Raw genomic sequence first — 57671 nt, 5'->3', positions numbered from 1 at the left:
AATTTCGGCTGTACACCAAGGATAAGATCCCAATACGCTTTAGCTTTGGCAAGATACTCTCTCAAATTAGTCTTTAACCCTGCATATTTATTCACATCTTCTGCATTATACCCAAAGGCCTGTATTCCATTTTTCTGAGCAAGGAAGACCGCTCTTTCATTGTGAAACTTTTGGGAAATAATCACAATTTTGGTCTGTCCAAAGATATCTTTTGCCCTTACCACAGAATCCAACGTTCGGAAACCGGCATGATCCAGTATGATTCTATCTTGTGGGACTCCCTGCTGAATCAGTGCAAACTGCATATCTTCTGGTTCATTATAATCTTTGCTGCTGTTATCACCACTTACGATGATGTATTGAATCTTTCCAGATTTGTATAAGTCTGTAGCAGCCTTGATTCTGTTGTAGAAATAGGCATTTGGCATACCGTTGCTTAAGGTTTTCCCTGTTCCTAACAATAATGCAGTTTTTGTCTCGGGAACATCTGTAATGTTATATGATACAAGTGGTGCACTTTCATTTTTGATGCTATAGTTGGCCCAGGCAATAAAAATAATTCCTGCAACGAAAAGAAGCAGGAAAAATTTAAAAATATTTGTGATAATTTTTTTCATTTAAGATAAATCGTTTAAAACTCAAGCCCGTTCGGGAATGCTTTCTTTCTAAAGATTAATAAGAATGCAGCCCCTACAGTAATAGCTGAATCAGCAACATTGAAAATGTATTTGAAGAACTCAATATGCTTTCCGCCAATTAATGGCCAGCTATCAGGTACATACCAATCTACTAATGGAAAGTGGAACATATCTACAACACATCCTTTCATAAAGCTTGAATATCCCTGTCCAAAAGGAACAATCTTGGATATCCCACCATAATCTAGCCATCGGTCAATACTTGGGTCATAAACGGATCCGCTATCGAAGATCATTCCGTAAAACATTCCGTCAATAAGATTTCCGATTGCTCCTGCAAAGATGATAGACATTGGAATTAAGAGATAGTTTGAAGCACCTTCTTTCAACCATTTTTTAAACATGTAAACCATTCCTCCGATTAAGAAAACTCTTAAAATCACGAGTAAATATTTTCCGATAATTCCTCCGAAATGAAATCCGTAGGCCATGCCTGGGTTTTCTACAAACGTTAGTTTAAAACCGGGAAAAATAGAAACACTGTCTCCTAAATTAAAATTAGTTTTAATATAAATTTTAGAAGCCTGGTCTATTAACAATACCAAAAATGTGATAGCTAATATCTTTTTCATTACTCTCCTTTTGGTTTTGAAGGTTTATTAGCTGGTTTTATATTTTTGTTATCGCTTGCTTTCTTGATCACTTTTTGCCCATTAAATGAACTTTTAACATGAGCTTTCTCAAATTTAATGTTCATTTCTTTTAAAACACCTTTCAGTGCACTAAGCTCCATTGCATTTTTCGGATGTACTATAATAGATTCCATTTCTTATATTTAATTTTTACATTTTGGACAACTCGTCGAGCCGCTTTCTTTCTCTTTCTGATAAGTCATTGACTCCGTTTTTGCCCATCTTACTCAACAGTTTGTCAATTTCTTTCTCCCTCTCTCGCTTATCAGAATTAAACTGGTCATCAATGGTGTAGTTGGTGTGTTTTTCCGGGAAAAATCTGTTCTTGATCCATTCCCTGTTGAAAAACAGTAAAACTGCTGCCACGATGATTACCAAAATTAAGACTTCGCTCATGGGTATACATTAAAAATTAGGTTTATAAAGTATCCGTGAATACCATATAAACCCAATATTATTTTACAAACCTTACGGCTATTTCTGCATATTTTTCGCTTCAATGCTCAGCGTAGCATGAGGAACGGCTAAAAGTCTTTCCTTAGGAATTAATTTTCCTGTTACTCTGCAAACACCGTATGTTTTGTTTTCGATTCTGATTAAAGCATTCTTAAGATCACGAACGAATTTTTCCTGTCTTCCTGCGAGAATAGAGTTCTGCTCTTTGCTCAAAGTTTCTGCACCTTCTTCAAATGCCTTGAATGTAGGTGAAGTATCATCTGTACCATTATTCTGGTCATTGATGAAACTTTCTCTGATCAGCTGAAGATCTTTCTCCGCCTTTTCTATTTTTTCTTTAATGATCGCTCTAAATTCCTGTAAATCAGCATCGCTGTATCTAACTCTTTCGTCTGACATATTCTTTCTCTTTTTTAATAAAATTATGAAATGGAATTTGAAATACAATAACTACATGTTAATTTTTTTCGACATTTATCTTAAAATTAACCTCATCTATTTCGATTTCGTTAAAATTTGAAAGTGAAGATACAATTTCTATTTTATTTGACAAGACTTCAGAAGAAATATATTCCTCATTTTTCTTCACATCTTCAAGGAATGGTGAATTCTCTTCAATGAAGATATTGATCCTGTCTGTCAGTTCAAAGTCTTTCTCTTTTCGCAGGTTTTGAACTCTGTTAATGAATTCTCTTGCGATACCTTCTGATTTTAACTCATCGGTTAACGTCAAATCTAATGCCACAGTAGTTTTTCCGTCGGAAGTTACCGTCCATCCCGGGATGTCTTTTGTAGAAATTTCCACGTCATCAAGGGTGATCTCATATCCTTGAACATCAAGTTTTCCTTCTTTTTCAAGACCGGCAATCTGTTCTGTACTAAAATTACTGATTTCAGCACCTACCACCTTCATGTCTTTTCCTAATTTAGGACCAAGAGCCTTGAAGTTTGGCTTTATTTGTTTTACAATTAAATGGGATGCTTCTTCAGCATTAATTAACTGTAGTTCTTTTACGTTTACTTCCTGCTTGATAAGGTCTGCAACAGCTAAGATTTGGCTTTCTGTTTTAGCATCCAGTACAGGAACCAATACTTTTTGTAATGGCTGACGAACCTTTACGTTTTCTTTCTTTCTCAGAGAGAAAACCATACTGGTAATGTTTTGAGCTAAGTGTGTTTTTTCAACCAGATCCTGATCGATTAAACTTTCATCAGCTACTGGGAAGTCTGTTAAATGTACAGATTCACAGTTTTCTTTACCAGTTACTTTATTCAGATCCTGATACAACTGATCCATAAAGAATGGAGCAATAGGAGCTGATAATTTTGCCACTACTTCAAGACAAGTATATAGAGTCTGGTAAGCAGAGATTTTATCATCTGAATATTCTCCTTTCCAGAAACGTCTTCTACATAATCTTACGTACCAGTTACTCAAGTTATCATTCACAAACGTGCTGATTGCTCTTGCTACTCTTGTAGGTTCGTAGTCTTCATAGAATGCCTTTACTTCCTTGATGAGAAGGTTCAGTTCGGAAAGAACCCATCTGTCAATTTCCGGACGGTTTTCTACTTCTTTTTCTGAGTAGTTGAATCCATCAACGTTTGCATATAGAGAGAAGAATGAATAGGTGTTGTAAAGCGTTCCGAAGAACTTTCTTCTAACCTCATCAATTCCTTCAATATCAAACTTCAGGTTTTCCCAAGGATTGGCATTGGAAATCATATACCAACGGGTAGCATCCGGTCCGTATACAGATAATGTTTCGAACGGATCTACAGCATTTCCTAAACGTTTTGACATCTTTTGTCCGTTTTTATCCAAAACAAGACCGTTACTCATTACATTTTTATAAGCAACAGAATCAAAAACAGCGGTTCCGATTGCATGAAGTGTATAGAACCATCCACGAGTCTGGTCAACCCCTTCTGCGATGAAATCGGCAGGGAATGCTTTATTGTTGTCAATTAAATCTTTATTCTCAAAAGGATAATGCAATTGTGCATACGGCATAGAACCTGAATCGAACCAAACATCGATCAAGTCGCTTTCACGTTTCATAGCCTTTCCTGAATCAGAAACTAAAACTACTTTGTCTACTACATTCTTGTGAAGATCAACAAGCTCATAGTTTGATTCAGACATATTGCCAATGATGAAACCTTTGAATGGGTTTTCAGTCATTACTCCTGCAGCAATTGATTTCTCAATTTCGTTGTATAATTCTTCTACAGAACCTATGATTTTTTCTTCTTTTAGGTCATCTGTTCTCCAGATAGGCAACGGAATACCCCAGTATCTTGAACGGGATAAGTTCCAGTCGTTTACATTTTCTAACCAGTTGGCAAAACGTCCTTCTCCTGTAGCTTTTGGCTTCCAGTTGATCTCTTTGTTTAAGTTAACCAATCTGTCTTTTACGGCGGTCATCTTTACAAACCATGAATCTAACGGGTAGTACAATACAGGTTTGTCTGTTCTCCAACAGTGTGGATAGGAGTGAACATATTTCTCTACTTTGAAGGCTTTGTTCTCTGTTTTCAGCAAGATCGCCAATTCTACGTCCCAAGATTTTTCAGGTGCAGTTCCCTCATCGTAATATTCATTCTTGATATATTTCCCTGAGAAAACTTCAGGAACATTTTCTCCCTGAATAAATTTACCTTGTAAATCTACCAACGGAACAAGATTGTCATTTTCATCCTTTATCAACATTGGCGGGATCTCAGGCTGAGCCATCTTAGCCACTCTTGCATCATCTGCACCGAAAGTAGGGGCGGTGTGCACGATACCTGTACCGTCTTCTGTTGTTACGAAATCTCCTAAAATTACTCTAAATGCATCTTGAGGATTGTCGTTTGGTGTAAACCAAGGAACTAATTGCTCATATCTTGTATCAACAAGTTTCTCTCCGGTAAATTCTTTTAAAATTCTGAAAGGAATTACCTTGGTTTCTGGAGTATAGTTTGCAAAGTCCTCATCTGTACCCTCAGCATATTTCTTACCGAAAACCTTAGGTAAAAGAACGCTGGATAATACAATTGTTATAGGCTCAAATGTATATTGGTTGAAAGTTTTAACCAAAACATATTCGATATCTCTACCTACGGTAAGTGCAGTATTGGATGGCAACGTCCAAGGAGTTGTCGTCCATGCAAGGATATGTACATCTCCGTCTACATCGTTGAATAAAGCAGATGAATCTTTCTTAACTTTAAACTGAGCTACTACGGTTGTATCTGAAACATCACGATACGTTCCTGGCTGGTTCAATTCGTGGGAAGAAAGCCCTGTTCCTGCTTTTGGAGAGTAGGGTTGGATCGTGTAGCCTTTATACAACAAGCTTTTGTCATATAATTGCTTCAACAACCACCAAACGGTTTCCATATATTTTGATTTGTATGTGATGTACGGATCCTCAAGATCTACCCAATACCCGATTTTTTCGGTAAGGTTGTTCCAAACGTCTGTATATCGCATTACTGCTTCACGGCATGCTTTATTATAATCTTCAATAGAGATTTTTTTGCCAATATCTTCTTTAGTGATTCCTAATTCTTTTTCTACACCCAGTTCCACAGGAAGACCATGCGTATCCCAGCCTGCTTTACGGAAAACCTGCTTTCCATTCTGAGTCTGGTAACGGCAGAAAATATCCTTCAATGCTCTTGCCATTACGTGGTGAATTCCAGGCATACCGTTTGCTGAAGGCGGACCTTCATAAAAAACAAACTCAGGATTACCCTGACGAATCTCAACACTCTTATTGAAAGTTTTATTTTGTTTCCAAAATTCCGCTACATTCTCTGCTACGTCAATAAGGTTGAGGTTTTTGTATTCTTTAAATTGGCTCATTGTAAATATCTCAATATTCGTTGATAAATTAAGTCTGCAAATTTACTAAATTTTGTCGGTTTATAAGATATGTTTTATTGAGGTAATTTCTATTAAAAAGTTCAATTTCAGAAATATAAATGAAGAAAGTAAGAAAAAGCGAATGATGAATAGAGAATAAGAGGATATTTCTAACTCTTTTGAGCATAAAATTGAAGCTACTTTATTTATGATAGAAACTGTTTTTTATCTAAAAAAAAGCCACCCGAAGGTGGCTGTAAATTATTGAAAGTCGCTAAGTCTGGGCATATCCGGCCATCTTCCTGCTTCATATTCTTGGATATAATATTCTATTTCTCTTCCTGTTCCAAGCAATATAATTTTACCATTACTATTTTGAACTATGAAAGGGGCATTCCCCATTAATGTATTATCATCATAGTTTCTTGTATCATTATATTTTTTTGTATTATATCGAAATATTACCCCATAAGACTTTTTAATGCATCTATCTTCCAGAATGACGAGATCTAACCTGCTTTTTTCACTTCTTTCTTTTACATAAATTTTTGCAATCTGTATTACTTCTTGTTCTGTTAGCATGGGATTTTTTATTTATGATTGTGTAAGTCTACTATTAATTCTGATTAGGATCCCAAACACCATGAGTGCTCGGTTTCCATGTGCCGTCTTCATATCCTTTTATATAATATTCTACATCATTAGAAGTCCCAAATTGAATGACTATTCCTGTGTCATTTTTTACAAGAAATGGACCGTTACCTGCTAAACGATGTTTTGTGGAATCTTTTGGTCCATAAGAATAGATGTTTCCATAAGGTTTATTTATTGTGAGTTGTTCAACAATAATTAGTTTAATATTTATTTCTTCTTCATTTAATTTTATGTACTTTTTTGCTATTTCTAGCATTTCGTTATCTGTTAACATATTGTTTTTAAATATCATGCAATGAGTGTGGCAGAACTGATATCAGCTTAGTTTGGGTACCAGATATCATTAGAACCTGGTTTCCAATTACCATTTTCATATTGTGTAATATAATATTCTGTAGGGTCAGCTGTTCCGAATCTAAGAACCCTACCTGCTTCGCTTTCTACCAGAAAAGGTCCATTACCCGCCAGACGATGTTTTTTAGTGTCTTGTGCTCCCCAAAAATATACATTTCCATATGTTTTATATATTGTGAGTTCTTGAGCAATAACTAATTTAATATTCATTTTTTTTTCAAGGTACTCTATATAGCGTTTTGCTATTTCGTTTATTTCTTCTATTGTCATTATGTATTATTTAATTGTTATTTTATCGATATCTATGAAGTTCTTGCCATTGTTTTTTTTATTAAATTCATTAATATCATTAATGTAATCATTGAAATACTCTATACTATAATCAATTTCAGTTTGTGTCCACCTTCCTTTCCCAAATACTTCTATCCATCTTTCTTGTTCTTCCAGAACTTTATCAAGCACATATTTTTCTTTGATAAATGTACTAATTAACTTATCTCTTTCGGGGATAGGGGATAAATTTCCTAGAGGTAAAATTTTTCTAGGATGCCCTTTTGTATATGCTACTTTTCCTCTTCGTAAAAAGTCTTCAAAATACATACACTCATGAAACATTTCTAAATCTCTTACATCTCCTCCAAGTCTGCGAACAATTTGTATCCATTCCTGAAGTTCTAACTCTGTTAATCGAATTGCGTTTAGATTTTTCGCAAAACTCTCTATTCGAATAATTTCATCTAAATACTTTTCAAGTTGCTTTTCGTTTTTTTTTGTAAAAAGCTGGTTTATAAAATTACGAGTTGCTATTTCAGTAGCATAAAAGAACATTTCCCCTCTGTAAAGCAAACCTACTTCTTTCTCCGCATTTTCAACAAAAAGCACTTTCAGCTTCTCAAAATCTGAAGAGTGTTCTGTAATGCTTTTTATGCCGTCTTTTGAAAGAGCTGCTAATGAATCATTATAGTGCAAATATCAATGATGGGAGCGACAGAACTTGGCGTATAAAAACAAAAGTGATTTTAAAAATGAATGATGATAACAATCGAGTATTGGCCAGAATTTTGTACATTTAAGTAGATCTAAACCCAAATGCTGTATGAAAATCTTCTCCAAACTGATAGTTGCTATTTGTTTAATCACTACAATTATCACACAGGCCCAAAATAACTATCCCCAAAACTATTTCCGTAATCCCTTGAATATTCCCATGCAGCTGGCTGCTAACTTTGGTGCTGTGCGGGCTAATCATTTTCATATGGGACTGGATCTCCGAACCAACAGTCAGGAAAATTTATCTGTAGTGGCAGCAGCAGATGGCTACGTGAGCAGAATAAAAGTTGAACGATATGGCTTTGGAAATGCCGTGTACATTACCCACCCTAATGGGTACACAACAGTCTATGCCCATTTAAACAAGTACTTCGATAAGCTGGATGAGTATGTAAAAGAAAGACAGTACAAAGAAGAAAAGTGGGAACAGGATATTACTTTCCAACCTGACCAGTTTCCGGTTACGAAAGGACAGTTGATTGCTTTGAGTGGAAATACAGGAGGTTCGGCTGGCCCGCACTTGCATTTTGAAATAAGAAATACCAAAACAGAAGAATGTCTCAATCCATTGCTTTTTGGTTTTGCCATTCCCGATTCTGTAGCACCCATTATTAGTGGCTTGTATTGGTATGACCGTCGTTTCAGTACGTATGAACCCGGGGCCAATGGAGTCTCTGTCAAAAAAGCTGGCAGTACTTATACAGCAGATATTGTTCGAGTAAATTCTCCCACAATAAGTTTTGGAATTAAAGCGGTAGATAAAGCCAATCAAGGATTTAACCTCGGTATTTATCAGGCAGAATTATTGATGGATGGAAAATTGATTTATGGTTTTTCCATTGATAAAGTAAGCTATGATGATACCCGTTATCTGAATGGCTGTATAGATTATACCAAATTTATCAGAGATAAAATAGGGATTCAGCATTTATCTGAATTACCAGGAATGAAACTGCAGAATTACAGTATTCCTAATCTTTCAGGAATTATCAATCTTCAGGATGAGGATATTCACAATATTGAAATTGTTTTAAAAGATGTAAAAGGAAATACAAGCAGATTAATCACAAAAGTTCAGTTTAATAAAGAAGGAGGCCGGGTTTCTTCCACAGCAAAAGCTGTTCTTCCCAACGATGGAAAAACAATTGCCTCCGAGAATGCAGAGATTGGTTTCAGTAAAAATGCTGTTTATGATGCCGTGAACTTTAATATGTATGAAAAACCTGATGCAGATGCTGCTTCCAATGCGATTGTATTAAATAGTCCATACATTCCTGTTCATGATAATTATACTTTAAAAATAAGACCCAACAGAAAATTAACCAAGGAAGAAAAAGATAAAACAGTTATTTCCCTTAATTATGGAAGCGATACCGATGTGGTAAAAGGAAAATGGAATGGCGATCAGGCAGATGGGCAGTTCAATAGGTTGGGTACTGCAAAACTGATAGTAGATAACAGCTTACCCTCCGTTTCTTCTGGATGGAAAGACGGTGCAGTCATTAACGGTGGCACTTTACTTTTAAAAGGGAATACAAAAATTGGTGATATTGTTTCATTTCGGGCAGAGCTTGATGGAAAATGGCTTAGGTTTGCCCGTATAAAGAATGATTTTATCTATGTCTTTGATGAAAAATGCCCAAAAGGATCAGGTGAACATACCTTGAAAGTGACAACAGTGAATACGGCAGGAAATACAAATACACAAACTTTTACATTTCAAAGATAAAATGATGTAATGATCCAGGATTTTCATCACCAATGAACATCAATATAAACCCACAACTGAAAATCCTTACTATATTTTACATCAATACATTCTACAAATTAATAAATTTGCCTAAAATTAAAATCATTGGAATTTCATCCTTTCATCGAAAAATCTAGCACTCAGGAAATAAAAACCATTCAGGAAGAAAAACTCCAGAAGCTTTTGGCCTATCTTGAGGGTAATTCACCTTTTTATCAGAGGCTGTTTACAGAAAATAATATCAACATTGCAGAGATCCGTACTCTGGAAGATTTGCAAAAAATTCCTACCACCTCAAAGAATGATTTACAGCAGCATAATCATGATTTTTTCTGCATTTCACCAGATAAGATTGTGGATTATAGTACCACTTCAGGAACCTTGGGGGATCCGGTAACTTTTGGTTTGTCTGACGGGGATCTTGAAAGGCTGGCTTACAATGAAGCAATATCCTTTGCCTGTGCAGGAATTCAGAAAGGTGATGTAGTGCAGATGATTACTACAATTGATAAACGTTTTATGGCGGGACTTGCTTACTTTTTAGGATTAAGAAAAATGGGGGCAAGTGTAGTCAGAATGGGCCCTGGAATTCCAGAATTGCAATGGGATTCTATTTTTAGATACAAACCAAAATATCTGATTACCGTTCCGTCTTTCTTGCTTAAGATGATCGATTATGCAGAGAAGCACGGATTAGATTATAAAAATTCAAGTGTTTACGGAGCCGTGTGTATTGGAGAAAGCATCAAAAATCAGGATTTTACAGATAATATTCTTTCTCAAAAGATTAAGGAAAAATGGAATATTAAACTCTTTTCTACCTATGCTTCCACAGAAATGAGCACTGCTTTTACAGAGTGTGAATTCCAGATTGGAGGTCACCATCACCCTGAACTGATCATTACGGAAATTCTGGATGATGACGGAAACGTTGTGAAAGAGAGCGAAAGTGGTGAATTAACGATTACAACTTTGGGTGTAGAAGCAATTCCTCTATTGAGGTTCAAGACGGGAGATATCGTAAAGGCCCATTACGAGCCATGCCAATGTGGTAGAAATACAATGAGACTAGGGCCTGTAATTGGACGGAAGCAACAGATGATCAAGTATAAAGGAACAACGTTGTATCCGCCGGCAATGAACGATATTTTGAATGATTTTAATAATATTCTATGCTATCAGATTGTAATTCAGTCCAACGAAATAGGATTGGATGAAATTATCATTAAGGTAAGTACAGAGCAGGAAAATGAAAACTTTGTGAATGAAGTAAGAGATCATTTCCGCGCAAAACTGAGGGTAAGTCCCAAGATTGAAGTGATAGACTTTGATATTTTATCCAAAACAGTCTTTAACCCAAACAGTAGAAAACCGATTACATTTATAGATTTAAGATAGATTAAATTAAAGTAACAACAAGGACAGAAATCACTTTTTATAATATCTTTGCCAGCTTAAATAGAAAAACTATAATTATGAAAAAATTATTTCTGCTGGTATTCATGGTTATTATGACAACCGCAGCTTTTGGACAGGAGAAAATGAATCTTGTTTCGGGTGGTTTTGAGGTCTTAAAAGATCAGACTGAAGTTAAGGTAGAGCTTACATTTGAGGACGTATTATTTATGAAAGAAAATATTACAGAGACTCAATATCTGGAAAATAGAAAAAAACAAGTTCTGGATAATCCCAAAAGAGGAGAAAAAGCGTGGAACATGTGGATCACAGAATGGGAAAGGTACAAAAAAGAAGAGTATATCAATTATTTTACAAAAGGTCTGAATAAAACCTACAAAGATATTTTATTTAAAAAAGACAGCTCAGCAAAATATACCTTGTTGCTGGAAACAAAATGGATATTTCCGGGCTGGCATGCAGGATTAACGATGATGACAGCAGAAATAAACGGTACAGTAAAATTGGTGGAAACAAACAATCATTCAGTAGTTTTAGCCGAAGTAGAACTCAATAAGTTTGATAGATTTGTTAATAATGATGAGGTTGTGATGGAGTATGGTAGAATTGCCGGGGCTTATGAATCCGCCGGAAGATATCTGGGAAAGAAAATAAAGAAATCTTTAAAATAAAATAAAAACGGTCTGAATTTTCAGACCGTTTTTTTTATTGTTGATTTTGTTGTTCCTGTTTTTCCAGTTTGATGAGGTTTGCAAGGTTCTTGATAACCGTATCATGTTTTCTCACAAATGGATTGTCTTTATTCCAGACATATCCTGCTAAAACAGCACATATTTTTTTCTTTACATCAGGGTTTTCCGGTTGGTGGAAGAAAAGTTCCTGAAGATTTCCGGTGTACCATTCCTTTACATAAGTTGTAAAAACATCTACACCATACAGAATGTAATCTGTGTATTCAGTCTGCCAGTTTATTTTTTCTCCGTTTAATTGTCTTAATGCCAGTTTTGCAGCCAGCATGCCCGATTCTGTGGCAAAAGCCATTCCCGATGAGAAAACAGGATCAAGGAATTCCGAAGCATTCCCGGTTAGAGCAAACCCGTCCCCGAATAAGCTTTTTACAGAGCAAGAATAGTCCTTCAAATGTTTGGGTTCAAAAAGAAACTCTATATCACCAAAACGTTTTACATAATAATCCGAAAGAGAAATTGCCTTTCTTAAAGCTTCAGCAGTATCTCCGCCTTCGGATAGCTTTTCAATATAATCAGTTGGCCCTACAATTCCTAGGCTGGTATTTCCGTTGGAAAAAGGAATTACCCAAAGCCAAACTTCAGTTTCAATAATATCAAAGGAAATCAAAGTACCCTCTTCACCGGGTTCTCTGTTAGTGTCCTGTACATGAGAGAAAATAGCAGAGTGGGGAGATAGTTTTGATGGTTTTTCAAGATCTAATAAACGAGGCAATACTCTTCCGTAGCCACTAGAGTCAATCACAAACTTGGCATGGATCTCCTTAGTTTCTCCATCCTTATTCCTTACCGTTGTGATAGAATCTGTTCCTTCAAATTTGATATCTATAACCTCAGACTCGAATTCAAGGTCAACACCTTTATTAATAACTTCCTGAGCAAGCGTATTATCAAAATCAGCTCTTGGAACCTGCCAGGTCCAGTCCCATCCTTCCCCGAATTTGTTGCTGAAATCAAAAATACAAACTTCATCACCACGAAGAAAACGTGCACCCAGCTTTTTTTCAAAGCCCATTTTGTCTAATGCAGGAAAAAGTCCGGCCTCATCAAAGTGATCCATTACCCTAGGAATTAAGCTTTCTCCAACTACCAGTCTTGGAAATTTTGTTTTTTCAACAACTTTTACGCTGACGTTGTTCTTCTTTAGGTACGAAGAAGACACGCATCCGGAAGGTCCAGCCCCGATTACAAGAACGTCAACAAATTCTTTGCTCATCTTTGATTTTTTATTTTAATAATAACTTTTATCTTTGCCGCAAAATTAGTGACAAATAATTAATATTTTACAAAATTATCAACTATTACTTTTAATTGATGAAAATAAATAACTTTTTAGAACTGAAAGACTTTCAAAAAATTATCATTGAGAATGAAAAAATAGAACTGGATGAATCACTTTTGTCAAGAGTGAATAAAAGTTTTCAGTTTTTAAAGGAGTTTTCAAAAAATAAAGTAATATACGGTGTGAATACCGGTTTTGGGCCCATGGCTCAATTCAAAATCAGTGATGAAGACACTCATCAGCTTCAATATAACCTGATTAGAAGCCATTCCTCAGGGATTGGAAACCCACTGCCCGCGCAGGAAGTGAAAGCTTGTATGTTGGCAAGACTGAATACTTTATCATTAGGGAATTCAGGCGTACATGAATCTGTGATTTATCTTCTTCAGGAGCTTATCAACAGAGATATTACTCCATTGATTTTTGAACATGGGGGAGTAGGAGCAAGCGGAGATCTTGTTCAGCTAGCTCACCTTGCTTTGGTATTGATTGGAGAGGGAGAGGTTTTCTATAAAGGAGAAAGAACATCTACAAAAGAGGTTTTTGAAGTTGAAGGATTAGAACCAATCAAAGTTGAAATCCGTGAGGGACTTGCCTTGATGAACGGAACTTCCGTGATGTCAGGAATCGGTATCGTGAATGCATATAAAGCCAATCAGTTAACAGATATCTCTCTTAGACTTTCTTGTGCGATAAACGAAATTGTACAGGCTTATGATGACCATTTGTCAGAAGCATTGAACGGAACGAAAAAGCATTACGGTCAGCAGAAAGTGGCAGAAAGAATGCGTGCTCATCTGGCAGACAGTAAACTGATCAGAAAAAGAGAAGATCACTTATACACCCATTTTGAAGAACAGGAAAAAGTATTTAAGGAAAAGGTACAGGAGTATTATTCCCTAAGATGCGTTCCTCAGATTCTGGGCCCGGTGCTAGATACATTGGAGTACACAGAAAAAGTTCTTGAAAATGAGATCAATTCTGCCAATGATAATCCTATTATTAATGTAGAAGATCAGCATGTTTACCACGGAGGAAACTTCCACGGGGATTATATTTCCTTGGAAATGGATAAGCTTAAAATTGTAGTCACTAAACTTACCATGCTTGCAGAAAGACAGCTAAACTATCTTTTGAATGCTAAAATCAACGAAATCTTGCCGCCTTTTGTAAATTTAGGTAAATTAGGGTTCAATTTTGGGATGCAGGGGGTACAGTTTACAGCAACTTCCACTACGGCAGAAAGCCAGATGCTATCTAACTCTATGTATGTTCATAGTATTCCAAATAATAATGATAATCAGGATATCGTAAGCATGGGAACCAATGCAGCAGTAATCTGCAGAAGGGTTATTGAAAATGCATTTGAAGTATTGGCTATTGAAGCGATTACAATCATTCAGGCTGTTGAATATCTTGGTTTTCAGGATAAAGTATCATCATCTACCAAAGAATTATATGATGAAATCAGAAAAATTATTCCTGCATTCTCTAATGATATGGTGATGTATCCATATCTGGAGGAAGTAAAGAAATATTTAAAGACAATGTAATTGTTGACAATGATGAATTGTCTAATAGAAAAGAAGGAATAAGCAAACTTAAAAAAAAACTAAAAACGAAATAAACACTAACGCATGAAATGTGCAATTGTAACAGGAGGCTCCAGAGGAATCGGGAGGGCGATCTGTATAAAACTGGCTGAAGAGAAAAACTATCACATCCTTATCAACTACACTTCAAATGAGGCTGCAGCAAAAGAAACTTTGGCTAAAGTAGAAGAACTTGGAGCTACTGGAGAAATTCTTAAATTTGATGTAGGAAATACCGAAGAAACACAAGAGGTTTTAACGGCTTGGCAGGAGAAGAATCCTGAGGGTTTGGTAGAAGTTATTGTTAATAACGCCGGAATTACAAGAGACGGTTTGTTTATGTGGATGCAAAAAGAAGACTGGAACAGTGTAATCAATACCAGTTTAGATGGATTCTTCAATGTAACGAACTTCTTTATTCAGAAATTACTTCGTAACAAATACGGACGAATCATCAATATGGTTTCCGTTTCCGGAGTAAAAGGAACAGCCGGCCAGACCAATTATTCTGCTGCTAAAGGAGCTTTGGTAGGCGCTACAAAGGCTCTTGCTCAGGAAGTAGCAAAAAGAAATGTCACAGTAAATGCGGTGGCTCCGGGCTTTATCAGAACAGATATGACCCAGGAGTTCAATGAAGAAGAATTGAAAGCAATGATTCCCGCCAACAGATTTGGAGAAGCAGAAGAAGTCGCTGATTTAGTGGCCTTTTTAGCCTCTAGAAAATCTTCCTACATTACAGGAGAAGTGATTAATATTAACGGCGGAATTTACTCATAAATAATCTAACAATATACCAATGTACCAGTGTACAAATGTTGATTGAACCTCAATGAAAATATTGTTACATGGCTAGACTGATACATTGTTAAATTCAATATAAACAAATGGAAAATAGGGTTGTGATTACCGGAATGGGGATTTATTCCTGCATTGGGACGTCTCTAGAAGAGGTCAGGGAATCCCTATACCAAGGAAAATCCGGTATTATTTTAGATCAGGAAAGAAAAGAATTCGGGTTTAGATCAGGCCTTACGGGTGTTGTTCCAAAGCCGGATTTAAAGAATCTACTGAACAGACGCCAGCGGGTAAGCATGGGGGAGGAAAGTGAATATGCTTATCTTGCTACCATTGATGCCTTGAAGCAGGCGAATCTTGATGAATCCTTTTTAGACACCCATGAGGTGGGAATCTTATACGGAAATGACAGCGTTTCTCAGGCAGTTGTAGAATCTATCGACATTGCAAGGGAAAAGAAAGATACTACATTGATGGGATCAGGAGCGATCTTCAAATCAATGAATTCAACAGTTACCATGAACCTTTCTACCATCTTTAAGTTGAAAGGAATAAACCTTACCATCAGTGCAGCATGTGCAAGCGGCTCACACTCCTTGGGACTTGCCTACATGATGATCAAGAATGGTTTTCAGGATATGATTATCTGTGGCGGAGCTCAGGAAACCAATAAATATTCCATGGCAAGTTTTGATGGATTGGGAGTTTTCTCAGCCAGAGAAGATGAGCCTGCAAAAGCATCCAGACCTTTCGATGCAGAAAGAGACGGTTTAATTCCAAGTGGAGGAGCAGCCAGCTTAATTGTTGAAAGCCTGGAGTCCGCACAAAGAAGAGGAGCAACTATTCTTGCTGAAATTATAGGATATGGCTTCTCATCAAACGGAGGACATATTTCAACCCCGAATGTTGATGGCCCTGCCTTGGCAATGGATAGAGCCTTGAAGCAGTCAGGATTAAAAGCTTCAGACATAGATTACATTAATGCTCACGCCACTTCCACACCTATCGGTGATGCCAATGAGGCAAAAGCAATATATGAGATCTTTGGTAGTGAAGTTCCGGTAAGTTCTACCAAATCCATGACAGGACACGAGTGTTGGATGGCAGGTGCAAGTGAAGTTATCTACTCAATTCTGATGATGCAGAATGATTTTGTTGCTCCTAATATTAACTTGGAAAATCCTGATAATGAGGCGAAAAAGATAAATTTAGTCTCCAAAACAAAAAATCAAAAAATTGATGTATTTTTGTCGAATTCTTTTGGGTTTGGGGGAACCAATTCTGCACTAATAGTTAAAAAATTTGATTAAAAACATGGAAAGGGAAAAAATTGTTGCCATTGTTAATGATTTTCTAGTGAACGAATTCGAAGTTGACGGAGACGAAATCAGTAATGATGCCAACCTTAAAAATACACTAGGCCTAGACAGCCTGGATTATATCGATATGGTAGTGGTGATTGAATCTAATTTCGGAGTGAAATTAGGAGAAGCCGACTTCAAGAAAATGGTGACATTTAATGACTTCTACACAACGATTGAAAATAAGATTGCTGAAAAAAACGCATAGTTATTAAGTAAATCTATTCTTTAAAATGTACCAATGTAATGATATAAGAGTCTACTCAAAGATATTATTACATTGGTATACTGTTATATTGGTAAATACTATTTATGAACAAGTGGAAAGGTAAATCTAAAGGAACGGTACTGGGATACAGAATATTCGTTTGGTGTATTAGAAATATCGGGATCAGAAGTTCATATTTCATACTGTACTTTGTTGCTTCCTATTACGTTCTGTTTCAGAAGAAAAGCAACAGATACATTCGTTATTATTTCCAGAAAAGACTCAACTACGGTTATTGGAAAGCCAAACGTTCCATTTTTAAAAGTTATTTTACATTCGGGAAAGTTCTGATTGACAAAACAGCCATCTCTGCAGGATTGAGAGAGAAATATACCTATGAATTTGATGGTATTGAAAATCTCAGAAATCTTTTGGCAGCCAAAAAAGGAGGCGTTCTTATCAGTGCCCATATCGGGAATTTTGAAATTGCAGAGCATTTCTTTGCAGACATCGATTTTGATTGTCAAATTAACTTAGTGACTACTGACCAGGAGGTTACAGTGATTAAAGAGTATCTGGAAAGTGTTGCCGTAAAAGAAAGCAATATCAAATTCATCTACGTAAAAGAAGATATGTCGCATATCTTTGAGATCAATCAAGCCTTGTCAAACAATGAGCTGATCTGCTTTACCGGCGATCGTTATTTCGAGGGGTCTAAATACCTTGAAGCTGATCTGTTGGGGAAAAGTGCAAAATTTCCGGCAGGACCATTTCTCATCGCTTCCCGATTGGGAGTGCCTGTAGTATACGTTTATGTGATGAAAGAGAACAATCTTCATTATCACTTATATGCAAGAGTAGCACAGAACATCAAAAACCGTGATTCACAGGGGCTTTTACAATCCTATGTTCAGAATCTTGAAACCATGATCAAGAAATATCCTCTTCAATGGTTCAATTATTTTGATTTTTGGGATGATGTTGATTAATTTTTCTATTTTTACCCTCTAAAAACTAATAAAAAACTCAAAATCATTAAGATTATTAAGAATTAAAATAATACAGTTTCAATAGTTTTCTTCGTATATTGATAACAAAGTAATCTATGATTCCTTAATTCTGAACACTCTTAATTTTTAAAAAACACATTTTCCTTTGAAGAAACACTATGACATACTTGTAATCGGCAGTGGATTGGGAGGTCTTGTTTCGGCTCTTATTTTAGCAAAGGAGGGTCTGAAGGTTTGTGTGCTGGAGAAAAACAACCAGTATGGAGGAAATCTACAAACCTTTTCAAGGGATAAACTTATTTTTGATACCGGTGTTCACTATCTGGGAGGACTTTCAAAAGGTCAAAATTTAAACCGCTTTTTTTCTTATCTGGAAATCATGGATGAGCTGGAGCTTCAGAAGATGGATGAAGACGGATATGACAGAATTTCCTTTGGAGATAGTACAATAGAATATCCACACGCTCAGGGTTATCAAAACTTTGTAGAACAGCTATCTGTACATTTTCCGGAAGAAAAGGAAAACCTGGAGAGCTATTGTGAAGAAATTCAATACGTTTGTAGCCAGTTTCCAAGGTATAATGTAGTGGGGAAAGACAACTATAATGAAGAAATCCTGCATTTAAATACCAAAAGATTTATAGAATCCGTTACCCAAAATAAAACACTTCAGTCAGTTCTGCTAGGTTCTAATTTTCTCTATGCCGGAGATTCTGAAAACGTTCCTTTCTATGTTCATGCTTTAACGGTAAATTCCTACATTCAGAGTGCCTATAAATGTGTAAAAGGTGGAAGCCAGATTTCGAAGCTGCTTATCAGAAAGCTACGTCAATATGGAGCTGATGTTCACAAACATTCCGAGGTGTCAGAATTTATTTTTGATGAAAACAATATTGTAAAGTCAGTAAAAACAGTTACAGGAAAAGAATATACTGCCAAGCGCTTTATTTCAAATATTGAGATTCGTTCCACCATTAAGCTTATTGGAGAAGAAAGACTGAAAAAATCTTTTCTGAACAGGGTTTTGAGCTGGCAGCCGGTATCATCCTGCTTCAGTGTTTACATTGTCTTAAAACCTCATTGTTTTCCGAACTTTAATTATAATATCTATCATTACTCATCAGAAGAAAAGGTTTGGAATGCATTCCGCTATCAGAAGAATACATGGCCGGAAACCTATATGCTTTCATCTACCCCCTCAAAACATCATCCGGAGTTTGCAGAAAGCCTTACTGCAATTTCCTATATGGACTTTGATGAGGTGAAAAAATGGAAAAGTACATTCAATACAGTGGCTGAGGAGCATGAAAGAGGCGAACAGTATGAAAGATTTAAGCTTGAAAAAACTGAAAAAATGATTGAGGCCCTGGAAAAGAAAATTCCTAACCTTACGCATGCCATCAAACGGATATATACCTCTTCACCTTTGTCTTATCGGGACTATATCGGCAGCTTTGATGGAAATATGTATGGATACATGAAAAACTCGGATAATCCGCTTAAAACAATGGTTTCTCCCCGCACAAAAATTGATAATCTGTTTTTGACAGGTCAATCAGTGAATATGCATGGGATTTTGGGTGTTACCATAGGAGCATTCAATACCTGCGCTGAAATTCTGGGTAAAGAAACCATAGACAAGCGTCTTGAGCAAATGATTTAATAAAAACCACCGTGAAAAAAACTAATACGAATTATCTTCCCTATAAAAGACTCCTCATCTTTTTATTTCCTTTATTTATCCTGATTTCATGTGGGGTTTCAAAGTCTGTTAACCATCTTCCGGAGGTAAAGCAATATTCATTGGAAATTCCAAAAGTGAATAAAATTAATGATACCACCTTCAGCTATAATCAGAATTTTATCACCAAAAACAAGCAACAGCTTTGGGAGCTTTATATTAAAGGAAATCCTCTACAATTAGGCTATAATAACGGAGCATTAACTCAGGATTTAATGCAAAAACAGGAAGAGATTTTCTTCTCGAAAGTAGAAGGTTTTGTTCCTTCAAAATTTAAGCAGAAACTTTTGAATGGCTTCTTAAAATGGTACAACAGAAAAATGTATCTCAATGTAAGAGAAGATTATCAGGCAGAATTATACGGTTTGTCACAATATTCTTCCAACCAATATGACTTTATTGCTTCCAAGTATCTGAGAAATCTTTATCTGCACGGCGCACACGATATCGGGCATGCCATGCAGGATTTGGCGATGGTAGGATGCACCTCTCTTGCTGTATGGAATGAAAATACGGAAGATGGAGATTTATTGATTGGAAGAAACTTCGATTTTTATGTAGGAGATGACTTTTCCAAAAACAAGCTGGTGGAATTTGTAGAACCGGAAGACGGAATTCCCTACATGTCCGTAAGCTGGCCGGGGATGATTGGCGTAGTTTCCGGGATGAATAAAGAAGGAATTACAGTGACCATTAATGCAGGGAAATCAAAAATTCCTTTAACTGCAAAAACTCCTATTTCCTTGGTTACAAGAGAAATTTTGCAATATGCCAAAAATATAGATGATGCTATTGCTATTGCAAAAAAAAGAAAGGTCTTCGTCTCAGAATCAATTTTGGTGGGAAGTGCTCATGACAAAAATGCAGTAATTATTGAAGTTTCACCGAAAAATTTCGGAATATATAAAGTAGAGAATACAAGTAAGGTATTTTGTACCAATCATTTTCAGTCTGATACCTATAAAAATGATGCAAGAAATCAGAAACAGATCAAGGAAAGTCATTCTGCTTACCGTTATGAAAAACTACAGGAACTTCTAAAAGAAGAAAAAAAGCTGAATCCTGAGAAAATGGCTTCCATTTTAAGAAACAGATCAGGCTTAAAAGATGAAAGCATAGGGTATGGAAATGAAAAAGCCCTGAACCAGCTTTTAGCCCATCATGCGGTAATATTTTCACCTCAGAAAAAATTGGTTTGGGTGTCTTCCAATCCCTATCAACTGGGAGAATTCGTGTGCTATGACCTTAATGAAATATTTTCTGACCAAGGCTTACGGCCTAATGATTTCTCAAAATCACAACTTAATATTGCAAGGGATCCTTTTGCAGATTCACAGGACTTCAAAAACTACGAGGAGTACAGGCAGATAAGTTTTAAAATAAACGATGCCATTCACAATAAGGAAACACTTTCGGATAACTTTATTGCTCATTATCAGTCCTTAAATCCTGATTTTTGGAAAGGATATTTTATGGCGGGAAAATATTATTTTCATAAAAAAGAGTATTCAAAGGCAAAAATTGAATTTGAGAAAGCACGCACTAAGGAAATAACAACAGTTCCGGACCAGAAAACAGTTGAAAAGTATTTAAATAAAGCTATTAAAAAAATAAACAATTAATTGTTAAGCCTCTTTATTGTTGTTTTTGTTGCGAATTTATTTATTTTGAAAATATATTTCTATTAATAATGTAACATTTGGTGTTTTTTGACACTAACTGGGTAATCACATTTATTAATTTTAAGTATTACACATGAAAAAAATTCGACTTAGTGTTAAATTTCTACTATTTTGTTCATTTTTCAGTTTTGGGGTATTTTCTGCCCAAAAATATGAGCAAACAATTAAAGACTATGTTAATTCTGAAAAGGGAGCTTTCCAAAGAGTAAATCCGGAGCTTAAGGCTTTTAAAATTGTAAATATCGATCCTTCTCAAAGCTTAAAGGGTGATATTGTAGGAATCCAGCAAACGATCAACGGTTATCCTGTTTTTGGAAGCTCAGCTAATGTTCTGATCAGGGACGGAAAAGTTTTGAATTTTGCAGATACCTTTATTAAAACTTACCCTTCAGCGGTTAAAGGCAAGGAAAGCGCAAGGAGAGAGTCTTTAATTGCTGATGCTGCCAAAAAGATGAATGGCTTGTCTTCGGCAAAGAATATTGATGGCAAAGAGGAACATTTAAAGGCAAACGTTGTATATTTTGCTAAAGGAGGAGAGCTAATACTTGGTTATCAGGTTACTATTGAAGAAAAAGGAACAAGCAATATCTGGAATACTATTATCAGTACAGAAGATGGTTCTATTCTATATCAGGAAAATACAACCCTTTCCTGCAGTTTCCATGACGATGCCTACGAGCAACACTCTTCGGAGAATGAAAATCATAATCATGGGGCTCATGCAGCTATTTTCCCAAGTAATCTAAGTAAAACAAAAGAATATTCCAATCTTGTTTTAGCGCCTGATAATGCATCTTATAATGTATTGGCTTTTCCGGTAGAGGCTCCTACATTTGGGAGCCGTAGCCTTTTGAATAACCCTTGGGACCTGACGGCTTCTCCGGAAGGCTGGCATTCTGACGGAACCAACCACTATACAATAACAAGAGGTAATAATACGTTTGCATATACTGATGAAAACAATACCAATTCCCCGCAGTTTTCACCAGATGGCGGAGAAAGCAGAGTTTTTGATTTTCCAATGGATATTACCTTGGGACAACAGAACTATACCTCTGCAGCAGTAACCAATTTGTTTTATACTACCAATAAGATGCATGATGTATTTTATAAATTTGGGTTTACAGAGTCTGCAAGAAATTACCAAACCAATAATTTTACAAATGGTGGAGCAGGTAATGACCCTGTTCTTGCCGAATCACGTGATGGAAGCGGTATAAATAATGCCAACTTTAATCCTGGCGTAGACGGAACCAGCGGAAGAATGCAGATGTTTCTATTTGTACCTAATGGAGCCAGATATCTTTATTATAACTCCCCAGCAAGCTATTTGAACAGAACTCCGGCGGCAGGAACGGCTAACTTCGGTCCTCAGCTTATTGGTAGCGCTCCTGTAACAGGGGATTTAGCCCTTTCAACCCCCGCAGATGCGTGTACTGCAGTTACTCCTGGTAGCCTTACCGGAAAAATTGCAGTGGTAACAGCTGCTACATGTGGATTTGCTGTTAAAACAAAAAATCTGCAAAATGCAGGGGCAATAGGCGTGATACAATATCACCCAAACAGTGATCAGCCTGTAGGACTTGGTGGTACAGATGCTACCATTACAATTCCTACCATCATGGTTGGAAAATCAGAAGGCGAATTTTTGGTGAATGAAATAACCAATGGAGTAGTTGTGAATGCATCATTGAAAACAGAAGCTGTTTATAAGGATGCAAGTTTAGATAATGGAATTATAAGCCATGAGTATGGGCACGGAATATCCAATCGTCTTACGGGTACAGGAAGTTCTTGTTTATCTTATATCTCCTCCAATGAACAGATGGGAGAAGGATGGTCTGACTTCTTTGCTTTGATGATGACTACCAAACCAGGTGATAATGCATCCATAGCAAGAGGAATAGGTACCTTTACTTCCGGAGAGGGAATAAACGGAGGCGGAATAAGACCAGCAAGATATTCTCCTGATTTTGCAGTTAATAATTATACTTACGGACGAACTAACGGTATGAAAACCAACGGAAGTTTTCTGGGTATTGCAGTTACAGTACCGGATGTTCACAGTATAGGATTTATTTGGGCTTCAATGCTTTGGGATCTTAACTGGAAGTATGTAGAAAAATATGGATACAGCAGTAATGTTTTAGCTGATCCTAATAGCGGAAGTGCAAAAGTTTTACAGCTGGTAATGGATGCTCTTAAGCTACAACAGTGTAATCCTACTTTCGTACAGGGAAGAGATGCTATTATAGCTGCTGATTTGGCATCTACAGGCGGACAAAACAAATGTCTTATCTGGAATACATTTGCTAAAAGAGGATTAGGAGTAAATGCTTCTGCCGGTGCATTGGGCGGATTGGTATTTGGAGCCAATCAACCACTACCGGATATTACCGATCAGGTAGAGGACTTTACAGTTCCTGCGGATTGTGAAACATTGGCAGTAAAAGAGATAGAAAATTCTAAAGGTATTTCGATTTATCCAAACCCGGTAAGAAATGAATTTACCATAAAAACTCCGTCAGGAATGAATCTTTCAGGAATCACCACTGTTTCTATCTATGATTTTACAGGCAAGCTGATCTCTACAGAAAATATTAATCTTAATAAGCAAACTACCATTAATGCTAGTCAATTAATTAATGGAACTTATATTGTAAAAGTAAGCGGTAATTCAATCAATTATTCTCAGAAGATTATCGTTTCAAAATAGTAAAATAAATAATTAGGAAGCAAAAGCCTTGGAATATTATATTTCGAGGCTTTTCTTATTTGTAATTTAATTGTTTTCCGGATTCAGCTTATTCAGAAATAGAAAAGTGCTTATTCCTGCCAAGGCAGACAATGTAGTACTTAGTATGAAGCTTCCAATAACATATTGAAGCAGGTTATTCTTGATAAGCTCAAAATTTAGATCCTGACTTAAAATATTACTGTCTCCATGAACAAACGGAGAACCAAGGAACAATGATGCGGCAATAATAAACGGAATAAAGGGAGGAAGACTCACGTTGGAGGCTACAAATGCAAGAACTTTATTCAGCTTGAAAAGAACAGATAAGCTGATGACTAATAACGTTTGAAATCCCCAAAATGGAGATAGCCCGATAAAGACTCCCAAGGCAATGGAAAAAGCCTTTGTACGGTTGCTACCGTCGCTTTCCAGTACATCTTCCTTTATGAATTTTTTAAAGCTTTTTTTTTTGAAGTTATTCACGAAGTTTCTCGGAATAATATAAAAAAGAGTGATTGTTACTAAAATCGTATTCAAGATACTGATTCTTGTAAAATCCTTAAACGGCCTGAAATGCGAAACACGTTCTGCAGGGTCATACAAAACCTTGATAGGAACATTCTTTACCGGAACATGTCTCCATGCAGTCCTTACAATGATCTCAATTTCAAACTCAAATTTTGGAGTGAAATATTTCTTTGGAATTTTGTGCAAAGGATATAGCCTGTAACCGGATTGAGTGTCTTCCAGCTTAATTCCTGTTTCGAACCAAAACCAAAAATTAGAAAATCTGTTTCCGAAGCTGCTTTTCTTTGGAATACCATCTTGGGACATATTTCTGTTCCCAATTAATAATACCTCTTCATTTTCCTGAAGTAATGAATCTACAAATACAGGAATATCATCGGGATAATGTTGTCCGTCAGAATCAATGGTTATGGCATAATCATAGTTCAATTCCTTGGCTTTTCTGAAGCCTATTTTCAATCCGTTTCCTTTCCCTTTGTTCTCAGGCAGGGTGATGGTGGTAATGTGAGGATATTGAGCAAGAATTTGAGGGGTAGAATCGGTAGAACCGTCATTGACCACAATAATACTTTCGGTATAGTTCAAAACACCGTCTATTACCCTTTTAAGGGTTTTTTCATTATTGTAGGTAGGTATTAAAACGCAGATTTTCTTTTCAGAAATTGCATTTTGTACTTCAGCAAGGAACATTATATTATTTTAAAGTGGCTCTTTCAGCCTCGGTAATGGTTTTAGACTGCAATGCAAACCTTTTGATATAATTTTTCAGGGCTGCATTTTGTTTACTGTAATTGCTCAGTAGGAAAGCCTTGTCATCCTTTAGACTGCCTCGGTAACCCACAATTTTAGGAATGTTTTCCTGAACACTTAATCTTATCAGGCGTAATTCTGCGTTATTAGGATTACTTTTGATAATCGCCTCAAGACTTGTAGCTCCTGTTTTTACCAGAGTTTTTCTATTTCCCTTGGAAACCTTTGCCTCCATGATCTTTGCTGCTGCTTTATAGCCTAAAGTGACTGCATCAGAACCTGATTGCTTTTCTGCAATTCCTATGAATTTTTCAGTATTGGATGCAGAATCGTTGGCCTTGGCATAGCTGTTTCTCAAAGCTTCTATGTCAGACTGAAAGAAAAAAATAAATGCCGCTACGAATGATAAGATAAGTTTCATGCCGTTAATTTTTTATAGCTTACAGACAACTTTAATGCAATAGTCTCGCCAAAGGAAGTTATGTTTTTTACTTTAACATCTTCTTCATTTTCAGTAATATCCAATTGAAGTTTCAGATCCGGAGTTTCAAAAGGATTGATAATGGCCATAAATTTTACATTAGATGCCGTTTTTAAGAATAATTTTGAGCCTGTGAATTCTTCTGTCAGTTCCTTAATAATCTGCATCATACAAACCCCAGGTGTCACAGGATTTCCCGGAAAATGGCCCTTGAAAATATCATGGTCTTTATTTAGGTTGATATGCGCAATAAAACTTCCGTTTTCTGCTTTTTCGTGTGATGTTAAAGTATAAAAGTCTGTAAGAATGGTCTGCATAATTATTTTTTCATGTTAAATGTGTAGTAAACCCCTACCTGGAATGTTACATTGGTATGATCATTATTGATGTGTACGAAACCCTTTTTAATTCTGGCTTCAACACCTATATTTTTTGTAATATCATATCCGGCTCCAAACAGTAATCCCAAATCTGCTTCTGTAGGAGAGTCAATCTCTTTATGATCTGTCAAAAGTTCTAAAGTAGGACCAAAATGAAGATTAAATTTATCAAAATAAAATTTATTCACAATAGCTCCTCCTACATAGGAAAGAGTGACGGTTTTAGACGCTACAGAAGATTTTTGACTTTCAAATTTTGCTCCCTGACGTGTATAATAAATTTCCGGTTGAAGAGCGTAGAACTTTGCAAATCGGATATTCGCCTGAAAGCCTATATAAAAATCTACTTTTGATTTGATATCATAGGCATTGCTTCCATAGTGATATCCCTGATTATCGTTATAATAAAAGTAATCTTGTGCAGGTCCGTCAGATAGGTGTGCGATATTGGCACCTACTCTGATTCCCGGATTAAAAGTTACCTGTGCAAAAGATAAACTGGAGATAAGTGCAAAAAGCCAGAAATATATTTTTTTCATGTAGAAATTATTCAGTTTCGGTTATTTGAAATAGTTTTATATTGATCTTAAAATCCTTGTGTTGCAGATTTAAGCTGTCCGCGAAGATATGCTTTTTTGCATCAAATGTAAAATCGATTTTCTCCTTGTTGTTTTTGGTATAAATGATCTGTTTCAGTAGACCATTTTCCTTGTTGAAGAATAGATAATAGCCCTTGTTATCAATCCTTGAAAGATAGATTTTAGAACTTTCATTTTCAAAGCTTTCACTTACCGGATATTGTTTTTTCAATAGCTGTTGAAAGTCATTTTTTAGAAAATTAATCACGATTTTTTTATCCAGATCTGGGAGCACATAATTCAGTTTAAAATTATTGTCCGAAAGCTCAAAATCAATCAGCTTATTGCCAAAGTCAGAGGTTAATACGACACGGTGTGTCGTTTCGTTCAATTTTTTGATGATAAGGATTCCGCTTACATGATTTTTATAAATATCCATCTGACATTTATAAACATAATCTTCAGTAGATGAAAAATAAAGGTTTTCAACAGTTTTTTCAGTTGTTGAAACTGCCTTTACATCATTTAGCTGATATGTTTTACAGGAAACCACCAGTAATAGAATCAGGCTACAAAGTAAATTCTGACGCAGGAATTGAAGCATTGATCTTTGTATTTTTGAAAACAATATTCGTAGTATCACCTGAGGCCTCAGTCATATTAACCTGAGAAACCGTAGACTGGTTCTTTGGGAAATAAAGCTCAATCTGTTTGATGTATTTCAGCAGTTGTGAGGTCTTTGGAACAAACTTAGCCACATTGTAATTTCCATTCTTGAAGTAGGTTACTGTAAATTCAGGATCATTGAACATGGTTCCGTTTGAGCTTCCTACAATCAGTTTATTGATCTTTTCAAAAGTCTTACTTTTAGCATCCACAGAGGATTTTTTCCCTTGATCATTGATGAAGATCTTATTGCTTTTAAAAACAATGCTGTACTGATAAGGTTTTGTGTATTTCCAGCTCAGCATATTAGGAGTCTGCAATGACATTTTTCCGTAGGTTACAATGCTTTTATCCAAAAAATCCATTTTTTTGGTCTGCGTAAAATCACTTTGCAATGTTTTGATTTCCTTGGTGTCTGAGGAAACTTTTGACACAAATGCTTTGGCCTCGGCTCCTGACATTGCTGTATTTTGTGCAAAAAAGAAACCGGATATCAGTAAAAATGCTCCTAGGGCAATATTTTTAATCATTTTTTCCTTGAATTTGTAATTGAATCAACGGTAAATGTTGAGTACTTTTTATCTTTCAAAAATACTAATAAATCTACCAGTACACGATACGTTTTTTCTGAGGTATCATGAAGGAGAATAATACTCCCTTTTCTTAAATTTTTAGTAACTCTCTTGTAGATTTTCTTTTCGTCATCAATGATGGTGTCCAGAGAACGGACGTTCCAGCCGATGCTTATTTTATGAGTTTGTTTAATGGCTTTTGCAATGCTCGGATTCGTAACCCCGAAAGGAGGTCTGTATAAATTTGTCTGTATGTTTCCAATATTATTTATCACCTTATCACAGTTTTCAATTTCTACAATCATTTTAGAAGTTGATAAAAAACCTGTTGATTTAGAGTGGGTTAATGTATGGTTTCCAATAGTGTGGCCTTCAGCAATGATTCTCTGAAATGTTTCAGGATATTTTTCAATCTGTTTTCCGATACAGAAAAAAGTCGCCTTTATCTGATATTCTTTGAGTAAATCTAAAAACTTCGGCGTAAATTCGGTTGGTCCATCATCAAAAGTCAGAGCAATTTCCTTGATTTTTGTGCGTTTATGGGTAATACTGTTGACAAAATATCCCAGTTCAATAGCGAATGATCCCCAGACAACTACAGCAGAAAAAACAAGAAAACAAGCAATATACACCCAAAAGCTCCCCTGAAACGCATAGATAAAAACGTTGCAAAAGAGATAAAATAAGATGAATGAGTAGTGTTTCATCGCTCGCTGTTTTTGAATAGCAAAAATAATGTATTATCGGATAGTCTTTTAGGAATTTCGTGAATACATTATCAAGCTCTCTCCAATAATACTAAACTGTGATCACTGCCTGCAAGATGGTTGTAAAGAAGTACATTTTTTACTTCCTCTTTTTTCTTTTCATTAATCATCATCACTTCAGGAATTTGCTGCTCCTTAAGAATATGACAAGCCATGAAAGTAGAAAAACCACTTGCTGTATTAAATTCTCCACTCAGATGTTTGTAATATAATAAAGCTGAATCTGCAAATAGTCCCATTGCATTTGTATAGTAAACATCAGAGGAAGCATCACTACTGAAACCTAAGATTACAGCATCTATATCCTGTGCAGAAAGATTGTTTTCCGTTAAAAACTCCTGGATAAAGCTTTTCGTTTCATCCAATTCTAGTCTGTTACTGATTTTAATGTCTGTAAGTTTTGCGTAGGAATTTTCTGTTTTATCTTTTCCAACAACAAAAAAGCTGGCTCCTTCTCCCCAAATAACTCCTTTGGTGGTAGAATTCAGATGGTCTGCGGGAAGTTGACCTTCGTGTTTAATGGTATTATTTAAGCAGTAAAGCTCCATGGTTCTGTCAGTCTGCTCATCGGTAGAACCAACAAGGATATTTTCTGCTTCGCCATCAGAAATCTGAAGCTGGGCATCCAAAAATGAAAACTCCAGTGAAGAAGATGTGTTTACATACGTGAAATTGTACGCATGACACTGTAAACCAAGTGCAATTTGACCTGCAACGGTGTTATGAGTAGATTGAATAAAAAATGTAGGAGTTAAAAACTCTTCATGATTATCAATCACATTTTTCAAAAACTTTTCAGAATCCTGAGAACATCCCATCCCGGTTCCTACAATAATGGCATCCGGCTGTTCAATTCCTGCTTCCTTTAAAGCATGATGCGAGGCTACAGAACTCATTTTTACAGTCTTAGACATTCTCCTGATCATTGCGGGAGGAATGAATTCCTTGTAATTAGGTTCTATGGCCTTTATCATCTTTACCGAATTTTCCGGCTTAAGATTTTGAAGAAAATTTTCGTTTAAAGTGTCCTGAACGGAGATACAGGATGCACTGTTGATGTATACTGCACTCATGATTTTGAGAAGATTAAGGTTGAACAGTTTCCTCCAAACCCAAAGGAATTGGAAAGAACATGATTGATGGTCTTTTCCTTTAGTTCAGTAACCGGAGTTAAATCAAACTCTTCCATTTTGGTCTTAAAATTCAGGTTAGGAAAAATAAGGCTGCGCTGCATGGCCAAAATTGAAAATACAGCTTCAATTCCTGCTGCTGCTGCTAATGTATGTCCTGTAAATGCTTTTGTGGAGCTGAATTCAGGAACCTGATTCTCTCCAAAAATTCTGATCATGGCAATTCCCTCCGACAAATCGTTGTTGGGTGTTGCGGTACCGTGAACGTTGATATAATCTATATCTTCCTTTTTCAATCCTGAAATTTTCAAAGCCTGCTGCATTGCAAGGAATGCGCCTTGTCCATTTTCGGAAGAAGCTGTTTGGTGGTGAGCATCATTAGCATTTCCGTAACCGGAAAGATAGGCCAATACCTGTTTGTTTTCTTTTTTTACAATTTCCTCAGATTCAAGAACCAGATAGGCGGCTGCTTCTCCAAGGTTTAGTCCTTTTCTATCGTTGTCAAAAGGTGTATTGTAAGAGTCCGTGAGAATCATCAGGGTATTGAATCCGTTCAGTGTAAACTTTGAAAGCGAATCTGTTCCACCCACAATAACGCGGTCTAGTACTCCGTTTTTAATCAGCTTGGCTCCCATCATAATGGCGTTTGCTGCAGAAGAGCAAGCCGTACTGATGGTAGAAACCATGCCTTTTAATCCCAAATGATCAGCAATAACCAATGAGGAATTTCCGGCATCATGAGCGTCAATGTATTTTTGCTTTTCAGGAAAGTCTTCGTAGGAGTAGAAATACTTTTCAGTAATATCCATTCCTCCCACACTGGTAGATGAGATAAGTCCCGTTCTGTATTCATTAATATCTGAAATTCCGGCACTTTCTACAGCTTCCTTTGCAGCAACCATCCCTAATAAGGAAGTTCTTGTTACATTATTATCTTCATCAAGGTGAAGCTTTTGCACAAGTTCCTCATTGGATAGTTTTATTTCACCCGTTTTAATTGTTCCTGCATGGCGGGTCTCAAACATCTGAATATCTGAAATACCATGTTTTCCGGATTGTAATGAAATAAAATTTTCCTCCACATTGTTTCCAATGGAAGAAATGATGCCCATCCCTGTTATGGCAATTTTTTGGCTCATTGTATTAAGTAATGTAACAGTTTATCAATGAGGTACATTGATAAACTGTTATTTTAATTTTATTTTGTTCTGTTGTCTTCAATGAATTTAGCCATTGTATCGATAGATTGGAAAATTTCTTTTCCTTTTTTAGGATCGGCTAATTTGATTCCGTAATCTTTATCAAGAAGAACGATAAGTTCTAAGGCATCAATAGAATCAAGACCTAATCCTCCTCCGAATAATGGGTCTGTATCTTTGATTTCCTCTACAGAAACATCTTCAAGGTTAAGTACTTCAATAATTTTGTGTTTCAATTCAGTTTTTAAGTTTTCCATAATTTAGTTAATTTACCAATATAGTAATGTTTCAATTTGCCTATTTTGGGATGGCTTCGTTGTTACATTGTTACAAGGTTATAGTGTTGTATTTTTATAAGGTCAGCAAATATACAAAAGCTTTATAATTTTCCTGATATAATTCAACCCAGCCACATAATACTTTGTCTGCTTTCCCTGACCGGAGGATTTGTTCAGAATAATCGTTTAAAAATTCTTCATCAAACTCATCCAATACAAAAAAGGCATTTTCTGTCTGTATTTTGTGTTTAATGCTGATTTCCCCTACACAAATGTTGGGTAATGTGTACACGAATACAGCAGGGCTTGGAAAGTAATTTTCCTGAGAATTGATACTTTCCTGATATTTAAAATCAGTATCCAAACTTGATGATTTGTTGGCAAAAACCAATGCTGTTCTGCTATGGTCTTCATCCTTTAAAAGCATTTCGGCAGAAAGAAAGGCAAGTTTGCTTAAGCTGTCCATTTTGTGAAATTTAGGATAGCTAAGGTTCATGCTTTTATAAGCATCCTTTGCAAATTCCTGAAAAGTTTCGTTCTGGCTTTCAAAAATAATATCTCCGTTGATGGTTATTTTTGAATGTTCTATGGTACAGGTGTTTGTTTTTTTCATCAGCTTCATTTTAACATTTTTCCAATACAATTGCGGCATTACACCCACCAAAACCTGACGCTGTCTTCAAAATATATCTGATTGCTGCAGGCTGATTTTCCTTGATAATATTCAATGGTTGGGATACTCCCATTTCCTTAAAGTTCTTAGATTGAATGAGCGTGCTGTGAAGAGCGCTTTCCATAGAGATGATGCTTTCCAGAAGTCCGGAAGCTCCAAGACAATGTCCGTAGAAACCTTTCATGCTGTTCAAAGGTACATTTTGCAACTCCATTCTGTTGAATGCAATGGCTTCCATTTCATCATTATACAATGTTGCTGTTCCGTGGGCAGAAATAAAATCAATTTGTTCTGCCGAAACTTGGGCTTCCGTCATGGCATTTTTGATGCTTCCGTATAAACCGTCTCCGGTTCTTGATGGGCCGGAAATATGATTGGCATCATTAATCGCCGAATCGCCTAATACCTTGAATCTGAACTTATCATTTTCAGAAGCTTCAGAAGTAATATAAACAGCCGCCGCTGCTTCTCCGATATTGATTCCGTTTCTGTTTTTGTCATAGGGCTTGCAAGGTTCATTACCAATGGCTTGGAATGAATTGAACCCGGAAATCACAAATTCTGAGATTTCATCACCAGCAATCACAAAGGCATCCTTGTATTTCCCGGTTTGAATCATGTTCTTGGCAACAGCAATCGCCATAACTCCAGAAACACAGGCATTTGAAACCACGATAGGCTTTGTTTTAAATCCAAAAAAATCAGCAATTTTCTGTGCTAATTTTGGAAGATATACCCCTTCGGGTAACCCAGATTGGTTTTTTAATAAGCTGATATTTCCTTTTGTGGTTGATAGGATAAAAGCGGTGTCTTCAGTTATATTGTGCTTTTCAATCAGTGGTTTCAGACTTAGAAGAAGCATTTTTTCCAGTCTTGTGAATTCCTGATTATCAAAGTTTTTACTGAACTCTTCATTAAGCTCGTTCGTATTAATCATTGATGCATAAAAAGCATCCTGATTTTCTATGACTTTGTGTAAAGCAACTCCTGATTTTCCGGATAAAAGTGCTTTCCAATTAGAATTTATGCTAAGACCCAAAGGAGTTACGCAGTTATAATCTGTGATGTAAATTGCCTTCTTCATGATAATCCCATTTTATCTTTCCAGGTTTGAAAAAACTCCGGATTATATAAGCATAAACTTCCATTGCTATCCAAAAATACCTGAATGGTTTCTCCACTGCAGACTAATTTATTTTCCTGATTGAAAATCTCATACCTGTAGATCAGTTTAGCAGACACAGAATTGATGAAAGTGGTGACAATGTTAAACGTTTCTCCATATTTTAAGGGAAGGAAATGTTCACATGTGCTTTTTACAATAGGGGTTACAAATCCTGCATTCTGAATGTCAAGATAAGTTAAGCCGTGCTGACGTCCGAAGGCTTCTCTGCCGTCTTCAAAATAGACAATATAATGGCCATGCCAGACAATTCCCAGAGGGTCTGTTTCATTGAATCGTACTCTTACTTCTTCGGTACAGGTTAATATGTTTTCGTTAGACTGCATTTTGTTTTCTTTCATAAAAAATGGAAATGGCTACCGTTGCAAGGTAAAATAAAAATAAGAATGCTAATTCCTTAGCAATACCTCCAATTCCGCTGTTTCTTAAAATAATATCGTAATAAGCATTCAGCCCCCAGTTCATGGGAGAGAATTTGGCTACGGTCTGCATAAATTCAGGCATCAAGAATACCGGAACCCAGATTCCGCCAATTGCTGCCAGTACAACTACTGATGTTGCTCCAAAAGGGGCAGACTGTTCCTGTGTATCTGCAATGGTTCCTAGTAATACTCCAAATCCGATGGCTGCAAGCCCTGCGAACAATGTTACCGTAATAAGCTGGAACATTTTTCCTGATACATCAAATGCCGGAAGATCCATATAAGGGAAAAGGAAAACACCTACCGCTACCATCAGCAAAAACTGAATGATACAGATGATAAGATAAGTGAATGTTTTTCCTAAAATATGAACAAAATAAGGAGTAGGGCTTATTCTGGCTCTTACATTTGTTCCCTGACTTTTTTCCTTTACCAGGTTAATGGATAACGGAACAACGATAAAGAAGATGGCAAAAAGAGTCCATGCAGGAACGTTATGCTGAACAGAATTCGGCATGATGTCCATTTCTCCTTTTTTCGGGGTAATTTCTTTGAAGCTGATCAGGTTTTTATTTTCATCAAGGTTTTCTGTGGTTCCTAGCTGATCCTGAAAAGCCTTGTAAATTTTTTTGTTTTCGATTTCAAAAACCATTTTATTGACAGAGTTCATCACAGAGTTTTTGAACCCTGCATTGGTAGCCGGATCAAAGTAAAGGTGAATTTCCTTTGCCTTGGGAGCTTCTATCTTCGTTTTTGCGGAATCACCCTCCAAACCAAATGAGCTGACAATGGCCTGAACCTTGGAATCAATATTGGAATTTAAATCTTTGGTCAGGTTTTCAGGAATAACGATAGCCATCTGATAATCTCCTGCAAATACAGCATCCTGCGCAGATTTTTCGTTGAAATTGGTCAGTAGTTGGAATGTTTTGCTGTTTTCCAGCTCTCCTTTTATATTTTTTGAAACTTCCGACTTATCGTTATCAATAAAAATGATAGGGATTTTTGATCCTTCAAGGTTTTTAAAGGTAGAATCCTGAATCAGGGTAATGGTTACGATCAAAAGCAACGGCATTACAAAAATGATGACAATCCCTCCGATATCTCTTTTCAGGAGAAGAATTTCCTTTATAAAGCTTCTCCACAATTTATACAACAACATCTCTTAATTCTTTTCCGGTTAATGAAATGAAAACATCTTCAAGGTTTTCTGCATGAGCAATCTGTGAAACCAGTTCCTCAGGAGTTCCCACGGCATGAATTCTTCCTCTGTCTATAATCGCAATCTTGGTACAAAATTCCTCCGCCTCAGAAAGATGGTGAGAGGTATAGATGATACACGTTCCGTTTTTATTCAATTCCAAAAGGAAATCGATAATTACTTTTTTAGATTGAACATCTACTCCTACGGTGGGTTCATCCAAAAATAAAACCTTAGGATTGTGAAGTGTTCCTGCGATAAGGTTACAGCGACGTTTCATCCCTCCGGAGAACTGACCTACCTGTTTATTGGCAAATTTGGAAAGCCCCATAATTTCTAAGGACTCATCAATAGCCTGGGTAAGCTGTTTATGTTTTAGCCCATACAGACTTCCGAAGAACATTAGGTTTTCTCTGGCGGTAAGGGTAGGATAGAGTGCATATTCCTGAGGAACAATTCCTATGATCTGTCTAATTTTGAAGCCGTCTTTTTGCGGAGACAGTCCATTGATGGTAAATTGTCCTGAAGTAGGCTTAATTAAACCTGAAAGCATGGATATCAGGGTTGTTTTCCCTGCACCGTTGGGTCCAAGAATTCCATAAATCTCGTTTTTATCGATACTCAATGAGATATCATTTACCGAAAACTCGTCAGAATTTTTGTATTTTTTATATAGATTTTTAATCTCAATCATATTCTCTGCCATATCAGATCGCTTTTCTCAGTTTCTTATAGAAAGCCTCTTCTAAGTCTGCAATATGAAGCATTGTCTTTGATAGCTCGTGGTAGATGTTGCTCTTAGAGTTTCTGTTTTTATATACTCTTGCAATGTCTACTGCAAAGTCTCTCCAAAGATCTCCAATGGAAGTAATTTCCCTTGAAAGCTCCTTTAATTCATCATTTTTAAGAATTACTGCTGCTTCCTGAAGAAATGCTCCATAGATAAATCTGAAACCTCCGCCACCAGTTCCGATTTCCTCCTGCATTCTGATCAATTGTCCCAGATAGTGGTTCGTTACTTTTGTGCCTTTCTTTTCTGCCCATTTTGGAATACTTCTGGCAACCCATCTCATGGCTTTTACACCGATAAGTGGTACTGGAGCCAGCATGTTTTTACAGGTATCCTTAATTCCCTTTTTGATGGCTTCTTCCAGATTTACATTTTCCGGAATATAAACAGGATAATACATATGTCCCTTTGGAGGAAGTGCTCCTTTGGCATATCTTACCTTTTCCAGTTCTTCTTCTGAAAGGGAAGTGGTATAATCCATTACCGGATCACTAATCAGGAATTTTCCATCTTCTTTACCATATACCACAAGATTGTGTGCATTGAAGTGGAATTTATATTCTTCAGGGAAATAAGTAAGATTAAAAACCCCTACCTGAAGTCCTGTTGGAATATTTTGCTCAAGGTTTCTTTCAAGAGCTTTTTGGGCATCCTGGGGCTTTGAGAATTTTTCTCTTTTAATTTTTATTCCTAATCTTTTTGCTGCTTTACTGAAGATAGCGCCTGGCATCGGACGATAGCTAAAGCCCGGAGCAAAGTTCACCTTCAAAAAAGGGAGATAGACAAAAAATAATCCTGAACCAATTCCGAAGATCATAGGTTCACTTAGTTTAAGTCCTTTATTAAGCAGTAGATTAGAAGCAACACCGTTTTCGCAATGCGCAGTCTGATGGTGTTCAAAGTTTAATTTCATTTGCAGCTTATATCTTTTTCATTGGTTAAACGGAATAATATACATTCCATTTATTTTCCATCGAAGTTTTTTAATTCGTTTACTGAAATTCCGAATGCATCGGCATATTTTTTCAGTGTGGTTTCGCTTAGTGTTTTAAATACCTTGGGTTTAAAGTGTCTTTTTACCCTCCATTGCCATAATCCTACATAAGAGGCAAGTACTCCCAGATCCATTTTATTCAGTTCCATAAAATAAACGATGGGGCTTACAATATTATGGGCAACGTTTTGCTTTGCTTCTTCAATTCTTTCATGGATAAGTTCCATGGATTCGTCCAAAGCAGCTTTCTTTGCATCCCAGCCAGTGCTGTTAGCTGTAGTATAGTTGTCGTTTTCATCCGTTACATACAAAACTTCTGTCATGTTGGCGGATTTCAAATTACTTTCGTCTTGGGGTAGGTCTTGTTTTTTCATCTAAATAATGTTTAATTTTTTTAGATTCCAGATGAAAAATGGTTCACCTGTTTTGATTCTTTTAATCAGGTGGCTAAAATAGTGAAAATACATTATATGTAAATTATGCTGAATATGATCTTGGTATTACCGTGAAACAGAGCTTCCATAAGACTCGTGTTCAGATTTTAATGTCAGGGAAACCATTGTTTTTTCTCCTTTTAGAGAAGCTGATAATTGATTTTCTCTCTTTTCTTTTGGGTGATATGGAATAGAAAATTTTTACGTATTGCAATTTTTGGAGTAGAGATGTTTAACTAATTGGAGATAATGAAATCTTAAAAAGTACCATTACTGTTTATTATTCATATTTGTAATAAATCTGCTGTAACAACTGTGTTATGTAATAAGACTAATGGGGTAGAAATTTGGATTGAAAAATAATTATTAAATAACAATATATGAAGAAGTTTTTTATTTCGGTTTCGCTTTTCTGTATGCTAAGCGCAATGGCACAGAAATTCGATACACAAAAGCTTACAGATGCTCAGGGCTATACTTATGAAACGGTAAAGAATGACCTGGCCGGTGTAAGGGTATACACCTTGAAAAATGGGTTGAAGGTTTATCTTGCAAAAAATGAAGATGCACCGAGAATTCAGACTTATATTCCTGTAAGAACGGGATCTAACAATGACCCAAGTGATAATACGGGACTGGCTCACTATTTAGAGCACATGGTGTTCAAGGGAACCTCTCGTTTGGGAACTCAGGATTGGGCAAAGGAAAAAGCAATCTTACAGCAGATTTCTGATCTTTATGAGCAGCATAAGGCAGAAAAGGATCCTGCAAAGAAGAGAGAACTATACAAAAAGATAGATGAGGTATCTCAGGAAGCTTCAAAATACGCAATCGCTAATGAGTATGACAAGGCTATCTCTTCACTAGGCGCTACGGGAACAAATGCCCACACATGGCTGGATGAAACGGTTTACAAAAATAATATCCCTTCCAATGAGCTTGAAAAATGGCTAAAGGTAGAAAAGGAACGTTTCTCAGAATTGGTACTGCGTCTTTTCCATACAGAATTGGAAGCGGTATATGAAGAATACAACAGAGCACAGGATAATGACGGTCGTCTTGTAAATTATACTTTGATGGAGGCTCTTTTTCCAAAACATCCAAACGGGCAGCAAACAACCATTGGTACTTCTGAACACCTGAAGAGTCCTTCAATGGTAGCTATCCACAAGTACTTTGATACCTATTACGTGCCTAATAACATGGCTGTTGTATTGGTAGGAGACATAGATTATGATAAAACTATAAAATTAGTTGATCAATATTTTGGATCTTTCAAGTACAAGGAACTTCCAATGAAAAAGATGGTTTCTGAAGAACCAATGACTCAAATTGTTTCCAGAACGGTAAAAAGCCCATCCACACAAAGAATGACAATGGCATGGAGAACAGATTCTTATGGAAGCCAGGAAGCGAGACTGGCAGATGTAGTGGCTGAAATTTTAAGCAATAGAGGTGATGCGGGATTAATTGACCTTAATATTAATCAGAAGCAAAAGACTCTTGGTGCAGGTGCCTATGAATCTCCATTCAAGATGTATGGGATGTTTGCATTGGTAGTAACCCCAAAAGAGGGACAAAGCTTTGATGAAGCAAAAAAATTACTATTGGACCAGCTTGATCTTGTTAAAAAAGGACAATTCCCGGATTGGATGCTGAAAGCCATCGTAAATGATAAAAAGGTTCAGCGCATGAAAGGATGGGAAACTGCTGATGGTTTGGCAACTGAGCTTTATGATTCTTATATCAAGGGAAGAACCTGGGAGCAAGAATTGGATGAGATCAATCAGTATGAAAAAATTACCAAGGCTGATATTGTAAAGTTTGCCAACGATTTCTTTAAAGATAACTACGTTGTGGTTTATAAGGAAAAAGGAGTGAATGATAAACTGGTTCGTGTAGAAAACCCAGGAATTACTCCGATTAAATTGAACAGAGAGGCACAATCACCTTTCCTTAAGGATATTTTGAGCACTAAGGTTGCTGAAATTAAGCCAGAATTCATTGATTATAAAACGGCTATTCAGACTTCACAGGTAAAAGATAAAACGGTAAGCTTTGTGAAGAATAAATATAACGAAATCGCTCAGGTAAGCTATGTTTTCCCATTCGGAACAGATAATGATAAGGAACTTGCCTTAGCAGGAACTGTTTTCGAATATCTTGGAACAGATAAATATACGCCGGAGCAATTGAAAGAGGAGTTCTATAAATTGGGGATTACTTATAATTTAAGAACATCCAATGACCAGACGGTGATTACTTTGGCGGGTCTTGAAAGCAATATGAAGAAAGGAGTAGAGCTGATGAATCACTGGATGACTAATGTGAAAGCAGATAAAGCGATTTACAGTCAGACTGTGAAAACAATTCTTGAAGCCAGAGAAGTCGGTAAGAAAGATAAAGTGAAAATTATGTCTGCTCTTTCAAACTATGCAAAGTATGGTAAGGATTCCAGAATGACGGATATTATTTCTAAGGCACGTCTTGAAAGTATTGACGTTACGGAATTGATGAAAAAGGTAAAAACGCTGAACCAGTATCCTTATCAGGTATTCCTTTATGGGCAGGATCATACAGGTCTGGAGAAAGCAGTTAAACCTTATATCGGTAATACAAGCCTTCAGCCAGCAAAAGCGAAAGAGTACGCAGAACCGGCTACAACAGGGAAAGTGTACTTCACTAACTATGACATGGTACAAATGGAAATGGCTAAAGTGGCCAAGGGAACCCCTTTAAATCTTAACAACTTCGGAAAATCAAATGTTTTCAATGAATATTTCGGAAGGGGTTTATCTTCCATCGTTTTCCAGGAGATTAGAGAAAGTAAGTCTTTGGCTTATTCTGCATATGTTTCTTATGCGAACGCTTCAGAAAAAGGACATGCTAACTACATCACGAATTATATTGGAACACAGTCTAACAAACTTCCTTTAGCAGTGAACGCTATGAGTGAGCTTATGGCTGAGTTGCCGCAAATCCCAACGCAGTTTGAGAACGCAAGAGGTTCTGCACTAAAGCAGATTGCTTCCAATAGAATCAACAGAACGAATATTTTCTTTAGCCAGTTAGCCCTTAAAAAATTAGGTGTTGATTATGACCTTAGAAAAGATACTTATGCTGAGATCCAAGGATTAACATTGCCTCAACTGACAGGGTTCTACAATACTGAGGTGAAACCTGTAAAATACAATACAGCGATCATTGGTAAGAAAGAAAACCTGAATATGGAATCTATCAACAAAATGGGTGAGTTTCAGGAAGTGTCTCTAGAAGAGATTTTCGGATACTAATATTTTTATTAAAAAATAAAGCTAAAAGCGGAGCAGAAATGTTCCGCTTTTTTGTTGTTTAAAATTGTTTCTCCCTGATCATCAGGGTTTCACATTTTTTTTATGTTTCACGTGAAATAATTTATTATATGATGAGGTTTTATTATTGTATTTGTTTGGTTATCAGATGTATCGTATTAGTTTCGATTGTTGTGGGAATTAATAGAATTGATTGTTTTTATTGTAAGTTTTTTTTAATCAGATCAATAGGAGCGGGTTCTAGCCAAAACTTAATTGTGTACACAAAGGTCACAAAGGGATTACACAAATTTTATGAATAATTATACAGTGGCTAACAACGAAAAAAGCTGTACAAAACGTACAGCTTTTAATATTTTTTGAATGTATTCTTACGATTCTATCTCCTGAATAAATAGGTTGATCTCTGCTCTTATCAGTAATTCATCATTACAGAAAGTCTCGCAGAAGATATGGCAGATATTCTCAAACTGGGAAATCAGTGATGCTTTAGAAATGATCTTGTCATTTACTTTTGGGAGTCCGAAAATTTCAATTTTCTTGATATTGGTGATAAAGCCTATCACCTTGGTATCAGCTTCCGGGTTTTCGAAAAAGCTTTGTCCAAGAATGGATGAGCAGGTTTGAGCCAGATTTTCGATTAAGCCGGCTTCTACAAATTCATTGTTGTGAACAAATATGTTGTCTTCTTTTATTTCAAAGGAAGTCACTACTTTTTCCTTGGTGAGCTCCAGAATGTAGTCTGCCATAAGCATCGGTTCACGATGCGGTAAAAAGTTGTGTATATTGATGATATTTTCTTCCCTGATTTCCATTGAAAATTATTTTACAGCAGTTTTCATTTGAGATTTTGCAATCACTTCACCATTTAATTTTGTAATAATATCTACAAGGGTTACTCCCATTACCTCATTGAGGATGGTTACTTCTGATTTCAGCTGATCACCTATTTTAGGCAATACTTCTGCCTCAAAGGATTTAATGGCTCCAATATACCCGGTAGGAGCATCTTTTCCAAGCAAATAATATTTGTAACCTGTATGCAGGGCTACACTTTGTGCCTGGTGCTCAATAAGTCCTGAAGCCTGAAAAGAACCATCCTGAATAAACAGATTGTCTTCCTTTACTTCAAATCCGGAGATGAGATGGTTTTCGGAATATTCTGATAACTCATGTACCATTACAAAAGGAGCTCGTTGTGGAATAAGGCTTTCTACAAAATCTTTATCGGATGTTGGCAGTCTGTTTTCCATTAGCAAACCGTTAATAAAGCACAAGAATATGCAAATCTTCCACTTTCAGGAACGCAAAGAAGTACTTTTTCTCCTTTTTGTAATGTTCCTGAGTTCATCAATTCCTCTAATGCCACAAAGATAGATCCGGCACCGATATTTCCGATGTCAGAAAGGTTATAGAACCATTTTTCTGCAGGGAAATCCATTCCTTTTTTAGCGAATTCATCTTTCAGTCCATCCTTAAAGTAACCTGAAGAGATATGAGCCAATACGTGGTCAATTTTTTCAGGATCTAAATTATGCTTGTCAAAAGAAGCTCTTAAGCTTTCAGCACCTTTTACCAGAATATATTTATCCAGGATTTTAGTGTCCTGCTTAATAGCGAAGATTGATTGCTTTAGCCATGCATCAGATGGATAATCTGCCCAGGATTTTAAACTTCCATCCTCCTGCTTGTCACATCCGGCATACATACATGCCTCAATTTCGTGAGCATAAGAATAAAAATCAATGAAGTCTATTCTTAAAGAGATACCGTTTTCTCTTGGTTTATTTTCTAATAGGAAAGAACCTGCTCCATCAGAAAGCATCCATCTAAGGAATTCTCTTTTGAAAGCAATAATGGGTCTTTCTTCCAATAATATTAAATTTTCAGCCTCATGGTTGAATTTATCCGCAGTCATCCATGCAGACATTCTCTCAGAACCTGCACATACTGCATTATCCTGTACACCAGCTCTTACAGAAAGGAATCCGTAATTAAGCGCGTTCATTCCTGAGTTGCAAAGACCGGTTGCCGTATTGATCTCAATAGATTTCCCGATATTCAGTTCACCATGAACCATAGAGGCATGTGATGGCTGAATCTGGTCTGGAGAAGTAGTTCCTACGGATAATAACTTCATATCTTCCTTTTTGAAATTTTCATCAAAAAGGCCTTCGATAGCTTTTGCTGTAATCTGCGCATTGGAATGCGTAGGGTTTCCTTCCTTATCTAAAGCATAATATCTTGTTGTAATTTTATTATTTCTTAAAATAAGTGATTTTGCTTTAGAAGGCGCGTCATTGATAAGCCCAAGATACGTCTCCATTTCATCATTTGCTACCGGTTCATTGGGTAAATATTTTGATGCCTTTGTTATAAATACGTCGTACATTCTATTTTAAATTAATTCCTTGTAAATATGTTTTTTGTTTTTGTCTTTTAAACCAAAATATAGGGGTTGTAAGCAGGTGTAAGACTAACACGACAGGTGAGATTATCCATATCGCAGTCATCAAATATACCTTAAAGAATTTTATCAGCAATGGACGTTTCTCTTTTTTCTTGATAATCAGATTAGACCATACTGTGAAAATCTTGTTTCCTACCTTTTCTACACGCACCAGAAACGGGCGGATTTCGATAGCTCCATTTTTTACAAGATCCGGTTGTAAATTGCCCAGATCATTGTTTTTAAAATGTCTTTCGATAATCTCACCATACTTTACTGAACCTGCAATTTCTTCATCGGAAACACCTGCGGCAGGAAGAATTCCTGATTTTTCTTTTTGTCCCGTTGTCAGCCATCGTATAATAGTTAATACACTGGTATAGTTATCATGTCTGTCTACCAGGGCTATATTTCCGACAAGTTTTGCTTTTAGATCTTTTAGATAAACCTTTAGTTTTTCCTGAGAAAGCATCCACATGTTTCTGGTACCCGAAATGGTAACTATAGGAGTATCCTTAAGGATTTTTTCTGCATAACCACTTTTCAGAAAAGAAATGATCGGGATGGATGGGGTAAGATACCAAACCTGATATCCAAACAGGATGAGGTCATATTTTTTGTTCAGTATTTCTTCTGAAGGAGGTAAAATTTCTTTGGGAATTTGTAAATAAGATTCCGGAAAAGTATTGAAAAAGACATCACTCGGCCAAGGATAAGGGAAGTCTTCCTTTAGCTGAATATTATAATACGTAATCTCATATTCATCCTTTTGAGCTTCAAAAGGCTTGGCTATATTTCTCACAATATCCTCCAGCTGGCCGGTTTGTGAATAATATATTACAAGTATGTTTTTTTTCATGGAATCTTTTTAGCGCTTACAAAAATATGTTTTTCATATTTATTATTTAGTTTTAAATACTTTTAATGATTCAGAACTAAATTTTAATGCATAATTACTACTTTCAAATAAAGGGTTTTCTGTATTGATAAATATAATGGTTTCCGGAAGAGTCTGAACATCATTCATCGTGAAGCTGTTATCTGAAACCAGAAGAACATCAATGTTTTTATTCACTTCTGAAAGGTCCTCTATATAATTTATCTTTCTTCTTTTAACCAAATAGCTGTGCGCGGCAATGGCTCGCTTTTCTTTGTCCTTAATGAGTGAGAAAACTCTTCTACCAGCCTGATAGAGCGTAAGAAGTACATCTTTTTGACCAAAATCATCAGCAATATGCAGGACGTTAGCATCTTTAGAAATATGCTTGTTCAGTTCAAAATAAACAGATTTATTGGTTTTGAAGTCTTTCTTTACCTCTGCTACCACTTCACTGTCCTTATATAAGTAACTTAAGAGTAATTTCTTTTTAAAATAATTTTCATCTTCAATCTCTTCTCTCAGCTTGGCAAATTCTTCTCTGTAGTAAGCATTGATCTTTTTGGTTCGTTCAGAATAATCTTTACCAAAGGTTAAATCATCCTTACTGATCCTTTTACCCACTTTTACCGTAATGCTTCCATCGTAGATAATGAAGTCACCTTTTGGTAATACCTCAGAATTTCCGTGGATATAGAGCGGGAGAATATCCAATTCAAATTGCTCTGCAAGATAGAATGCCCCTTTATGGAATCTTTTAACATCATTGGTATAAGAACGCTCTGCCTCAGGGAAAACTACGAGGGAGTACCCTTGTGCAATTTTTTCCTTCAGCTTGTCCATTCCGTTTTCAATGCCTTGTGAGACCGGATAAAAGCCCAATGCTCTTACCAATCTTCCAAAAACAGGAGACTGATACACCCAGTCATTAACCAGATAAATGATTTTGTGAGTGGCCATGGCAATAGCCAGTGTATCCAGGAAAGAGGTGTGGTTGGCAATAATTACAGCGGGTTTGCTGAAATCTTCAGTAGGATTTCTAATCACTTTTTTCTTTACAAGAGGACTTGAATAAAGAACAGATGTTAAAAATTTAGCCAAAACTAATTTAATAATATCCAGTGTTTTACCCTTGGAGTTTTTAATGAAGATACTTCCTATTGCAGAAAATATCAATCCGCCAAGTCCATAATATAAGAACGAAAATACTGCTCTTAAAAATAATCTGAACGTAATAGGAGAAAGCCCCTTTTTTGCTCTGTTGGTAATAAGTAACCTAAACCAAAACGGATAAAGGGTAGATGTAATAATAATTACAGAAAACATACCGATCAAGGCCACTAAAGCCAATGAATGTAATGCAGGATGTTTTGCGAAAATCAAGGAACCAATGGAAAGAATGGTGGTAAATACCGCCAAAATAATAGAAGTTCTATATGTTGGAAGTTCATTTTTTCCTGTGGTATGCTCCTTTTGCATAGCCTGTGTAAGGAAAATACTGAAGTCATCCCCCACACCAAAGACCAGTGTACAAACTACCGTACTGAAGATATTAAGCTCAAGACCTAGAAAATAAAGGATCCCAGCCGTTACCACCCCTGTTAAAACAATAGGAAACATGGTAAGGATGGTTAATTCAAAGTTCCTGAAGAAAACAATAATCGTTAAAACAATCGCTAAAAGAGAATAATTAATGAGGGTATTGAAATCTCTTTTTAGTAAGCCTAGAAAGTTTTCATTCATCTGCTGGCGGTCTATGGCAAGAGCATCATGTTTCTTTTCAATATCTTTAATAAAAGCATCTCTTTTGCTTTCGTCAACCTTTACTACATTGGAAACCGTGTAAAAACCATTTTCATTGCTCATAAACTCTGAAATCTGAAGTGCTTTCACTTTTTCATAGTCCCTAAGACTTAATGTTGAATAGTTTTTATTTAAAACGTCATTGAAATTATCAAAGGCAGAGCTGTTGAAGCCAAATTTATTTCCATTACTGACCAATTCTGAAACTGTTTGACTCTTTTTATGATCATTCCAGAAACTTTTCCATTCATCAATTTTCTTTTGCTGATCTTTTTCAGATAATACAATACTTCCAATAGAGTTGTAGCTAAGAATTTTGCCGTCTTTCTTCTCTTTTTCAAGGAAAGTATTCAATTGAGAATTTCTTGCAAGAGCTTCCTCTTCAGAATTTCCATAAGAAATCGTATAAATTGATTTTGAGGTAATGTCTGAAAGTTTCTGCAGTTTGGCTTCACTGATCTTCATTTCCTTTGGAATGTAGTTCAGGTCACCAATGTCTTCATTAAAACCTACATGCCTGAATCCAAACAGACAAGCGATAATGATAACGGAGCATCCGATAATCAAAGGTTTGTTTTTTTCATAAGGATAAGACCCTATTTTGTCGATGAAGTTGGTGCTAAGTTTTTCTTCTGTATGCTGTTTGGGTTTATAAAGCTGAGGAACAATAATTAATGCTGTAATAGAAGATAAAATAACCGTGATAGCAGCGAAAAGACCCAGGTCTTTTAATGCTTCAGATCTTACAAAAACCAGACACAAAAATGAAACGGCAGTGGTGGCACTACTTAATATAATAGGTTGTGTGATTTCCTTGTAAAGCTCTTCAATATTATTGTTGTGCTTATAGTGGGTAAGAATATGCAGGGCATAATCTATGGTAATTCCGATAAGGATGGCACCTACACTTAATGAGATAGCTGAAATTTTATCCTTAATAAAGTACAATACCAATAAAGCCAGTAAAACAGAGAATACCGTAGGAAGAAAAACAATGATTGGGGTAAAGAAATTTCTGAAATAGTAGATAAGCAGGATCAGCAATACCGTCATGGAAATCACTACCGTGTTCTGAATATCCTTTTTAATCTGTTTTGCATTGGCAACAGCAATAACCGGAGAACCGAAATAGCTTATCTCGGTTTTTCCCTTAAACTGTTTATTAATTCCGTCTTTTATGATATTGAGTTGGTCAACAAAAGCTTCATTGGCCTTTGTATCATTGCTCTTGTTTTTGGGATCAATGAAAAGTAAAAGATTTTTTCCGTCCTTGGTCACAATATAGCTGTCTTCTAATTTGAAGTCCTTGCTGATATTTAAGGCATTTAGTTTTTTGATTCCCAAGAAAGTCAGTCCCAAAGGATCTTTTTTGATGAACTCTTTTGTAACAAGACTTGTAGGGGATACCAGTGAAATATAGTTGTTTTCTACCTGTTGGGCAATGCTGTCTTTTTGAAGTTTTCCTTCAATCTGCTTATAATCATTTTCATTAAGAAATAGAGGTAGATTTTGATTGACGAAATCAAATGTTTCGGAAATCTCATGATCATTCACCTTTCCCTGAACTGAGCCTATATATTTTTGTAAAGGTTCAATTTTTTGTAGAAAAGTATCTGCTGTTTCAGAAAGCTGGAAGCTGTCCTCACTGGATTTGTTTTCTATAATAACGATGATCTTATCTGAAAAGTTAAGCTGTTTAAGCACTTTTGCCGTAAGATCTGATTTTTCGTTTTTGGGAATAATCTGATTGATGTCTTCCTCGAAGGTAATCTTTGAAGCAAAGAAAAGGCACAAAGCTGCAATTCCTAAGGCTGTAAAAACAGAGAGGATTTTGTTTTTGGAGATCAGATAATATAAAAATATAAAAAAACGATGCATTACATGTAAGTCAAGTCTGCAAATTTAAATTTTTAAGAATTACTTCAAAATAGTTATGCGATAAGTTTTGCCTGAAAATCAATAAAATATTCTAGTAAGAATAAAAAAATATTTTACTTTTGCAAAGGTTCCCTTTTAATGAAATGTATTTTAAACCACAATTATTATTAAAAAATAAGAATCTGTTTTAGATATGTTGAAAAAGAATGATGAAAAAATAAACGGATTCCTATTTATAATAGTACTCCCATTTCTGCTGTTTGCGATGTCTTACTACGGCTTTGAATCTTCTTATGTAAGATTGAAAACCATGGAAAAGGCTCCCGACTTTATGTTCTCGTCGGTATATGCTTACAGAGTGATTCCCAATTATCTTAGTGTACATGTTACAGATGTTGTGACGTTTGTTGTGGATCATCATTTTTCATTTCTGAAAGGTTTTCTTTTGAAGCAGGGGACCATGTTTTACCACAGTATTTTTTTGATCAACAGTTTCTTTTTTGTATTGTCTTCGATCATTTTAAATTTAATTTTTAAGCTTAAGCCTGCTGGAATTCTTTTAAATCTGAATATCAGACGACTTATTCATCTACTGGCGGTTTTCTTCATTGTAATTGTACAATACGTTCCCACAAACTGTGATTCTATTGCCATTTTCTGTTATCTCTTGGGCGTTTTATTAACCTTGAAATATTTGCAAAGCAGAAAACCTGTAGATTTTATAATGCTGTGTACTGTTATCATGATTTCTACATTGGTAAGAGAAACATCTTGCCTGAATATTTCATTTTTTGCTGCTGTTTTTATCGATTTTGAGAAGCTGAAAAAGAAAGATTTCACCTTTATTAAGGAAACACTGTTTTTAGTGCTTGTCTTTATTGTTCCTTATGCCGGACTTCGGATGATGATACATCAGGATCTTTCTTTTGTAGAGGGTATTTATTTTCTGGCTAACTTTAGCAGCCCTTTCAATATAAGTGGTCTTTTGTTTGGAATAATAAGCCTATATTTCAGTTATGTTTTATGTAATGATGAGGGTAAAATACTGATTAAAAAATATCTGTTTTTTTCCATTCCCTATCTTATTATGATTGCGATGGTGGGGCTTTTTTGGGAAGTAAGGCTATTTTTACCACTAATTCTTACAGGAATTGTAGCGGCTTCCTATCAGTTTAAAAATATCATACCAAATAGGTGAGATTATTACACCCTTTTTTATGATTACAGTTAGAAATTTATATATTATCTTGGTTATTAATTGAATGTGATTATTGAGTTTGATGATTTATAATAAATTAGGTTCGATGAAAAAAAGGTTGGAAGGATTTAAATTAGGATGGTACCTTATAGGGGTATCTATTCTTTGTTTATTTAAAATTGGGTTTGCTTATTACGCATGTAATGGGTTTGCTTTCGGAGACTGGCTTATTAATTATCAAGATGGAGGATTCAAAAGGAGAGGGCTGCTAGGGACTGTTTTTGTTTTCTTTTATAATTCATTCTCAATAAAATTACAATATTCTGTTTTTGTAGCCCAGGCAATAGTTTATATCCTGTTTTTTTATTTTCTATCATTACTATTTAAGCTAAAGCAAACCAATCTTATAGACGTTTTTTTATTTCTTACACCATTTTGTCTGTGGGGTTTTCTTTCTGATGCAGCTATTGGCTGTAGAAAAGATGGAATTTTATGGTTGCTTTTTTCAATATTTGCTTACTTTTTAATAAAGAATAAATTTTCTGGATTTCGGGAGAATATTCTATTGATTTCTTTCTCTTTATCAATTTTTATTCATGAAAGTTTTATTTTTTATGCCCCTTATTTTTTATTTATACTATTCCTTCATAATAGAAAATTAGATATCCAAAAGACTCTTAAAATTTTACTGGCTTTTTACATTCCGGGAGTATTTATTTTTTTTCTGGGAAATATGAACCCGGATTATGGATATACGCTTCGACTTATTAATGAATGTGGTATCAATTTACAAGATCAAAACATTTTTCAATGGAAAGAAAACGAGCTGATTAAGACAAAATATTATTTGGAAAATATAAATACAATTAGTCTTTATTTAGTTAGTTTTACTTTGCAAGTTTTTTTTATATTATATTATATTTTTCTCATCAAGAAAAATGAGCTTTCTAATAAGAAACTTCTATTAATTGCTTTTTTTATACTTATTATATCTACTATTCCTCTGTTTTTAATTGCTATTGATATTGGAAGATGGTTGTATAACCACTTTATTCTTTTTTTTATTATACTTATTTTCCAACTTCCTGATAGGAAAGGTGAGATGAAAATAATGGACAGGTCTTTATTAAACTATAAAAATATAATTTTCCTCTCCCTTGTTCTCATTGCTGACTTTATTTATCGTGTTCCGTCATATGAGCTAGGTATTGATATGGGATTGCCACTAAAGTTTTTGTTAAAGTTTTTTTAGAAACTACCTCTAGCAATAAAAATCTTTTTTTAATTTAAATGGCTTTTTTTTAGGATCTTTTTCATTATAAATATGATTTGGAGCACCTTTAATATTCTTACATATTAAGTTTTATGCTATTTTTTCAAATGCATCATCTCCCTATTGTGGGAATATATTTTTTTTTCTATTTTTGTTAAAACTTTAAAGATCAGTTTTATCTGAAAACTTTAATGGTTTAAAAACACACAACAAGAAAACTAAAAACATATAAACATGAAAAAAAATACTCTTCACCCATCAGGGGATTCTTCCTTTTATTACTGATGAAACTTATTCATAAAAATTTGATTTAATCGAAAGCATCTTCTAAATAATGGTTTAAAACATTTATTTAAGTTGACCAACTTGGGATTGGATTTTTTTGAATTCTTTTTGATTGACAAGATATTATTTGGATTACCTATTCATCTAATTCATTAAAAAACACACTTTTAATTCTAACATATGAAAAAAAAATCGACCTCAAAGATTTTTGCTGCAATGCTTTGTATTGCAGCGTCTCATACATGGGCGAGGACAACACCTATCTCCAAGCCCATTGAGACCAGCATTGGATTCAAACATGCGGCAGCTTTACCCCCAAGTGCCTATGATCTTGATCCTCTTATTGTCATTTCACAGAATGTGAATGAGAAAGGACTAGTGGTTATTAAAGGAAACTTTCAAAAACCTACTACTGCAGGAGATGTAAAGGTTACCATCAAGTATAAGGATTCCCAAAACAACTGGGTTTCTGTATGGTGCAAAACTTTTGCAGGTAATTATGATTATGATGAAGATCTTACGGCTAATTTCGAGCTGCCACAATCGGTTTTGAGTACACATTCCGTTAAAATCGAACTAAGTTCGAATGAAAGTGTAACGAATTGGCAATCGGTTTCATGGAATAAAACGGTGAGCCACTATAGACAATCAGATTATAACTATGGTACCTGCGATCTGGATGAAAACCAATACACAATCCTGTTTACACCTAAAAAAAGCGGAACCGTTTTATATAATCCGAATGGAACTGTTTCAGGGGTGAAAGATAGAGTAACTTCTCAGCACTTGGTAAGAAAACTGGATGATATTGTTTTGTCTTTCCAGGGGAATGGCACATTAGATAATTCAAATGCAAATTCACCGGTAGTTAACATTACCAACCCGAATAATCTTACTACCATAGCAAGTTCGCAGAAATATATTTATCAGAACAGTGATACAACTCCCTTTGAGTTCTCTTATCATGATCCGGTATATATGTTTGCAGGAAAGTTCTCAAATGAAAGCTTCTTTATCAACTTCAGTAACTGGTTTCTGCCACCAGAAGAAGGAGGAGAGGCCTGGGGAAGAGGATACCTGGATTTTACCAATCCTAATGCTCCTCTTAACAGATATTATAATCTTTATAATTATATCAATGAAAAACTGGGTGATATTTTTACCAATCAACAACCTGTTGTAATTGTTATCAGTAAGATAACGGGATTAAGAGTTTATAAAGCCAATGGACAATATATTTCTCTTTCTGCTATAAGCAACTATAATACTATCAACGATTTTGGTTATCCACCTCTGAATAATAAACATAGAGGTCCCGGTTCCGAAAACTTTTCATTAAGTAACACTTCTCAGGCGTCACTGTACGGTGTGGGTGCTATTAGAAATACAAAAGTAATCAACAGCTGGAACGGTCCGTCAAGACCTTTGGTAGACATAGAAAGCGAGATTAATAAATTTATAAAATATGTAGGGATTTTTACAAATCCAATCCCCGAGGAATGCCCAGTTGCCTGCTTTACGATCAACTCTGGAGCTATATCTGACTATGGAGACTGGTCCAAGGCACCCAATAGCTATATCTTTACCGGTAAAGATAAGAAAACCAATTCTGAAGTAGACGGTCTTTATATCCCTGTAAAAAAGGCATATAAAATGTGGAACTCGAATCCTCTTATGGGAGGAAGTCCTATACCTACCGGGACTGTGACTGCGGATGTATATTGGGAAGATATCCATGGATTAATAAAATCCGGAGAAAATTACAGCTTGGAAATTATAGGATCTGGAGAAGAGGCAAAAATAAAAGTGCCTATTAACAAAACTAAAGAAGGAAACGCAGTAATTGCTTACAAAGTAAACGGAGAGGTTTTCTGGTCATGGCACGTATGGGTGACCGATGATCCTACAAATGGTTCTACTTATAAGAGCTTTGATGGGGTAAAAAGACAAAGAACAGACGGAACTGTAGAGTTAATTCCTAATTCAGATTGGGGATGGATGGACAGAAACCTTGGGGCTTTAAGCAATACCATCACCGGAACCGAATTTAACAAAAATGGAGGGCTGCTTTACCAATGGGGAAGAAAAGACCCAATTCCTCCATTGGCATACAAAGGAAATGACTTCTATGAAGCTTCAGGATCTGTAGGAAGAATAAGACACAGACAGTCCAGAAATATGGCTAATGGCTCTCAGAAGATAGATAATTTAATTAAAACAGTAACCTTATCAAATGCTACTGTTCCAAATAACATTCGTTTATCCATTAAAAATCCATTAAGCTTAATTTACGTAAACAAAGATGACAATTCCGGACAGGCACTTTATAATAATAATGCCAACCTTCAGGTAAACTGGTTTGGTAATTCGCCAACGTTGCCAGCCAATAGATTAAGCGAATTGAACTTATGGTCTGATAACTCAAAAGGCTTTATCACAAGCGGTAATTATAATAACGACAATAACGCAAACCCGTACAGGGATAAATCTTCTTTTGACCCTTGTCCTAACGGTTGGAGAATACCTTCTGTATTGGTTTCCAATTTAGGAAATGGAAGCTATATTGATGATATAAGAGTAGACTTCAGTCCGTTTGGTATTAAGAATAGTATATCCAAAAATACCTTTGAAGCAAATAAATATCATATCATTAAGCCTAATGACAATACTACCCCTGATTATATGAAAGGTTTCAAAATATATAACAATGTGGGTGTAGATCTTAGCAATGTAGGAGGGAATGATATGGGGCTATTCCCTGGTACGGGTATTCTTGTAAGAAATTACCATGAAGGCCAATATACAGATCAACATGAAACCTATCTATGGACGGCAACAATGCCAAAATGGTTTGATGCAACGCCTGTAGTATCAGCTAGAAGCTTCCGTATGATTCCTGACAGAGATCAGCCGGATGTTCCTGATTCTTCTTTACCATCAATAACAGGAAGATACCAATATTATCCTATAGGTGGCGGGGCAACTTCTGGAGCCAATGGGTGCAGATGTATTAAAGATCCTTTATATGAAGTAAATAACTATAACTTCCCTACCGAGTTCTTTAATAATGCTGTGGAATATGCTGAAGGATTGAACAATCCGAACTCATACACGATTGTTAAAAATACAGAAGAATCTACTATTCAGATTCCAATCAGTAAAGCATTCTCTGCTCAAAGCAAACTGCTTAACAATACTGATATTCTAAATCCGTCGAATTTCAACAATTTGAAAGTTAATGTATTGTGGTCTACTGCTACTGGTTTAATCAGTAATATTGCACTTTCTAATGCTGCTCCAACTTCATTAGCTGACATTTCAAATACCAATATTAACGTTAAAATTGCTCCAAACCAGTCCGGTAATGCTGTTGTTACATTGCATAATGGAAGTATTACAAATCCTATTTACTGGAGCTGGCATATTTGGGTAACCAATACACCTATCAGTTCTGTTACCTACGTTACTGAATTGCCTAACCAGGCAGCTGTTAATTATATCAATTATATTAAACCTGGTGAAGTAATCAAAACAGAAATAATGGATAGGGATCTTGGTGCCAATCAGGCTATTGCAGAGGCCAATAAAACGGTTTCTACCGGAGGGTTACATTTCCAATGGGGTAGAAAAGATCCGCTGCCTGTGTTTGTAAATGCTAACAGAAACTCAGCTCCTGTTTATTTAGGAACTGTACAGGCAAATGGAAGTGTTACCTACACCACGCTTGCTGCTGCAACCTATTATTCAGATTCCTATCTTAAAAAGTATCCTGATTATTCTGTGCAGGCAAACGTATTGGCAACAGACAAAGTAGCTGATAAAATAAGCAAGGTTTTATCCTATTCTGTGAAAAATCCTATGATCTTCATGGTTCCTACTATGACCACGAAATCAACAGATACTAATCACACCAATGGTGCAGACTGGCTTGCAAACGAACCTAACCTGGCTCCGGAAAGATGGGGAAGAGGTGGTAAAAAATCACCTTTTGATCCTTGTCCTGAAGGATGGAGAATTCCTGATTTAACAGGCGTATCCAATACAAGTGTAGGAGCAACTCCTTTTTATAAGCCTACTACAGGACTCAGTATTCCTAACAATTATGGAGGAACGAGAATTGACAGAAGCCCATACAGTTCTGCAGCTATTGGATACTCTTTTGGTAATGCTGCTTATAATATAGGAAGTTTTGCCAATCTGGGAGTAAGAGGAGGCAGAAATACAATAGAAGCAACCCCTGCTGCTCCAGATTTCAATTCTATTGATTATGTTTATGGTGGTTTCTGGCTAGGTGCTTTAGGTTCCAACTATACAGGAAGAGCTTTAAGAGCAGAGATACAGTATGCAGGAAACTATTTAACTCCGTTTAGCAGTAATGCCGATCCATATTTTGCTCAAAACTGCCGTTGTGTTAAAGTAAAATATGATGCAAACGGAAATGAGTTAGGCCCAATTCCTAAACTGCAGATAACATCATTGTCTGCCGCCAAGGCAACTAATGTGTTAGCAAAATCAGTAATTGAGGATAAAATAACCCAAAATAAACTTGAGTTATTCCCTAACCCAGTGAAGAGTATATTATACATTAAAGGTAATGACAGGGTTAAAGAGTATTACTATCAGATTTATAATATGTCTGGCCAATTGGTAAAATCAGGCAAATTTGAAAATGAACAGACTGATCTTTCTTCTTTAATCTCCGGAGCCTATTTAGTAAGAATTAACAATTCTGAAACCATAGTGAAGATTATCAAAGAATAACATGAATTAATATACAATTTGAAACCGTCTCAGTTTTTGAGACGGTTTTTTTATAGAATTAATTGTTTTGATTTTATCTGGATGTTACCAATTTGGATTGTAAGATCCTTTTGGAGAAAACTCTTTGATAGCCTTGCTATTACCAAGAGTAAAGGCTTATGAATAATTTCGAATATTCAGTAAAAACTTTAACGTATATTAACAATTTCTTTTGTGAAATTAATTACCTTTGCGTTGTTCCAAATTAACAGTACTAAAACACAAATGAGTTCTATAACAAACTATTTTTTGCGATTTTTTTTATTTTTTATTACACTTTTTTTGATTTTTAAGATTTATTTCGCATACACCATTGCAAATGGTTATCCTTTTGGGGACTGGCTTATTAATTATCAGGATGGAGGGTTTAAAAGAAGAGGATTACTGGGAACAATTGTTTTTTTTATGTACGAGAAGTTTCAGATTAAAGTACAGTATACTGTCTTTTTTTTCCAATTTCTATTCCATTTTCTTTTTTTTTATTACCTGGTGCGATTAATAAAATTGAAAAAATATAATATTTTAGATTTCGTATTTTTATTTACACCGTTTTGTCTGTGGGGATTTGTCTCAGACTCCGGTATGGGGGCCAGAAAAGATGGTATTTTATGGTTTATGCTATCTTTTTTCACCTATGCCCTTACAAAGGGTAATATGAAAAAATGGCAGTGGTACTCATTTTATATACTATTTTTTGTTTCGGTTTTTATACATGAAAGTTTTGTTTTCTTTTTTCCGTGCTTCGTTATTTTATATTATTTTCATACAAAGAAAATTGAGCTTTCTAAGGTTGTTCTAATTTCATTGTCGTTCTGTATTCCTGCTTTGATTATCTTTTTTTGGGGTATGAAGAATGTAGGATCAGAATATACCATGAATGTAATTAAAGCTTGCGGAATAAATTTTCAAAATGATAATATATTTACATGGAAAGAAAATGAGTTGATAAAACTAGATTACTACTATAAACATCTTTATGACTATTCACTTTACAGTATCACTTTCATATTTCAGTTTATATATGTAATCTTTTATTTATATATAAGAGAGTTTAAGAGAGAAGATATAAAAAGATTGGTATTGTTCTTTTTGGTTGGCCTATTTTGTACAATACCCTTATTTTTGATTGCTATTGATATTGGAAGATGGTTTTATAATCTGTTTATTTTCTGGAGTTTATTGATTATTTCTCTTTTGCCAAGTACTGATTCAAAAATATCAGTTTTTGATTATAAATCTATTTTTGCTAAAAAAAATATGATTTTTATATTGTTAATTTTTCTGGCCAATTTTCTTTATAGAGCTCCTTCTTGCTTTGTAGGAATTGAAGCAGCAGCACCGCTCAGAAGATTAATGCTTTGGTTTGGATATTCGTAAAATAATTTTAAAGAATAAGCTTAGCTTAGCCTATGAGATTTTATTAATATATGATTTTTTGATAAATTAATTATGGACATATTACCACTATATTTTTTAGTTATTTTCATTATTTTATTATTTCTTGCTTTCAAAGAATATTCTGGTGAATATATAGATCCTCGAATATTATATACAATTTGTTTTATTCAGATTATTTTGATTGGATTTCGAAAGGATGTTGGACCAGATTATGGATCTTATAAAGGGATTTTTAGTTATTCCTATATTTATGATTATTCAACCATCTTTTTGAGTAATATTCCATTTAGTAATTCCCCCAAGCTAGGAATAGAATGGTTATATATATTGATGAATAAGGTAGTTCTTGACCTGGGGCTTCCTTTTTATGTAGTTACCCTATTAGTCGCCATTATCTCACTCACATTAGTATACAAATTTTTAATTAAAAATTCGGATTATCCTACTCTTTTACTTTTATTAGGGTTTATTCCTGGAATGTTGATATCTACAGGAGGACAGATGAGGCAATCGGTAGCCGGAGGAATTATGTTTTATTCTTTTATTTTTATTAAAGAAAGGAAGCTGTTTAAATACTTTATTTGTGTGTTTCTTGCCGCGGGATTTCATACCTCGGCATGGGCAACCTTACCCTTATACTGGCTGGTTAGGATTCCCATGAACAAATTCTTAATATTCTTTTTAGTTTTAGGTTCCATGATATTATCTCCCTTTAGAATATATGAACAACTTGGTGTTTTTTTGAATTTTATTGCAGGAGGAAGCTCAATTTCAGATGGAGTTAATGGATATATGGATGAACAATATGCCAGGATTAATGGAGGTTTTGGTATCCCTGAGGTCTTAATGGCTCTTTATACATGTTTTATTTTATATTTTAATGATGAATTAGAAGAGAAAAGCCCCTATTATGAATATTACAGAAACGTTACCATAATAGGAATATGTGCGTTTTTCATTCTAAGGGAAAACCCCATCCTAAGCTCAAGATTGGTGGGTGTTTTTATGGGATTTGTCATGCTGCTTATGGGAAATGCACTTTCAGTGGTGTCTAAAATGGAAAGACGATTTATTTTTTCTGGACTTATTTTTATTATATTTTTTAACTTTTGCGTTTTTTCAGTTTTTAATGCTAAAAAGGCAAACTATTCTATTGATACCTATTATAATTTTATATTGCCTTAATGAAAGTAGGACTTTTGAATGTTTTTATACTTAGAAAATAAAATTTACTTCAAATATTTATAGCAGATTAATTTGTTATTTCGTTTTTGGCAGATTTTAAAAATACACTATGGAGCTTAAAAAAATTGTGCAATATTTTAATATTAAGATTTTTATCTATTGTATTATTGC

51 protein-coding genes (2 of these 51 only partly in view) are annotated in these 57671 nt (G+C 35.5%); 18 read left to right on the top strand and 33 right to left on the bottom strand.

Features of this window, described 5'->3' with window-relative positions:
• The 10 genes from EG359_RS13080 to EG359_RS13035 all read right to left on the bottom strand — a co-directional run.
• On the bottom strand, window positions 1-617 hold the 5' portion of the coding sequence (locus EG359_RS13080; RefSeq protein ID WP_076356897.1) for a SanA/YdcF family protein. 28 nt of this gene lie to the left of the window's left edge; the window shows 617 of its 645 coding nt (coding positions 1-617); it begins with the start codon at window positions 615-617; its stop codon lies beyond the left edge, outside the window.
• A gap of 14 nt (window positions 618-631) precedes the next feature.
• A complete protein-coding gene (locus tag EG359_RS13075; RefSeq protein ID WP_076356895.1) occupies window positions 632-1270 on the bottom strand; it encodes a lipoprotein signal peptidase in 639 nt (212 codons plus the stop codon).
• A complete protein-coding gene (locus EG359_RS13070; RefSeq protein ID WP_076356893.1) occupies window positions 1270-1464 on the bottom strand; it encodes a DUF2683 family protein in 195 nt (64 codons plus the stop codon). Before EG359_RS13070 ends, EG359_RS13075 begins: the two co-directional genes overlap by 1 nt.
• A 16-nt stretch (window positions 1465-1480) precedes the next feature.
• Window positions 1481-1726 (bottom strand): DUF6576 domain-containing protein, encoded by a 246-nt coding sequence (locus EG359_RS13065; RefSeq protein ID WP_076356891.1) that lies wholly within the window; start codon window positions 1724-1726, stop codon window positions 1481-1483.
• 78 nt (window positions 1727-1804) lie between these two features.
• Window positions 1805-2185 carry a TraR/DksA family transcriptional regulator gene (locus EG359_RS13060; RefSeq protein WP_045501318.1) on the bottom strand — a complete coding sequence of 127 codons (381 nt, stop codon included), beginning with the start codon at window positions 2183-2185 and terminating at the stop codon, window positions 1805-1807.
• A gap of 58 nt (window positions 2186-2243) precedes the next feature.
• On the bottom strand, window positions 2244-5639 hold the full coding sequence (gene ileS / locus EG359_RS13055; RefSeq protein WP_076356889.1) for an isoleucine--tRNA ligase: 3396 nt from the start codon (window positions 5637-5639) through the stop codon (window positions 2244-2246).
• Window positions 5640-5900: 261 nt separating this feature from the next.
• Entirely contained in the window at window positions 5901-6221 is a 321-nt protein-coding gene (locus EG359_RS13050; RefSeq protein WP_076356887.1) for a hypothetical protein, read from the bottom strand.
• A 34-nt stretch (window positions 6222-6255) separates the two neighbouring features.
• The gene (locus tag EG359_RS13045; protein WP_076356885.1) at window positions 6256-6567 is read right to left on the bottom strand and encodes a hypothetical protein; all 312 of its coding nucleotides are present in this window, start codon (window positions 6565-6567) and stop codon (window positions 6256-6258) included.
• Window positions 6568-6614: 47 nt separating this feature from the next.
• The gene (locus tag EG359_RS13040) at window positions 6615-6917 is read right to left on the bottom strand and encodes a hypothetical protein (RefSeq protein WP_076356883.1); all 303 of its coding nucleotides are present in this window, start codon (window positions 6915-6917) and stop codon (window positions 6615-6617) included.
• A gap of 6 nt (window positions 6918-6923) precedes the next feature.
• Window positions 6924-7616: a hypothetical protein gene (locus EG359_RS13035; protein WP_076356881.1), complete on the bottom strand. Its 693-nt coding sequence runs from the start codon at window positions 7614-7616 to the stop codon at window positions 6924-6926.
• Window positions 7617-7743: 127 nt separating this feature from the next.
• On the opposite strand from EG359_RS13035, the gene EG359_RS22900 reads away from it, so the two are divergent.
• From EG359_RS22900 to EG359_RS13020, 3 genes are all read left to right on the top strand, one after another.
• Window positions 7744-9426, top strand: coding sequence for a M23 family metallopeptidase (locus EG359_RS22900; protein ID WP_076356879.1), 1683 nt, complete (start codon window positions 7744-7746; stop codon window positions 9424-9426).
• A 126-nt stretch (window positions 9427-9552) separates the two neighbouring features.
• On the top strand, window positions 9553-10845 hold the full coding sequence (locus tag EG359_RS13025; protein WP_076356877.1) for a phenylacetate--CoA ligase family protein: 1293 nt from the start codon (window positions 9553-9555) through the stop codon (window positions 10843-10845).
• A 77-nt stretch (window positions 10846-10922) separates the two neighbouring features.
• Entirely contained in the window at window positions 10923-11534 is a 612-nt protein-coding gene (locus EG359_RS13020) for a hypothetical protein (RefSeq protein WP_076356875.1), read from the top strand.
• A 34-nt stretch (window positions 11535-11568) separates the two neighbouring features.
• Here EG359_RS13020 and EG359_RS13015 read toward each other — a convergent pair whose 3' ends face one another.
• Window positions 11569-12825, bottom strand: coding sequence for an NAD(P)/FAD-dependent oxidoreductase (locus tag EG359_RS13015; RefSeq protein ID WP_076356873.1), 1257 nt, complete (start codon window positions 12823-12825; stop codon window positions 11569-11571).
• A 98-nt stretch (window positions 12826-12923) separates the two neighbouring features.
• On the opposite strand from EG359_RS13015, the gene EG359_RS13010 reads away from it, so the two are divergent.
• The 8 genes from EG359_RS13010 (at window position 12924) to EG359_RS12975 (ending at window position 23996) form a co-directional block, all read left to right on the top strand.
• The gene (locus tag EG359_RS13010; protein WP_076356871.1) at window positions 12924-14444 is read left to right on the top strand and encodes an HAL/PAL/TAL family ammonia-lyase; all 1521 of its coding nucleotides are present in this window, start codon (window positions 12924-12926) and stop codon (window positions 14442-14444) included.
• 84 nt (window positions 14445-14528) lie between these two features.
• Complete coding sequence (fabG, locus tag EG359_RS13005) at window positions 14529-15260, top strand: 3-oxoacyl-ACP reductase FabG (RefSeq protein WP_076356869.1); 732 nt, start codon at window positions 14529-14531, stop codon at window positions 15258-15260.
• Window positions 15261-15367: 107 nt separating this feature from the next.
• A complete protein-coding gene (locus EG359_RS13000) occupies window positions 15368-16588 on the top strand; it encodes a beta-ketoacyl-[acyl-carrier-protein] synthase family protein (RefSeq protein WP_076356867.1) in 1221 nt (406 codons plus the stop codon).
• 4 nt (window positions 16589-16592) lie between these two features.
• Complete coding sequence (locus EG359_RS12995; RefSeq protein ID WP_076357177.1) at window positions 16593-16847, top strand: acyl carrier protein; 255 nt, start codon at window positions 16593-16595, stop codon at window positions 16845-16847.
• A gap of 104 nt (window positions 16848-16951) precedes the next feature.
• The gene (locus EG359_RS12990; protein WP_076356865.1) at window positions 16952-17836 is read left to right on the top strand and encodes an LpxL/LpxP family acyltransferase; all 885 of its coding nucleotides are present in this window, start codon (window positions 16952-16954) and stop codon (window positions 17834-17836) included.
• Window positions 17837-18002: 166 nt separating this feature from the next.
• Entirely contained in the window at window positions 18003-19520 is a 1518-nt protein-coding gene (locus EG359_RS12985; RefSeq protein WP_076356863.1) for a phytoene desaturase family protein, read from the top strand.
• Between the two features lie 11 nt (window positions 19521-19531).
• A complete protein-coding gene (locus EG359_RS12980) occupies window positions 19532-21220 on the top strand; it encodes a C45 family autoproteolytic acyltransferase/hydolase (protein ID WP_076356861.1) in 1689 nt (562 codons plus the stop codon).
• A gap of 133 nt (window positions 21221-21353) precedes the next feature.
• Window positions 21354-23996 carry a T9SS-dependent M36 family metallopeptidase gene (locus tag EG359_RS12975; protein WP_076356859.1) on the top strand — a complete coding sequence of 881 codons (2643 nt, stop codon included), beginning with the start codon at window positions 21354-21356 and terminating at the stop codon, window positions 23994-23996.
• A 66-nt stretch (window positions 23997-24062) separates the two neighbouring features.
• Here EG359_RS12975 and EG359_RS12970 read toward each other — a convergent pair whose 3' ends face one another.
• The 17 genes from EG359_RS12970 to EG359_RS12890 form a co-directional block, all read right to left on the bottom strand.
• Window positions 24063-25235: a DUF2062 domain-containing protein gene (locus tag EG359_RS12970; RefSeq protein ID WP_076356857.1), complete on the bottom strand. Its 1173-nt coding sequence runs from the start codon at window positions 25233-25235 to the stop codon at window positions 24063-24065.
• A gap of 4 nt (window positions 25236-25239) precedes the next feature.
• A complete protein-coding gene (locus EG359_RS12965) occupies window positions 25240-25716 on the bottom strand; it encodes a hypothetical protein (protein WP_076356855.1) in 477 nt (158 codons plus the stop codon).
• Complete coding sequence (locus EG359_RS12960) at window positions 25713-26093, bottom strand: 3-hydroxyacyl-ACP dehydratase (protein WP_084180538.1); 381 nt, start codon at window positions 26091-26093, stop codon at window positions 25713-25715. Before EG359_RS12960 ends, EG359_RS12965 begins: the two co-directional genes overlap by 4 nt.
• A 2-nt stretch (window positions 26094-26095) precedes the next feature.
• The gene (locus EG359_RS12955; protein ID WP_076356853.1) at window positions 26096-26695 is read right to left on the bottom strand and encodes an outer membrane beta-barrel protein; all 600 of its coding nucleotides are present in this window, start codon (window positions 26693-26695) and stop codon (window positions 26096-26098) included.
• 7 nt (window positions 26696-26702) lie between these two features.
• Window positions 26703-27338, bottom strand: a complete 636-nt coding sequence (locus EG359_RS12950) for a hypothetical protein (protein ID WP_084180537.1) — start codon at window positions 27336-27338, stop codon at window positions 26703-26705.
• Complete coding sequence (locus tag EG359_RS12945; RefSeq protein WP_076356851.1) at window positions 27304-27930, bottom strand: LolA family protein; 627 nt, start codon at window positions 27928-27930, stop codon at window positions 27304-27306. Before EG359_RS12945 ends, EG359_RS12950 begins: the two co-directional genes overlap by 35 nt.
• Window positions 27927-28679 (bottom strand): polysaccharide deacetylase family protein, encoded by a 753-nt coding sequence (locus tag EG359_RS12940; RefSeq protein ID WP_076356849.1) that lies wholly within the window; start codon window positions 28677-28679, stop codon window positions 27927-27929. The genes EG359_RS12945 and EG359_RS12940 overlap by 4 nt, the downstream gene beginning before the upstream one ends.
• 71 nt (window positions 28680-28750) lie before the next feature.
• Window positions 28751-29812 (bottom strand): beta-ketoacyl synthase N-terminal-like domain-containing protein, encoded by a 1062-nt coding sequence (locus tag EG359_RS12935; RefSeq protein WP_076356847.1) that lies wholly within the window; start codon window positions 29810-29812, stop codon window positions 28751-28753.
• Entirely contained in the window at window positions 29809-31008 is a 1200-nt protein-coding gene (locus EG359_RS12930; protein ID WP_076356845.1) for a beta-ketoacyl-[acyl-carrier-protein] synthase family protein, read from the bottom strand. The genes EG359_RS12935 and EG359_RS12930 overlap by 4 nt, the downstream gene beginning before the upstream one ends.
• Window positions 31009-31067: 59 nt before the next feature.
• On the bottom strand, window positions 31068-31325 hold the full coding sequence (locus EG359_RS12925; RefSeq protein WP_034692439.1) for a phosphopantetheine-binding protein: 258 nt from the start codon (window positions 31323-31325) through the stop codon (window positions 31068-31070).
• Window positions 31326-31419: 94 nt separating this feature from the next.
• Complete coding sequence (locus EG359_RS12920; protein WP_084180547.1) at window positions 31420-31959, bottom strand: 3-oxoacyl-ACP synthase; 540 nt, start codon at window positions 31957-31959, stop codon at window positions 31420-31422.
• A gap of 10 nt (window positions 31960-31969) precedes the next feature.
• A complete protein-coding gene (locus EG359_RS12915; RefSeq protein WP_076356843.1) occupies window positions 31970-33103 on the bottom strand; it encodes a beta-ketoacyl synthase N-terminal-like domain-containing protein in 1134 nt (377 codons plus the stop codon).
• Window positions 33100-33543: an acyl-CoA thioesterase gene (locus EG359_RS12910; RefSeq protein WP_076356841.1), complete on the bottom strand. Its 444-nt coding sequence runs from the start codon at window positions 33541-33543 to the stop codon at window positions 33100-33102. Before EG359_RS12910 ends, EG359_RS12915 begins: the two co-directional genes overlap by 4 nt.
• Window positions 33518-34786, bottom strand: coding sequence for an ABC transporter permease (locus EG359_RS12905; RefSeq protein ID WP_076356839.1), 1269 nt, complete (start codon window positions 34784-34786; stop codon window positions 33518-33520). The genes EG359_RS12910 and EG359_RS12905 overlap by 26 nt, the downstream gene beginning before the upstream one ends.
• Window positions 34773-35531 (bottom strand): ABC transporter ATP-binding protein, encoded by a 759-nt coding sequence (locus EG359_RS12900; protein WP_076356837.1) that lies wholly within the window; start codon window positions 35529-35531, stop codon window positions 34773-34775. The genes EG359_RS12905 and EG359_RS12900 overlap by 14 nt, the downstream gene beginning before the upstream one ends.
• 1 nt (window position 35532) lies before the next feature.
• Window positions 35533-36528, bottom strand: a complete 996-nt coding sequence (locus EG359_RS12895) for a BtrH N-terminal domain-containing protein (protein ID WP_076356835.1) — start codon at window positions 36526-36528, stop codon at window positions 35533-35535.
• A 50-nt stretch (window positions 36529-36578) separates the two neighbouring features.
• Window positions 36579-36983 (bottom strand): hypothetical protein, encoded by a 405-nt coding sequence (locus tag EG359_RS12890; RefSeq protein WP_076356833.1) that lies wholly within the window; start codon window positions 36981-36983, stop codon window positions 36579-36581.
• Window positions 36984-37423: 440 nt separating this feature from the next.
• On the opposite strand from EG359_RS12890, the gene EG359_RS12885 reads away from it, so the two are divergent.
• A complete protein-coding gene (locus EG359_RS12885; protein ID WP_076356831.1) occupies window positions 37424-40336 on the top strand; it encodes a M16 family metallopeptidase in 2913 nt (970 codons plus the stop codon).
• 389 nt (window positions 40337-40725) lie between these two features.
• Here EG359_RS12885 and EG359_RS12880 read toward each other — a convergent pair whose 3' ends face one another.
• Genes EG359_RS12880 through EG359_RS12860 form a run of 5 tightly spaced genes read right to left on the bottom strand, consistent with a single transcriptional unit; the run spans window position 40726 to window position 47361 of the window.
• The gene (locus tag EG359_RS12880) at window positions 40726-41169 is read right to left on the bottom strand and encodes an ABC transporter permease (RefSeq protein WP_076356829.1); all 444 of its coding nucleotides are present in this window, start codon (window positions 41167-41169) and stop codon (window positions 40726-40728) included.
• Between the two features lie 6 nt (window positions 41170-41175).
• Window positions 41176-41607: a hypothetical protein gene (locus EG359_RS12875; RefSeq protein ID WP_076356827.1), complete on the bottom strand. Its 432-nt coding sequence runs from the start codon at window positions 41605-41607 to the stop codon at window positions 41176-41178.
• On the bottom strand, window positions 41607-42746 hold the full coding sequence (locus EG359_RS12870) for a beta-ketoacyl-ACP synthase III (RefSeq protein WP_076356825.1): 1140 nt from the start codon (window positions 42744-42746) through the stop codon (window positions 41607-41609). Before EG359_RS12870 ends, EG359_RS12875 begins: the two co-directional genes overlap by 1 nt.
• A 1-nt stretch (window position 42747) precedes the next feature.
• On the bottom strand, window positions 42748-43662 hold the full coding sequence (locus tag EG359_RS12865; RefSeq protein WP_076356823.1) for a hypothetical protein: 915 nt from the start codon (window positions 43660-43662) through the stop codon (window positions 42748-42750).
• 42 nt (window positions 43663-43704) lie between these two features.
• A complete protein-coding gene (locus EG359_RS12860) occupies window positions 43705-47361 on the bottom strand; it encodes an MMPL family transporter (RefSeq protein WP_076356821.1) in 3657 nt (1218 codons plus the stop codon).
• 193 nt (window positions 47362-47554) lie between these two features.
• On the opposite strand from EG359_RS12860, the gene EG359_RS12855 reads away from it, so the two are divergent.
• The 6 genes from EG359_RS12855 to EG359_RS12830 form a co-directional block, all read left to right on the top strand.
• Window positions 47555-48559: a hypothetical protein gene (locus EG359_RS12855; RefSeq protein WP_076356819.1), complete on the top strand. Its 1005-nt coding sequence runs from the start codon at window positions 47555-47557 to the stop codon at window positions 48557-48559.
• 106 nt (window positions 48560-48665) lie between these two features.
• A complete protein-coding gene (locus tag EG359_RS12850; protein ID WP_076356817.1) occupies window positions 48666-49811 on the top strand; it encodes a hypothetical protein in 1146 nt (381 codons plus the stop codon).
• Between the two features lie 486 nt (window positions 49812-50297).
• Window positions 50298-54878 carry a T9SS type A sorting domain-containing protein gene (locus EG359_RS12845; RefSeq protein ID WP_084180536.1) on the top strand — a complete coding sequence of 1527 codons (4581 nt, stop codon included), beginning with the start codon at window positions 50298-50300 and terminating at the stop codon, window positions 54876-54878.
• Window positions 54879-55421: 543 nt separating this feature from the next.
• Window positions 55422-56294 carry a hypothetical protein gene (locus EG359_RS12840; protein WP_123867382.1) on the top strand — a complete coding sequence of 291 codons (873 nt, stop codon included), beginning with the start codon at window positions 55422-55424 and terminating at the stop codon, window positions 56292-56294.
• Window positions 56295-56366: 72 nt separating this feature from the next.
• Entirely contained in the window at window positions 56367-57500 is a 1134-nt protein-coding gene (locus EG359_RS12835) for an EpsG family protein (RefSeq protein WP_076356813.1), read from the top strand.
• 109 nt (window positions 57501-57609) lie between these two features.
• Window positions 57610-57671, top strand: partial view of a hypothetical protein gene (locus tag EG359_RS12830; protein WP_076356811.1) — the start only. It continues 1087 nt past the right edge of the window; only the first 62 of its 1149 coding nucleotides appear in the window; the start codon lies at window positions 57610-57612; the stop codon falls past the right edge of the window.

This window comes from Chryseobacterium joostei, from assembly GCF_003815775.1.
GTDB classification, from domain to species: domain Bacteria; phylum Bacteroidota; class Bacteroidia; order Flavobacteriales; family Weeksellaceae; genus Chryseobacterium; species Chryseobacterium joostei.
Note: the sequence above shows the minus strand (reverse complement) of the source record. Positions and strands in the feature narration are given on the sequence as shown.

Bases quoted from the DNA above. Each gene is read 5' to 3' on its own strand.
- EG359_RS12835 (WP_076356813.1), top strand. From the start codon at position 56,367: ATGGACATATTACCACTATATTTTTTAGTTATTTTCATTATTTTATTA.
- EG359_RS13060 (WP_045501318.1), bottom strand. From the start codon at position 2,185: ATGTCAGACGAAAGAGTTAGATACAGCGATGCTGATTTACAGGAATTT.
- EG359_RS12900 (WP_076356837.1), bottom strand. From the start codon at position 35,531: ATGGCAGAGAATATGATTGAGATTAAAAATCTATATAAAAAATACAAA.
- EG359_RS12865 (WP_076356823.1), bottom strand. From the start codon at position 43,662: ATGAAAAAAAACATACTTGTAATATATTATTCACAAACCGGCCAGCTG.
- EG359_RS13065 (WP_076356891.1), bottom strand. From the start codon at position 1,726: ATGAGCGAAGTCTTAATTTTGGTAATCATCGTGGCAGCAGTTTTACTG.
- EG359_RS12850 (WP_076356817.1), top strand. From the start codon at position 48,666: ATGAAAAAAAGGTTGGAAGGATTTAAATTAGGATGGTACCTTATAGGG.
- EG359_RS12970 (WP_076356857.1), bottom strand. From the start codon at position 25,235: ATGTTCCTTGCTGAAGTACAAAATGCAATTTCTGAAAAGAAAATCTGC.
- EG359_RS13015 (WP_076356873.1), bottom strand. From the start codon at position 12,825: ATGAGCAAAGAATTTGTTGACGTTCTTGTAATCGGGGCTGGACCTTCC.
- EG359_RS12910 (WP_076356841.1), bottom strand. From the start codon at position 33,543: ATGAAAGAAAACAAAATGCAGTCTAACGAAAACATATTAACCTGTACC.
- EG359_RS12950 (WP_084180537.1), bottom strand. From the start codon at position 27,338: ATGCTTCAATTCCTGCGTCAGAATTTACTTTGTAGCCTGATTCTATTA.
- EG359_RS13075 (WP_076356895.1), bottom strand. From the start codon at position 1,270: ATGAAAAAGATATTAGCTATCACATTTTTGGTATTGTTAATAGACCAG.
- EG359_RS12860 (WP_076356821.1), bottom strand. From the start codon at position 47,361: ATGCATCGTTTTTTTATATTTTTATATTATCTGATCTCCAAAAACAAA.
- EG359_RS12925 (WP_034692439.1), bottom strand. From the start codon at position 31,325: ATGGAAAACTTAAAAACTGAATTGAAACACAAAATTATTGAAGTACTT.
- EG359_RS13020 (WP_076356875.1), top strand. From the start codon at position 10,923: ATGAAAAAATTATTTCTGCTGGTATTCATGGTTATTATGACAACCGCA.
- EG359_RS12895 (WP_076356835.1), bottom strand. From the start codon at position 36,528: ATGAAATTAAACTTTGAACACCATCAGACTGCGCATTGCGAAAACGGT.
- ileS (WP_076356889.1), bottom strand. From the start codon at position 5,639: ATGAGCCAATTTAAAGAATACAAAAACCTCAACCTTATTGACGTAGCA.
- EG359_RS12880 (WP_076356829.1), bottom strand. From the start codon at position 41,169: ATGGAAATCAGGGAAGAAAATATCATCAATATACACAACTTTTTACCG.
- EG359_RS12965 (WP_076356855.1), bottom strand. From the start codon at position 25,716: ATGAAACTTATCTTATCATTCGTAGCGGCATTTATTTTTTTCTTTCAG.
- EG359_RS12945 (WP_076356851.1), bottom strand. From the start codon at position 27,930: ATGATTAAAAATATTGCCCTAGGAGCATTTTTACTGATATCCGGTTTC.
- EG359_RS12995 (WP_076357177.1), top strand. From the start codon at position 16,593: ATGGAAAGGGAAAAAATTGTTGCCATTGTTAATGATTTTCTAGTGAAC.
- EG359_RS13050 (WP_076356887.1), bottom strand. From the start codon at position 6,221: ATGCTAACAGAACAAGAAGTAATACAGATTGCAAAAATTTATGTAAAA.
- EG359_RS13040 (WP_076356883.1), bottom strand. From the start codon at position 6,917: ATGACAATAGAAGAAATAAACGAAATAGCAAAACGCTATATAGAGTAC.
- EG359_RS12855 (WP_076356819.1), top strand. From the start codon at position 47,555: ATGTTGAAAAAGAATGATGAAAAAATAAACGGATTCCTATTTATAATA.
- EG359_RS12890 (WP_076356833.1), bottom strand. From the start codon at position 36,983: ATGAAAAAACAAGACCTACCCCAAGACGAAAGTAATTTGAAATCCGCC.
- EG359_RS13070 (WP_076356893.1), bottom strand. From the start codon at position 1,464: ATGGAATCTATTATAGTACATCCGAAAAATGCAATGGAGCTTAGTGCA.
- EG359_RS13045 (WP_076356885.1), bottom strand. From the start codon at position 6,567: ATGTTAACAGATAACGAAATGCTAGAAATAGCAAAAAAGTACATAAAA.
- EG359_RS12990 (WP_076356865.1), top strand. From the start codon at position 16,952: ATGAACAAGTGGAAAGGTAAATCTAAAGGAACGGTACTGGGATACAGA.
- EG359_RS12885 (WP_076356831.1), top strand. From the start codon at position 37,424: ATGAAGAAGTTTTTTATTTCGGTTTCGCTTTTCTGTATGCTAAGCGCA.
- EG359_RS12940 (WP_076356849.1), bottom strand. From the start codon at position 28,679: ATGAAACACTACTCATTCATCTTATTTTATCTCTTTTGCAACGTTTTT.
- EG359_RS12960 (WP_084180538.1), bottom strand. From the start codon at position 26,093: ATGCAGACCATTCTTACAGACTTTTATACTTTAACATCACACGAAAAA.
- EG359_RS12975 (WP_076356859.1), top strand. From the start codon at position 21,354: ATGAAAAAAATTCGACTTAGTGTTAAATTTCTACTATTTTGTTCATTT.
- EG359_RS12935 (WP_076356847.1), bottom strand. From the start codon at position 29,812: ATGAGTGCAGTATACATCAACAGTGCATCCTGTATCTCCGTTCAGGAC.
- EG359_RS12845 (WP_084180536.1), top strand. From the start codon at position 50,298: ATGAAAAAAAAATCGACCTCAAAGATTTTTGCTGCAATGCTTTGTATT.
- EG359_RS12875 (WP_076356827.1), bottom strand. From the start codon at position 41,607: ATGGAAAACAGACTGCCAACATCCGATAAAGATTTTGTAGAAAGCCTT.
- EG359_RS12915 (WP_076356843.1), bottom strand. From the start codon at position 33,103: ATGAAGAAGGCAATTTACATCACAGATTATAACTGCGTAACTCCTTTG.
- EG359_RS12955 (WP_076356853.1), bottom strand. From the start codon at position 26,695: ATGAAAAAAATATATTTCTGGCTTTTTGCACTTATCTCCAGTTTATCT.
- EG359_RS22900 (WP_076356879.1), top strand. From the start codon at position 7,744: ATGAAAATCTTCTCCAAACTGATAGTTGCTATTTGTTTAATCACTACA.
- EG359_RS12920 (WP_084180547.1), bottom strand. From the start codon at position 31,959: ATGAAAAAAACAAACACCTGTACCATAGAACATTCAAAAATAACCATC.
- EG359_RS12930 (WP_076356845.1), bottom strand. From the start codon at position 31,008: ATGAGCCAAAAAATTGCCATAACAGGGATGGGCATCATTTCTTCCATT.
- fabG (WP_076356869.1), top strand. From the start codon at position 14,529: ATGAAATGTGCAATTGTAACAGGAGGCTCCAGAGGAATCGGGAGGGCG.
- EG359_RS13010 (WP_076356871.1), top strand. From the start codon at position 12,924: ATGAAAATAAATAACTTTTTAGAACTGAAAGACTTTCAAAAAATTATC.
- EG359_RS12905 (WP_076356839.1), bottom strand. From the start codon at position 34,786: ATGTTGTTGTATAAATTGTGGAGAAGCTTTATAAAGGAAATTCTTCTC.
- EG359_RS13000 (WP_076356867.1), top strand. From the start codon at position 15,368: ATGGAAAATAGGGTTGTGATTACCGGAATGGGGATTTATTCCTGCATT.
- EG359_RS12870 (WP_076356825.1), bottom strand. From the start codon at position 42,746: ATGTACGACGTATTTATAACAAAGGCATCAAAATATTTACCCAATGAA.